57 protein-coding genes and 2 pseudogenes (2 of these 59 running past the window's edge) are annotated in these 54,650 nt (G+C 71.1%); 29 read left to right on the top strand and 30 right to left on the bottom strand.

The annotated features are described in order from the left end of the window. Both ACTWQH_RS10725 and crcB read left to right on the top strand, forming a co-directional pair. Positions 1–261: the 3' portion of a DUF190 domain-containing protein gene (locus tag ACTWQH_RS10725; RefSeq protein ID WP_443286195.1), read on the top strand. It extends 147 nt beyond the left edge of the window; 261 of the gene's 408 nt are visible here — the last part of the coding sequence; the start codon falls outside the window, past its left edge; it ends in the stop codon at positions 259–261. A 4-nt stretch (positions 262–265) separates the two neighbouring features. After that, entirely contained in the window at positions 266–640 is a 375-nt protein-coding gene (gene crcB / locus ACTWQH_RS10720) for a fluoride efflux transporter CrcB (RefSeq protein ID WP_443286194.1), read from the top strand. A 191-nt stretch (positions 641–831) separates the two neighbouring features. Here the strand turns inward: crcB and ACTWQH_RS10715 are convergent, their stop codons facing one another. After that, positions 832–2,316 (bottom strand): MFS transporter, encoded by a 1,485-nt coding sequence (locus tag ACTWQH_RS10715; RefSeq protein ID WP_443286193.1) that lies wholly within the window; start codon positions 2,314–2,316, stop codon positions 832–834. 86 nt (positions 2,317–2,402) lie between these two features. On the opposite strand from ACTWQH_RS10715, the gene ACTWQH_RS10710 reads away from it, so the two are divergent. Then, the gene (locus ACTWQH_RS10710) at positions 2,403–3,437 is read left to right on the top strand and encodes an AsnC family transcriptional regulator (RefSeq protein WP_443286192.1); all 1,035 of its coding nucleotides are present in this window, start codon (positions 2,403–2,405) and stop codon (positions 3,435–3,437) included. Here the strand turns inward: ACTWQH_RS10710 and ACTWQH_RS10705 are convergent. Further along, complete coding sequence (locus tag ACTWQH_RS10705) at positions 3,388–4,125, bottom strand: DUF2637 domain-containing protein (RefSeq protein ID WP_443286191.1); 738 nt, start codon at positions 4,123–4,125, stop codon at positions 3,388–3,390. The genes ACTWQH_RS10710 and ACTWQH_RS10705 overlap by 50 nt on opposite strands. A 221-nt stretch (positions 4,126–4,346) precedes the next feature. On the opposite strand from ACTWQH_RS10705, the gene lpdA reads away from it, so the two are divergent. Then, on the top strand, positions 4,347–5,765 hold the full coding sequence (gene lpdA, locus ACTWQH_RS10700) for a dihydrolipoyl dehydrogenase (protein ID WP_443286190.1): 1,419 nt from the start codon (positions 4,347–4,349) through the stop codon (positions 5,763–5,765). 239 nt (positions 5,766–6,004) lie between these two features. On the opposite strand, the gene ACTWQH_RS10695 is transcribed toward lpdA, so the two are convergent. After that, on the bottom strand, positions 6,005–6,808 hold the full coding sequence (locus tag ACTWQH_RS10695) for an SDR family NAD(P)-dependent oxidoreductase (protein ID WP_443286189.1): 804 nt from the start codon (positions 6,806–6,808) through the stop codon (positions 6,005–6,007). Positions 6,809–6,895: 87 nt separating this feature from the next. Between ACTWQH_RS10695 and ACTWQH_RS10690 the strand changes: the two genes are divergently transcribed. Continuing rightward, positions 6,896–7,441, top strand: a complete 546-nt coding sequence (locus ACTWQH_RS10690) for a Uma2 family endonuclease (RefSeq protein WP_443286188.1) — start codon at positions 6,896–6,898, stop codon at positions 7,439–7,441. Here the strand turns inward: ACTWQH_RS10690 and ACTWQH_RS10685 are convergent. Both ACTWQH_RS10685 and ACTWQH_RS10680 read right to left on the bottom strand, forming a co-directional pair. Then, positions 7,423–7,623, bottom strand: coding sequence for a hypothetical protein (locus ACTWQH_RS10685; protein WP_443286187.1), 201 nt, complete (start codon positions 7,621–7,623; stop codon positions 7,423–7,425). The two genes, ACTWQH_RS10690 and ACTWQH_RS10685, sit on opposite strands and share 19 nt — an antisense overlap. Beyond that, entirely contained in the window at positions 7,620–8,030 is a 411-nt protein-coding gene (locus ACTWQH_RS10680) for a hypothetical protein (RefSeq protein ID WP_443286217.1), read from the bottom strand. The genes ACTWQH_RS10685 and ACTWQH_RS10680 overlap by 4 nt, the downstream gene beginning before the upstream one ends. Before the next feature lie 78 nt (positions 8,031–8,108). On the opposite strand from ACTWQH_RS10680, the pseudogene ACTWQH_RS10675 reads away from it, so the two are divergent. Together ACTWQH_RS10675 and ACTWQH_RS10670 are read left to right on the top strand one after the other, a co-directional pair. Beyond that, positions 8,109–9,016: pseudogene (locus ACTWQH_RS10675) on the top strand (helix-turn-helix domain-containing protein). After that, entirely contained in the window at positions 8,986–9,204 is a 219-nt protein-coding gene (locus ACTWQH_RS10670) for a DUF397 domain-containing protein (protein WP_443286186.1), read from the top strand. Before ACTWQH_RS10675 ends, ACTWQH_RS10670 begins: the two are co-directional and overlap by 31 nt. A gap of 25 nt (positions 9,205–9,229) precedes the next feature. On the opposite strand, the gene ACTWQH_RS10665 is transcribed toward ACTWQH_RS10670, so the two are convergent. Beyond that, positions 9,230–9,685, bottom strand: coding sequence for a hypothetical protein (locus ACTWQH_RS10665; RefSeq protein WP_443286185.1), 456 nt, complete (start codon positions 9,683–9,685; stop codon positions 9,230–9,232). A 58-nt stretch (positions 9,686–9,743) separates the two neighbouring features. Next, on the bottom strand, positions 9,744–10,127 hold the full coding sequence (locus tag ACTWQH_RS10660; protein ID WP_443286184.1) for a hypothetical protein: 384 nt from the start codon (positions 10,125–10,127) through the stop codon (positions 9,744–9,746). Positions 10,128–10,629: 502 nt separating this feature from the next. Here ACTWQH_RS10660 and ACTWQH_RS10655 point away from each other — a divergent pair. The 3 genes from ACTWQH_RS10655 to ACTWQH_RS10645 all read left to right on the top strand — a co-directional run bounded on the left by ACTWQH_RS10655 (position 10,630) and on the right by ACTWQH_RS10645 (position 12,156). Next, entirely contained in the window at positions 10,630–10,752 is a 123-nt protein-coding gene (locus tag ACTWQH_RS10655) for a hypothetical protein (protein WP_443286183.1), read from the top strand. Between the two features lie 548 nt (positions 10,753–11,300). Next, a complete protein-coding gene (locus ACTWQH_RS10650; RefSeq protein WP_443286182.1) occupies positions 11,301–11,720 on the top strand; it encodes a hypothetical protein in 420 nt (139 codons plus the stop codon). Further along, complete coding sequence (locus ACTWQH_RS10645) at positions 11,707–12,156, top strand: hypothetical protein (protein ID WP_443286181.1); 450 nt, start codon at positions 11,707–11,709, stop codon at positions 12,154–12,156. The genes ACTWQH_RS10650 and ACTWQH_RS10645 overlap by 14 nt, the downstream gene beginning before the upstream one ends. Before the next feature lie 388 nt (positions 12,157–12,544). Here ACTWQH_RS10645 and ACTWQH_RS10640 read toward each other — a convergent pair whose 3' ends face one another. The 6 genes from ACTWQH_RS10640 to ACTWQH_RS10615 form a co-directional block, all read right to left on the bottom strand. Continuing rightward, positions 12,545–13,408, bottom strand: coding sequence for a hypothetical protein (locus ACTWQH_RS10640; RefSeq protein ID WP_443286180.1), 864 nt, complete (start codon positions 13,406–13,408; stop codon positions 12,545–12,547). Between the two features lie 188 nt (positions 13,409–13,596). Further along, positions 13,597–14,286 carry a hypothetical protein gene (locus tag ACTWQH_RS10635; RefSeq protein WP_443286179.1) on the bottom strand — a complete coding sequence of 230 codons (690 nt, stop codon included), beginning with the start codon at positions 14,284–14,286 and terminating at the stop codon, positions 13,597–13,599. 84 nt (positions 14,287–14,370) lie between these two features. Beyond that, positions 14,371–14,787: a hypothetical protein gene (locus ACTWQH_RS10630; protein ID WP_443286178.1), complete on the bottom strand. Its 417-nt coding sequence runs from the start codon at positions 14,785–14,787 to the stop codon at positions 14,371–14,373. A 173-nt stretch (positions 14,788–14,960) separates the two neighbouring features. After that, positions 14,961–17,408: a hypothetical protein gene (locus tag ACTWQH_RS10625; RefSeq protein ID WP_443286177.1), complete on the bottom strand. Its 2,448-nt coding sequence runs from the start codon at positions 17,406–17,408 to the stop codon at positions 14,961–14,963. 188 nt (positions 17,409–17,596) lie between these two features. After that, positions 17,597–18,250, bottom strand: coding sequence for a hypothetical protein (locus ACTWQH_RS10620; RefSeq protein ID WP_443286176.1), 654 nt, complete (start codon positions 18,248–18,250; stop codon positions 17,597–17,599). Between the two features lie 6 nt (positions 18,251–18,256). After that, positions 18,257–20,674, bottom strand: a complete 2,418-nt coding sequence (locus tag ACTWQH_RS10615) for a hypothetical protein (protein ID WP_443286175.1) — start codon at positions 20,672–20,674, stop codon at positions 18,257–18,259. Positions 20,675–20,871: 197 nt separating this feature from the next. Between ACTWQH_RS10615 and ACTWQH_RS10610 the strand changes: the two genes are divergently transcribed. Next, complete coding sequence (locus ACTWQH_RS10610) at positions 20,872–21,336, top strand: hypothetical protein (protein ID WP_443286174.1); 465 nt, start codon at positions 20,872–20,874, stop codon at positions 21,334–21,336. Positions 21,337–21,520: 184 nt separating this feature from the next. After that, positions 21,521–22,468 carry an LLM class F420-dependent oxidoreductase gene (locus tag ACTWQH_RS10605; RefSeq protein ID WP_443286173.1) on the top strand — a complete coding sequence of 316 codons (948 nt, stop codon included), beginning with the start codon at positions 21,521–21,523 and terminating at the stop codon, positions 22,466–22,468. Between the two features lie 69 nt (positions 22,469–22,537). Here the strand turns inward: ACTWQH_RS10605 and ACTWQH_RS10600 are convergent, their stop codons facing one another. Next, positions 22,538–22,969, bottom strand: coding sequence for a helix-turn-helix domain-containing protein (locus ACTWQH_RS10600; RefSeq protein WP_443286172.1), 432 nt, complete (start codon positions 22,967–22,969; stop codon positions 22,538–22,540). 231 nt (positions 22,970–23,200) lie between these two features. On the opposite strand from ACTWQH_RS10600, the pseudogene ACTWQH_RS10595 reads away from it, so the two are divergent. Next, a pseudogene (locus ACTWQH_RS10595) lies at positions 23,201–23,530 on the top strand (STAS domain-containing protein); the annotation flags it as partial. Positions 23,531–23,651: 121 nt separating this feature from the next. On the opposite strand, the gene ACTWQH_RS10590 reads toward ACTWQH_RS10595, so the two are convergent. Then, positions 23,652–24,632: a zinc-binding dehydrogenase gene (locus ACTWQH_RS10590; RefSeq protein ID WP_443286171.1), complete on the bottom strand. Its 981-nt coding sequence runs from the start codon at positions 24,630–24,632 to the stop codon at positions 23,652–23,654. Positions 24,633–24,728: 96 nt separating this feature from the next. Then, a complete protein-coding gene (locus tag ACTWQH_RS10585; RefSeq protein WP_443286170.1) occupies positions 24,729–25,712 on the bottom strand; it encodes a SigB/SigF/SigG family RNA polymerase sigma factor in 984 nt (327 codons plus the stop codon). 382 nt (positions 25,713–26,094) lie between these two features. On the opposite strand from ACTWQH_RS10585, the gene ACTWQH_RS10580 reads away from it, so the two are divergent. The 3 genes from ACTWQH_RS10580 to ACTWQH_RS10570 all read left to right on the top strand — a co-directional run bounded on the left by ACTWQH_RS10580 (position 26,095) and on the right by ACTWQH_RS10570 (position 29,112). Next, positions 26,095–26,514 (top strand): DoxX family protein, encoded by a 420-nt coding sequence (locus tag ACTWQH_RS10580; RefSeq protein WP_443286169.1) that lies wholly within the window; start codon positions 26,095–26,097, stop codon positions 26,512–26,514. Positions 26,515–26,697: 183 nt separating this feature from the next. Next, complete coding sequence (locus ACTWQH_RS10575) at positions 26,698–27,837, top strand: MarP family serine protease (RefSeq protein WP_443286168.1); 1,140 nt, start codon at positions 26,698–26,700, stop codon at positions 27,835–27,837. A gap of 153 nt (positions 27,838–27,990) precedes the next feature. Beyond that, positions 27,991–29,112 (top strand): NAD(P)-dependent alcohol dehydrogenase, encoded by a 1,122-nt coding sequence (locus ACTWQH_RS10570; RefSeq protein WP_443286167.1) that lies wholly within the window; start codon positions 27,991–27,993, stop codon positions 29,110–29,112. A gap of 37 nt (positions 29,113–29,149) precedes the next feature. Here the strand turns inward: ACTWQH_RS10570 and ACTWQH_RS10565 are convergent, their stop codons facing one another. Beyond that, positions 29,150–29,848 (bottom strand): histone deacetylase, encoded by a 699-nt coding sequence (locus ACTWQH_RS10565; RefSeq protein ID WP_443286216.1) that lies wholly within the window; start codon positions 29,846–29,848, stop codon positions 29,150–29,152. Between the two features lie 70 nt (positions 29,849–29,918). On the opposite strand from ACTWQH_RS10565, the gene ACTWQH_RS10560 reads away from it, so the two are divergent. Both ACTWQH_RS10560 and ACTWQH_RS10555 read left to right on the top strand, forming a co-directional pair. Continuing rightward, positions 29,919–30,803: a phosphatidylinositol-specific phospholipase C/glycerophosphodiester phosphodiesterase family protein gene (locus tag ACTWQH_RS10560; RefSeq protein ID WP_443286166.1), complete on the top strand. Its 885-nt coding sequence runs from the start codon at positions 29,919–29,921 to the stop codon at positions 30,801–30,803. 97 nt (positions 30,804–30,900) lie between these two features. Beyond that, the gene (locus tag ACTWQH_RS10555; RefSeq protein WP_443286165.1) at positions 30,901–32,304 is read left to right on the top strand and encodes a glycoside hydrolase family 6 protein; all 1,404 of its coding nucleotides are present in this window, start codon (positions 30,901–30,903) and stop codon (positions 32,302–32,304) included. 149 nt (positions 32,305–32,453) lie between these two features. Here the strand turns inward: ACTWQH_RS10555 and ACTWQH_RS10550 are convergent, their stop codons facing one another. Together ACTWQH_RS10550 and ACTWQH_RS10545 are read right to left on the bottom strand one after the other, a co-directional pair. Next, complete coding sequence (locus tag ACTWQH_RS10550; protein WP_443286164.1) at positions 32,454–33,692, bottom strand: beta-ketoacyl-[acyl-carrier-protein] synthase family protein; 1,239 nt, start codon at positions 33,690–33,692, stop codon at positions 32,454–32,456. Then, a complete protein-coding gene (locus ACTWQH_RS10545; protein WP_443286163.1) occupies positions 33,689–33,877 on the bottom strand; it encodes an acyl carrier protein in 189 nt (62 codons plus the stop codon). Before ACTWQH_RS10545 ends, ACTWQH_RS10550 begins: the two co-directional genes overlap by 4 nt. A 337-nt stretch (positions 33,878–34,214) precedes the next feature. Between ACTWQH_RS10545 and ACTWQH_RS10540 the strand changes: the two genes are divergently transcribed. From ACTWQH_RS10540 to ACTWQH_RS10525, 4 genes are all read left to right on the top strand, one after another. Continuing rightward, positions 34,215–35,012, top strand: a complete 798-nt coding sequence (locus ACTWQH_RS10540; RefSeq protein WP_443286162.1) for a VOC family protein — start codon at positions 34,215–34,217, stop codon at positions 35,010–35,012. Between the two features lie 91 nt (positions 35,013–35,103). Continuing rightward, the gene (locus ACTWQH_RS10535; protein ID WP_443286161.1) at positions 35,104–36,411 is read left to right on the top strand and encodes an MFS transporter; all 1,308 of its coding nucleotides are present in this window, start codon (positions 35,104–35,106) and stop codon (positions 36,409–36,411) included. A gap of 21 nt (positions 36,412–36,432) precedes the next feature. Further along, positions 36,433–37,287 (top strand): fumarylacetoacetate hydrolase family protein, encoded by an 855-nt coding sequence (locus tag ACTWQH_RS10530; RefSeq protein WP_443286160.1) that lies wholly within the window; start codon positions 36,433–36,435, stop codon positions 37,285–37,287. Between the two features lie 124 nt (positions 37,288–37,411). Then, positions 37,412–37,660 carry a hypothetical protein gene (locus ACTWQH_RS10525; protein ID WP_443286159.1) on the top strand — a complete coding sequence of 83 codons (249 nt, stop codon included), beginning with the start codon at positions 37,412–37,414 and terminating at the stop codon, positions 37,658–37,660. A gap of 39 nt (positions 37,661–37,699) precedes the next feature. On the opposite strand, the gene ACTWQH_RS10520 is transcribed toward ACTWQH_RS10525, so the two are convergent. Together ACTWQH_RS10520 and ACTWQH_RS10515 are read right to left on the bottom strand one after the other, a co-directional pair. Beyond that, complete coding sequence (locus ACTWQH_RS10520) at positions 37,700–38,422, bottom strand: class I SAM-dependent DNA methyltransferase (protein WP_443286158.1); 723 nt, start codon at positions 38,420–38,422, stop codon at positions 37,700–37,702. Between the two features lie 70 nt (positions 38,423–38,492). Further along, positions 38,493–39,281, bottom strand: coding sequence for a class I SAM-dependent methyltransferase (locus ACTWQH_RS10515; protein WP_443286157.1), 789 nt, complete (start codon positions 39,279–39,281; stop codon positions 38,493–38,495). 108 nt (positions 39,282–39,389) lie between these two features. Between ACTWQH_RS10515 and ACTWQH_RS10510 the strand changes: the two genes are divergently transcribed. Together ACTWQH_RS10510 and ACTWQH_RS10505 are read left to right on the top strand one after the other, a co-directional pair. Further along, complete coding sequence (locus ACTWQH_RS10510) at positions 39,390–39,848, top strand: Lrp/AsnC family transcriptional regulator (protein WP_443286156.1); 459 nt, start codon at positions 39,390–39,392, stop codon at positions 39,846–39,848. Between the two features lie 202 nt (positions 39,849–40,050). Continuing rightward, entirely contained in the window at positions 40,051–41,607 is a 1,557-nt protein-coding gene (locus tag ACTWQH_RS10505; RefSeq protein ID WP_443286155.1) for an arylsulfotransferase family protein, read from the top strand. Between the two features lie 37 nt (positions 41,608–41,644). Here ACTWQH_RS10505 and ACTWQH_RS10500 read toward each other — a convergent pair whose 3' ends face one another. The 5 genes from ACTWQH_RS10500 to ACTWQH_RS10480 form a co-directional block, all read right to left on the bottom strand. Then, a complete protein-coding gene (locus ACTWQH_RS10500; protein ID WP_443286154.1) occupies positions 41,645–42,112 on the bottom strand; it encodes a hypothetical protein in 468 nt (155 codons plus the stop codon). A gap of 473 nt (positions 42,113–42,585) precedes the next feature. Beyond that, positions 42,586–43,344 (bottom strand): glucose 1-dehydrogenase, encoded by a 759-nt coding sequence (locus tag ACTWQH_RS10495; protein WP_443286153.1) that lies wholly within the window; start codon positions 43,342–43,344, stop codon positions 42,586–42,588. A 32-nt stretch (positions 43,345–43,376) separates the two neighbouring features. After that, positions 43,377–45,347, bottom strand: a complete 1,971-nt coding sequence (locus tag ACTWQH_RS10490; RefSeq protein ID WP_443286152.1) for a serine/threonine-protein kinase — start codon at positions 45,345–45,347, stop codon at positions 43,377–43,379. A 46-nt stretch (positions 45,348–45,393) separates the two neighbouring features. Further along, positions 45,394–45,657: a hypothetical protein gene (locus tag ACTWQH_RS10485; RefSeq protein WP_443286151.1), complete on the bottom strand. Its 264-nt coding sequence runs from the start codon at positions 45,655–45,657 to the stop codon at positions 45,394–45,396. A 329-nt stretch (positions 45,658–45,986) separates the two neighbouring features. Beyond that, positions 45,987–47,501, bottom strand: a complete 1,515-nt coding sequence (locus ACTWQH_RS10480) for an MFS transporter (protein WP_443286150.1) — start codon at positions 47,499–47,501, stop codon at positions 45,987–45,989. 63 nt (positions 47,502–47,564) lie between these two features. On the opposite strand from ACTWQH_RS10480, the gene ACTWQH_RS10475 reads away from it, so the two are divergent. The 3 genes from ACTWQH_RS10475 (at position 47,565) to ACTWQH_RS10465 (ending at position 50,176) form a co-directional block, all read left to right on the top strand. Next, positions 47,565–48,554, top strand: a complete 990-nt coding sequence (locus ACTWQH_RS10475; protein WP_443286149.1) for a helix-turn-helix transcriptional regulator — start codon at positions 47,565–47,567, stop codon at positions 48,552–48,554. 29 nt (positions 48,555–48,583) lie between these two features. Continuing rightward, positions 48,584–49,234: a dihydrofolate reductase family protein gene (locus ACTWQH_RS10470; RefSeq protein ID WP_443286148.1), complete on the top strand. Its 651-nt coding sequence runs from the start codon at positions 48,584–48,586 to the stop codon at positions 49,232–49,234. 129 nt (positions 49,235–49,363) lie between these two features. Next, on the top strand, positions 49,364–50,176 hold the full coding sequence (locus tag ACTWQH_RS10465) for an aminoglycoside N(3)-acetyltransferase (RefSeq protein ID WP_443286147.1): 813 nt from the start codon (positions 49,364–49,366) through the stop codon (positions 50,174–50,176). Positions 50,177–50,241: 65 nt separating this feature from the next. On the opposite strand, the gene ACTWQH_RS10460 is transcribed toward ACTWQH_RS10465, so the two are convergent. Genes ACTWQH_RS10460 through ACTWQH_RS10445 form a run of 4 tightly spaced genes read right to left on the bottom strand, consistent with a single transcriptional unit; the run spans position 50,242 to position 52,592 of the window. Then, on the bottom strand, positions 50,242–50,913 hold the full coding sequence (locus ACTWQH_RS10460) for a phosphotransferase family protein (RefSeq protein ID WP_443286146.1): 672 nt from the start codon (positions 50,911–50,913) through the stop codon (positions 50,242–50,244). 38 nt (positions 50,914–50,951) lie between these two features. Next, the gene (locus ACTWQH_RS10455; RefSeq protein WP_443286145.1) at positions 50,952–51,164 is read right to left on the bottom strand and encodes a hypothetical protein; all 213 of its coding nucleotides are present in this window, start codon (positions 51,162–51,164) and stop codon (positions 50,952–50,954) included. Beyond that, positions 51,161–51,556, bottom strand: a complete 396-nt coding sequence (locus tag ACTWQH_RS10450; protein ID WP_443286144.1) for a hypothetical protein — start codon at positions 51,554–51,556, stop codon at positions 51,161–51,163. Before ACTWQH_RS10450 ends, ACTWQH_RS10455 begins: the two co-directional genes overlap by 4 nt. 34 nt (positions 51,557–51,590) lie before the next feature. Continuing rightward, positions 51,591–52,592: an extracellular catalytic domain type 1 short-chain-length polyhydroxyalkanoate depolymerase gene (locus ACTWQH_RS10445; protein WP_443286143.1), complete on the bottom strand. Its 1,002-nt coding sequence runs from the start codon at positions 52,590–52,592 to the stop codon at positions 51,591–51,593. Between the two features lie 134 nt (positions 52,593–52,726). Between ACTWQH_RS10445 and ACTWQH_RS10440 the strand changes: the two genes are divergently transcribed. Next, the gene (locus ACTWQH_RS10440; protein WP_443286142.1) at positions 52,727–53,593 is read left to right on the top strand and encodes a sulfotransferase family protein; all 867 of its coding nucleotides are present in this window, start codon (positions 52,727–52,729) and stop codon (positions 53,591–53,593) included. Between the two features lie 139 nt (positions 53,594–53,732). Continuing rightward, positions 53,733–54,650: the 5' portion of a tetratricopeptide repeat protein gene (locus ACTWQH_RS10435; RefSeq protein WP_443286141.1), read on the top strand. The gene runs 696 nt beyond the window's last position; only the first 918 of its 1,614 coding nucleotides appear in the window; its start codon is at positions 53,733–53,735; its stop codon lies off the right edge, out of view.

Below are 54,650 nucleotides of genomic sequence, written 5' to 3'. Positions count from 1 at the left end.
GCGACCGTCTTCCGCGGCATCGAGGGCTTCGGCGCCTCCTCTCTCATCCACACCTCGCGGCTGCTGTCGCTGAGCGAGGACCTGCCGGTCGCGGTCGTCATCGTCGACGCGGAGGCGCGGGTGCGGGAGTTCCTGCCGCAGCTCGACGAGTTGGTGGAGGAGGGGCTGGTCATCCTCGACGACGTCGAGGTGATCCGGTACGTGGGCCGCGAACCCGAGCCCGAGCCCTGGCCCGATCCCGAGCCCGAAGCCGAGCGGTGAGCCGGTGAACTGGCTGCTGGTCATCGCCGGGGGCATGGTGGGCGCCCCCCTGCGCTACCTCACCGACCGGGCGGTGCAGCTCCGCCACGACACGGTCTTCCCCTGGGGCACCTTCGGCGCCAACGTGGCCGGCTGCCTGGTGCTCGGCGTGCTGACGGGCGCGGTGACGTCGGGCGCGGCGTCCGAGGAGCTGCGCCTCTTCCTCGGCACCGGCCTGTGCGGGGCGCTGACGACGTACTCGACCTTCTCCTACGAGACGCTGCGCCTGGCGGAGCAGGGCGCACGCCTGCTGGCCGCCGCGAACGTGGCGGCTAGCGTGCTGGCGTGCCTCGGCGCGACCTTCACGGGCGTTGCCGTGGCCGAGGCGATCTGGGCCTGAGGCCGAAACCGGGGCCGGCCCTTCCGGAGGACCCCCGGCGTTTCCGGACGAGGACCGGGAAGCCGGAGACCGTGGGCGCCGCGTTGCCGGAGCCGGGCCGGAGGCCGCACGGCCCGAGCGGCCGCGCCGAGGCCCATGGACCGAAGGCCCGGGCCTCGGACCATGGGCCTCGGCGGTTTTGACCGCCCCCGCTACCGGCCCGCGGGGGACGGCTCAGGCGGCTGCGCCGGGACCGGCCCCGCGGAGCGGGGGGCCTCGCGGACGGCGAACGCCACCAGGGCCGCCGCCGCGATGCCCGCGATGCCCGCCGTGAGGTAGATCGCGTCCAGGCCGTCGGCGAAGGCGGCACGGCTCGTCGGCCCGCCCGCCGAGGTGAAGATCGTGCCGAGGACGGCGACGCCGAGGGCGAAGCCGAGCTGGCGGAAGGTGTTGACCGCGCCGCTGGCCATGCCCGCGCGTTCCGGCGGGGCCGCGGCCAGCGCCGCGGAGACCAGGACCGGCATGGCGAGCCCCACGCCCACGCCCGTCACCATCAGGCCCGGCAGCAGCACCGTCCACCCCGATCCGGGCGCCACCGCCGTCTGCAGCAGCGCCCCCACCCCGATCAGCAGCACGCCGACGGCTATCGGCACCCGCGGCGGCAGCCGGTCCAGCAGCCGCCCGCCCGCGCCCGCCACCACGAACGCCGTCACCGCCATCGGCAGCATCGCCAGGCCCGCCCGCACCGGGCTGAGCCCGAGCCCGGCCTGGAGCCACAGCATCGTGTAGATGGAGTGCGAGAACGCCGCCGCGTTCAGGATCATCGCGCCCGTCATCAGCGCCGCGAAGGACGGCCGGCGCATCAGCCGCAGGTCCAGCAGCCCGCCGCTCCCGCCCCGCTCCAGCCCACGCTGGATCAGCACGAACACCACCAGCGCCACGGCCGCGAGGCCGAACGCCGCCAGCGTCAGCGCGTCGCCCCAGCCGTCCTCGCCGCCGCGGATCAGGGCGTAGACCAGCGCGGCGGCGCAGCCGGTGAACGCCGCCGTGCCCGGCCAGTCGATCCGGCCCCCGGCCGGGTTCCGCGACTCGGCGACGGTCCGCCACGTCAGCCACAGCGCCAGCGCCGAGAGCGGCAGGTTGACCAGGAAGATGGCCCGCCACTCCAGGTACTGGGTGAGCACGCCGCCCAGCACCACGCCCAGAGCGCTGCCCGCCCCGCTCACCGCGCCCCACAGGCCGAACGCCACCGCCCGGTCGCGGCCGTGGTAGGTGGCGGCCAGCAGCGAGGCGTTGCTGGCGAACATCGCCGCCCCCGCCACGCCCTGCGCGGCGCGTGCCGCGATCAGCACCTCGGGGCCGGGCGCCAGGCCGCACGCCAGCGAGGCGAGCGCGAAGCCGCCGAGGCCGAGGAGGTAGACGCGGCGGCGGCCGTAGAGATCCCCGGCCGCGCCGAACGCCATGAGCAGCGCGGCCAGCGCCAGCGCGTAGGCGTCGAGCACCCACTGCTGCGCGGTGAGCCCGGCGTCCAGGTCGCGGGTGATGTCGGGGAGGGCGGTGATCACGATGGTGACGTCGATCAGGAGCATGAAGTTGCCCAGGGAGACCGCGACCAGCGGCCACCACTTGCCTGCCCGCGCGGGCGAGGCCTTCGGCGTTGTCGGCGTTGTCGGCGTTGTCGGCGTAGTCCCACTCATGCGCACCAGGCTGCGCCGCCCCGGGTGGCGGCGCCCAGCCGATCACGCCGCCACGGCGCTATCCGACACGGCGTAGTCTGCACGGAATGAATCCCGACACACACGACGACATCGACCGGCGTATCGTGCACGCGCTCCAGATCGACGCGCGCGCCCCGTTCGCGCGGATCGCCGCCGTGCTCGGCGTCTCCGACCAGACCGTCGCCCGCCGCTACGCCCGGCTGCGCGCCGCCGGGAAGCTGCGGGTGGCCGGGCTGCCGCACGCGGGGACGCTGGGCGAGTCGTGGTGGACGCTGCGGCTGGAGTGCGTGCCGGGCACGGCCGCCGAGATGGCGAAGGTGCTGGCCCGCCGGGAGGACACGCTGTGGGTGTCACTGCTGTCCGGCGGCGCGGAGCTGTCCTTCGCCGTGCGCAGCGCCTGGGGCGAGGCGCCGCTGCTGGACCGGCTGCCGCGCACCCGGCGCGTGGTGCGGATGACCGCCCACCAGCACCTGCACACCTTCTTCGGCGGCCCGCTCAGCCTCGTCAACAAGTCGGGCGCGCTCACCGCCGGGCAGGCGGAACGGCTGCGCCCTCAGCCGGCGGACCCGGATCCCGCCGGGCCGCTCGGCCCGGCGGACCTGCGGCTGCTGGCCGAGCTGCGGCGCGACGGCCGGATGCCCGTCAACGCCCTGGCGCGGGCCACCGGCTGGTCCCCCTCGCAGGTGCGGCGGCGGCTGGCGGCCCTGCGCGCCGACGGGACGGTGTACTTCGACGTCGAGTACGACTTCGTGCTCTTCGGCCTCGGCGTCCGGGCCGCGCTGTGGCTGTCGGTGCCGCCCTCCCTCCTGGCGTCGACCGGCGCGGCCCTGGCCGACCACCCCGAGGTGGCGTTCTGCACCGCCACCACCGGCCCGAGCAACCTCTTCGCCGTCGCCGTCTGCTCCGACATCCCCGCGCTGTACACGTACCTGACGACGCGTGTCGCGGCGCTGCCCGGCGTCGAGCGCATGGAGACCCTGCCGGTCACGCGCACGGTCAAGGGCGTCGCGCCCGTCGGCTCCCTCGGCCCCGCCGGTGCCCCGGGCAGGCTCACCTGCGCTGGCGCGGCAGGGCGTGACGCGGCGGGTGGATCAGCGTGATCTGCCGGACCAGCTGGTGGAACGCCACCAGCGCGGAGACCGGGGCCAGCCCGGCGACGGCGACGCCGGTGACCGTGGGGGGCGAGCCGGCGACGCACAGGCCGACCGCGAGGGCGGAGAAGACGACCATCACCAGCCAGGAGTGCAGCGCGCTCCGCTGGTGCAGCGCCGCCCGGAGAATGGACAGGCAGGCCACCAGCCACGGGCCGTAGATCAGCAGCGGCCACCACGACCCCAGCGCCTCGGAGACGGCAGGGCTGGCGATGTCGCGCAGCGGCTGGTACGAGGTGACGCCGCCGAGCACGCTGAGCATGGCCACGATGGCGGAGGCGGCGGCGGCCAGCAGCATGCTGGCGCAGCGCAGCCACCACGCCGCCGCGCCCTCCCCGGACCCCGGGCCCCGGCCGCGCCACGGGAGGCGGCGCTGCCTGCGGTGGCGGGGAAGCGGCGAGGGGTCCTGGAGCGGGGACTGGCCGTGCGGGTGGGTTCCGGCGGGCGGCGGGGTCGGGGGCGGCACCAGGGGCGTATGCAGGGGCGTATGCAATGACGTATGCAGCGACGCATCCAGCGGCGGATGGTGGCCGGCGGTCTCCGTGACGGCGTTCTCCCGGGCGGCGTTGCGCAGGAGTTGGGCCAGTTCGCCCTCGAACTCGGGGCGCGCGAAGAGAAGGGTTTCGTCGGTTTCCATCACGCCTGACCAACGAGGATCGCTTACGCCGGATGTGCGACGGATGGGTGAATGCGCAGGTTCGAATGGCGAACGGAGCGAGCGGAGGCGAGCGGAGGGGCCGTGCGCCGGGTCACAGAGGTCGCCGGGCCGAGCCCGGACGGGACGTGGTGTCATGGGACGGGGCAGGAAACCACGCCAGCACCAGGCCAGCACCACGCCAGCGAGGAGTTCTGAGACAGATGAGCACGCACTACGACGTCGTCGTTCTGGGAGCGGGCCCCGGCGGGTACACCGCCGCGGTCCGCGCAAGCCAGCTGGGCCTGCGCACCGCCGTCGTCGAGGAGAAGTACTGGGGCGGCGTGTGCCTGAACGTCGGGTGCATTCCCTCCAAGGCGCTGCTGCGCAACGCCGAGCTGGCGCACCTGTTCACGCACGAGGCGAGCACTTTCGGCATCCGCGTCGAGGGCGAGGGCGCGCGCGTCAGCTTCGACTACGGCGAGGCGTTCAAGCGCAGCCGCAAGGTCGCCGACGGCCGCGTCGCGGGCGTGCACTACCTGATGAAGAAGAACAAGATCACCGAGTACGACGGCCGGGGCAGCTTCACCGACCCGCGCACCCTCTCGGTGGCGCTCACGGGGGGCGGCAGCGAGACCATCACCTTCGACCACTGCATCATCGCCGCCGGGGCCACCACCCGGCTGCTGCCCGGCACCTCCCTCAGCGAGCGCGTCGTGACGTACGAGGAGCAGATCCTCACCGACCAGCTCCCCGGCAGCGTCATCATCGCGGGCGCCGGGGCCATCGGCGTCGAGTTCGCGTACGTGCTCCACAACTACGGCGTGAATGTGACCATCGTCGAGTTCCTGGACCGCGTGGTGCCGCTGGAGGACGCCGAGGTCTCGAAGGAGCTGGCGCGCCAGTACCGCAAGCTCGGCATCCAGGTTCTGACCTCCACCCGGGTCGACGCCATCGACGACTCCGACCCGGCCGCGCCCGTCCGCGTCACCGTGACCAACGGCAAGGGCGAGCAGCAGGTCCTGGAGGCCGACAAGGTGCTCCAGGCCATCGGCTTCGCCCCCCGCGTCACCGGCTACGGCCTGGAGAACACCGGCGTCGCCCTCACCGCCCGCAACGCCATCGACGTCGACGGCCGGGGCCGCACCAACGTGCCGCACATCTTCGCCATCGGCGACGTGACGGCGAAGCTGATGCTGGCGCACGCCGCCGAGGCCATGGGCATCATCGCCGCCGAGACCATCGCGGGCGCGGAGACCATGGAGCTCGACTTCACGATGATCCCGCGCGCCACCTACTGCCAGCCGCAGATCGCGAGCTTCGGCTACACCGAGCAGCAGGCGCGGGAGGCGGGCTTCCAGGTGAAGGCCGTGAAGTTCCCCTTCACCGCCAACGGCAAGGCCCACGGCCTGGGCCAGGTCTCCGGCTTCGTCAAGGTCATCAGCGACGAGCGCTACGGCGAGCTGCTGGGCGCCCACCTCATCGGCCCCGAGGTCACGGAGCTGCTGCCGGAGCTGACCCTGGCCCAGCAGTGGGACCTGACCGTCCACGAGGTGGCGCGCAACGTCCACGCGCACCCGACGCTGGGCGAGGCCGTGAAGGAGGCGATCCACGGCCTGGCGGGGCACATGATCAATATGTGAGGCGAAATCGCGAGGCGTGGCTGTGCGGCCGTCGCGGCCGTCGCGGTCGCTGGATCTGCAACAGGTGCCCCTGCCCGCCGCACCTCCTCAGCTCCTCACCTCCTCACGTCCTCACGAACCGAGGCCGCCGCATGCGCCACCAGCGCTGTGGCGGCCTCTTCATGCCGCCCGACCCACCCTCCTGGCTCGGCGTCGAAGGCCAGCGGGCCGTCAAGCCCGGCTCGTGGCGTGGCGTGGCGTCACAGCGCGTGCCCTCCGGCCACCTGCAGCACCTGCCCCGTGATCCAGCGGGCCTGTCGGGAGGCGAGGAAGACGACGGCGTCGGCGATGTCGCTCGGCTCGCCGACCCGCCCCAAGGGCACGATCGTGCGGGCGTAGTCCTGCATCTCCTCGCTCATCCATCCGGACTGGACCGGCCCGGGGGCCACGGCGTTGACCCGGATCCCGGCGGCGGCGAGGTCGAGCGCGGCGGCGCGGGTGAACGCCTCCAGCGCGGCCTTCGACGTGCCGTACCCGAGCTGGCGTGGAAACGCCCGGGCGGCGTCGGTGGAGATGTTCACGACGCAGGCCGCCTCGGTGGCGGCCGGCTGGTCCGGCGTGCGCCGGGCCAGCTCGGCGGTCAGCAGCGCGGGGGCGATGGCGTTGATCCGATAGTGGCGGGCAAGGCTCTCGGCGGTGAGGGCTTCGATGGTGTCGGGGGTCTCGCAGTGCGCGGCGTTGTTGACCAGCACCGTCACCCGCCGCCCGAGCCGCGCCTCGACGGCGTCGAACAGCTCGCCCGCCGCGTCCGCCGCCGCGAGATCGCCCCCGACCGCCGCGGCCGTGTCCTCCCCCAACGCCGCCACGAGCGACTCGGCCGCCTCGCGCCCCGGCGTCTGATGCTCCCACCGAACGCCGGGCGGCGCGTCCTCGCCGCCCCCGGGCGCGTAGTGCACGGCCACCCGCGCCCCCTGCGCCGCGAACGCCCGCACGATGGCGGCCCCGATTCCCCCGTTCCCCCCGGTGACGAGCACGACCCGACCCGACAGTCCCGTATCGATCACGGGGCGATCATCACGCCGTGGCGGCGAGCGCTCAACTCAATTACCTGCGGCCGCTAGGCTGGAAGCCAGCTGGCCAGGGAGGTAGCCGTGACGATCACCGATGACTGGGTGGGCTTCGCCCAGGAACAGGTCCAGGTACCCAAGAGTGTCCGGCTGCGGCTGACGAGGAACGGACTGACGTTGGTACCGATCACCCATGCGCACAGGACCACCCAGCGACGCATTGAGAACCAGATCGAGGCCGCGCTGCCGGGATGGACACCCGTCGGTGAGTTCCAGGTCACGCCAGCCCGCGAAGGCTACAAGCCCGAGCCGGACGTCTCCGCGGTCCCGGCCGACAAGGTCGATCCCGGCAGCGCCAAGCTCGACGAGAGCCTGCTCCCCTTCGTCGTCGAGGTCGTCTCCCCCGAGAGCGAAGACCGCGACTACAACACCAAGCCCGGCCACTACGCCCTGCGCGGCATCAACGCCTACCTGGTCGTGAACGTCCTCACCGCGCGGTGGACGCTCTTCACCCGCCCAGAGGGGGGGGCGTACCAGCACACCGTCTCGGGGACGTTCGGCGAGAAGATCGAGATCCCGGTGGCGGAGCGCACCCTCGTGCTGGACTCCGCTCAGTTCCTGCGCGTCTGACGGCCCTCCCACAGCGCCCAGTACTTCGGCAGGCTGAGCCTCGTACGCCGATTGGTCACGTCGTCGGCCCATTGCCGGGCCCGCGCCAGCCGCTCCTCGTCCAGCCCGAACTCTCCACGCAGCCGCTCACCGCTCTCGCGGTGCCGCCGCTCGCGTTCCTCGTCGTCCCGAGTGCTGTTCACAAGTAGATTTGCTCCCCGCACTCCTCGCAGAACTTCTGCCCCATCTTCCCGTCCATGGACCGGTGCCTGCACGACGGCACGTGCGGCGGAACGCGCACGAACGCCGTCGCCGGGCGGAGCACGCGGACGTTGGCGCGGTCCCTCCGGTGCAGCTCCTCGCGGATCATGCGCGTCAGCTCGGCGATGCACGGCCCGCAGGCGTACAGGTGCCCGTCCGCGCCCGGCGTCCTGACCGGCCCGAGCCACAGCACGCGGACGCCCTCGCGGCGGCAGTACAGCCAGCAGCGGCCCGTCTCCCAGGCGTTCCCGTCATCCGGCTGCGCGGGCAGCGGCCACCCGTCCGGCTCCGGCTCGGGCTCGGGCCCGAGCGCGACAACGACCGCGCCGATTCGTTCACTTGTTTCCATCGTCACCCCATGTACGGCAGTTGATCGGAACGCCCACGATCGTTCTCGCGTGCCGATACGCTCACAAGGCGTGACCGCTTGAAACCACCGCTCTCACAACGGAATCACCGCAGAGGGGACACGACGTTGGCCCGCCCCAAAGACCTTGACCCGCGTGCCTCCCTGGCCTCCGCACTCGGCGCGAAGGTGCGCAAGCTCCGCGAGCGGAAGGGCTGGACGCAGCAGCAGCTCGCCGACGCGGTGTTCGTCTCCCACAGCCGCATCGCCCAGATCGAACTGGCCTCGGACCCGCCGAACGAGCCACTGTCGGCGTTGCTCGACACGGCCTTGGGCGCGGACGACGACATCAACATCGCGTACCACCACATGACGCGAGAGGGCCTGCCGGGCTGGGTGCGGCCGTACACAGACATGGAGGCCCGCGCCTCTCGCCTGCGGAAGTACAACGCGCAGGTCATCCCCGGCATCCTGCAGACGCGCGCCTACGCCCGCACACTCATGCTCGCCAGCCAGCCGGGCACCACCCAAGAGAAGCTGGAACACCAGGTGGAAGCCCGTCTCAGCCGCCGCAAACTCCTCGAAGGGCCCGAACCACTCGCCCTCTGGTCGATCCTCGACGAGGCCGTGCTGGCCCGCCGCTTCGGCGACGACCCAGCCATCATGCGCGAGCAGCTGGGCGACCTGCTCATCATGGCCGAACGCCCCAACATCACACTTCAAGTCCTCCCCTTTGAAGCCGGACACCACGGCGTCATGGAAGGCTCCTCACACTGCTCTCCTTTCCCGACGGCCCGGACGCGGCATACCTGGAGGGCGCGGCGGCCGCCGGGCAGGTAGTAGAGTCGACACAGACCGTGACGCAGTACGCAACGATCTACAGCCACCTGCACATCATTGCCCTGCCCCCGGCGGCCAGTCTCGAACTGATCCGCACCATCATGGAGGAGCGTTATCCATGCCCCCCGCCGCTGCGCAGCCAGACCTGAGCAACGCCGTCTGGCGCGCCTCCAGCTACAGCAACGGCCAAGGCGGCGACTGCCTCCAGATCGCCGACCAGGTCCCGGGCCCCATCCCCATCCGCGACAGCAAGAACCCCACCGGCCCGGCGCTCTTCTTCCCCGCCCCAGCCTGGAGCGGCTTCCTCACCGCTCTCGCCACCGGCGGCCTCACCTGAATCATGCCCTCTCATCGGACACCAATTAGTCCTCAGTAAGGCGGCACGGCGGCAGGTACGAGTTGTCCTCGGTTGCGCCGTCGACGTAGCAGGCTTCGATCTTCCCCAGGCACCAGCCGTCGTCGCCATCGAGCAGGGTGAGCGAGTAGTACTCACCGACCCGCGTCGTCTCCACGGTGGCGACCGCGCCGGTTACGTCGTTCTTCTCGTCCTCCCAGTGGTCAAGGTCCGCCACGGACGCCTCTCCCTCGACGTCCGGCATGGCCTCGCTGGACCAGCAGGACAGGTTATTCAACACTCCGCTTTCCCCGTTGTTCATCGCGTCCACGACGGCATCGCTGGTGTCCCGTGCGGCGTCGTCGCCGCCGGACCCCGTCGGGGCACATCCCACCCCGTACCCGGCCACCACCAGGACGCCGGCGGCCCACCGGAGTAGACGCTGGCGCCGTGTCGTGGCCGCAGTCTCATCCTTCGTCGTCATGCGGGCCACTCCACCACGGGGGCGGCGGGACGGGTCCCGAGCAACGCCCTCGCGAGGATCATTGAGCAGGTCCCATGACCAACGGCCGTAGCCTGGCCCTCAGCGTCTCAGGCGTGATGTCCTGTGCGATTTCGACGCCCTGGTCGACTTGGTACTCGATAATTCCTGGGCAGGAGAAGTCAACCGTCTCGTCGCTGCGAATGTCGAGGGTCGTTACCGTGCGGGCAGTCTTTACTTCCAAAACCTCGAAGGTGAACGTGGCTGGGAATACGTCTACCTTCACCCCGCTGTAGTCGCATTGACCAATCGCTGTGTTACTCCGCCTCTGCACGTCGATCAAGCAAATGACGAGCTGCGCCCGTGATATATCCACCTCGTGCCTTCTATCGTCATAGGCCTGCCAAGCGTCCGGCAGCGTGAATGTACTGAACTCCGTGTACAAGTAGTCCTCCGCTGCCGACCTGTTCTGGTCCGCTACGGCACGATGCCGTCCCGAGCCGGCATAGGCTTGTCCGGCCGGATTGGGAAGGTCGAACGAAAGGGCACAGCTGGGAAGGCCAGTTGGAGAGCTGGTCGGCGACGGCTGAGGCCTCGGGGAGTTCTGACCGGTAGGGGCGGGGGACGTGGTGTCCGTGGGCCCCGTACAACTGGTCGCGCCGAGCAGCGCCGTAAGAAACAACAGAGAAGCGACGCCCCTACTCAACACACCCAACCACCTCGTCTCGACGCTTCGCCATCGTCAGCGCCGTCGAGCCTACGGACACATGCCGGGACCCCTCCCCAAGCGAGGCGGGCCTGCTTCGGCGACCGCCATGGGCAGTTCCAGCGGTCGACGTGGATCAGTGAGGTTGTCTTCGCGAGCTTCATCCCGCCGGCAACGGTGCGGGACCGCCCGCGAGTCGGTGCGGCGGCTTGAGTCGGCACACCGGACGTAGGCCCTCACCGTGCTGGAACAGGTCCTGCTGTCCAACGCCCGGGACGCCGCGAGCGACGAGCTGCTCCACGACCCGGTCACAGGCCTGCCCTCGATGCTCAGGCGCACGCCCGGGCCGAAGAGGGGGGCGTAGAGGTTCCGGGGGATTTCTAGGCCGCAGAGGGTGTCGGGGAGTGTCTACTCCCGCTCACCAGAGGAGGACGAAGAGGAGGAGCCGCCCGCGACCGTCGCCAGGATCGCACCGGCTGCCAGGGCCGCGGCGAGCATCGAGAGGCGACGACGACGCGCGGGCGCGGGCGCAGGCCAGGGGCACGCGCTCACCTCTCCTCGGGCGGCTCGGTCCGGTGGTACTTGTCGTCCCAGTGGGCGTTGAAGGAGTCGAGCGACGCGCCGCCCAGTACCGACTCCATCGTCCGCGTCAGCTCGGTGGTGATGTCGTCCGGGGTTCTCCGCGATCGGAAACGGGAAGGTGGCCCCGTCCTCCACCCGCACCCGATGGATGGGCGCGTTGTCTCCTTACCTCTCCTCCCCCGCCATCGAGGGCTACACGCCGACCCAGAGCTCACGCTCCTCGACGGGGGGTGAGCTGCCCCCACTGGTGGCCAGCGCGTAGGCGTTCGGTTACGGTAGTGAATCATGGGGCACGGGGCGGGTGTTGGCGTACGTTTAGCCTGCGTCGCCGTGTCCAACGATTCGGACCTGGTCAGAGGGGAACCAAGGATCGCGGCCGAGGGCGCCATGCATGCGATCGTCACTGCTCGCGGCAAGGGCTGGACGGGTGGAGTGTACGACCTGCCGTGCGGTCCGGGGGCCGTGGTTACCGGCGGCCACCTTTACTCCCTCCCGCGGCGTGACAGCTCGGAAGCGCCTTTCGAGCTGCCTTTTGCCGAACTCCAGGCATACGTTCCGGTACCGGACCACCCCTCGCTGTCGCATCAGTACCTGCTGACCGTTTCGTTCACCATGCCCAGTATCCATCACTGGGAGGCGCACATGCCGTCCATGGTGCGACTGCTGCGCAGCGTTACCTTCCCATTGGAGGCGCCTGCAGAGCCGGCAGCACCCGGCATCGAAAAGGAGGTGGGTCGTGTACTCCAGTAAAACCGAGTTGCATGAACAGGTTGCCTGGAAAGTCACTCAAGTAAACCCGACCGACAGGGTCCTGGTAGTTTTCCCTGGCAGGTTGGAGGGAGCGATTCTATGGTTCCTGGATATTGCAAGTATCATCAGTATAGTGTTTGACTTCCTTGCATTCACCAGGCGAAACTGTGTCGTTGCGCTCACGGAGCAGGAAATTATTGTCATTCCGATGACGCGATTCAACGAGCGTCTCAAGGCCATCAAGTACCGAATGTCGTGGCCGCAGGCGGCGGCGCTCATGGGCGAGGTGAAAGAGTATCGCCGCCTGAGGTCAACGTGGTTCCTTTTCGCCTTTCCCGGGAAGCGCCGGGCAAAGCGGATCACTGTGGCGCCTGGATGGAAGAATGAATTCCGCTACTTCCTGTCTGTGATCAGGCCGGCCCAGGCAAAAGGCTAACCTCGATCCGCCAGCGGTCGTGAGCGCGTGAGCGGGTTGCCGGCTCGCCCTGTTTGTCCCCCATGATTGCGGGTGGGTCCTCCGCGTGTCGCTGCGGCTGCGCCGGGGTTCCACGGCACCCGGAGATGGTGCGGGTCTGCTCCTTCCCCGGTCTCGTCGACCACGGGACTCCTGCCGCCGGAGCCACCCTTGACCTGACCCAACGTGACAGCCAGTCAGCCGCTCAGGACAACACACCGCCCAAGTTCGAAAGACCCCGGTTGGCTGGGCGTGCTGTGGGCCGGAGCCGTTCTGCTCCCCCTCACCCGGGGTGATGGGCTCCTCGACGCCGGACAGCGGGGCGCGATGTCCCGCCCCGGCCGACCTGCCCCGAGGCTCTCAACAGACGCTAACGAACGATGGCTTGTACTTCTTCCACGGTCAGCTCGTGGGTGGTCTCCAGCACGGCGTCCGGCAATTCCTGCGGCTCGGGCTGCCCGGTGCCGGTCCAGCTCACCGACCAGGTGATCGTGGCCGTCAGCTCGTAGGACTCGCCGTCCCCGGTGGCCCGGAGATACGTCACCCCACACGGCGGGTCCTCATCGCCCCGCCCCTCCTCGTACGGTTCCCCGATCGTGCCGTTGGCGCTGATCTCGCACGTGCCGTCTCCGGGGAACGTGACCGCGTCCTCCGTCCCGGGATCGATCGTCAGCGCGCTGGGCGTGGCCACTGTCGTGGCCTCCATGTCCAACCGGTCGAGCCGCGCCGTCGCCGACACCTCGCCGATGTCGCCGGTGTCCTGCCAGATCCAGGTCGGGAGGTTGACCGTCTGGGCCACATCCGCGTCCGGGCTCATGCTGACCTCGGTCTCGGGGAGCGGCAGCCACTCGTAAGCTGCTTCAGCCAACACTTCGGGGGAGATGGCGGGCTCTTCCTCGGGCTGCTCACCGTTCTCCACCCACTCCGCCAAGTCTTCGGAACACGCGAACGCGTCCCGGTCGTCCAGACGGTTGGGGTTCGGTACACCGAACCAGAACGCGCCCTCGTCCTCGATGTCGAGGTTGTAGTTCTCGTACGGATCGCCGGTGATGAAGTGCGCTGCTAACTCGCTCCTGAGATCTCCCACGTCCTCCGGGGGCATCTGCGCATAACTGGCCAGCATGTTATCCACGTAGTCCCGAGTCTCGGACGCCGTGCGCGCCTCGAACCAACAGGCCGGCGGCTCCCAGTCGCTGATTGGCGTCACCGTTCCAGGAGGTTCAGTGTCGCCCACGCTATTGGAATACTGAACTTCTGACGAGATGCCACCGGCGCCGGTGTCGCCCCCTACCTCTACTTCTTCGCCACCTTCGTTACTATCCCCGAAGCCTCCGCCACCGAAGTCTCCTCCTCCCTGACCATAAGCAGCATGGGGAACAGCCACCATCACGGCTAAGACTCCGACGATCAGGGCCCCGCGCCTCATCGCTCACACCTCCGGTCCAGCTCTGCGTCCCGAGCCATTACTAGTGACACCTGCCAGACGCCCTGTTCGTTCTGCTGCAGCACCTTCTGCGTGTAGTTGAAGTTCTGTGCGTCCTCTGGCTTGGGCAGCAGCTCTCCTGTGTTCAACTCCTTGGTCTGGACACCAGTGGAGTCGATGCAGTAGGTGACGGTCGCGCTCCCGGGACGGGGGATGCTCACGTCGAAGTCATAGTATTCCGCGGTACCTGCCCAGGATCGGTCGTTATCCGACCCGCCCCGGATGTACTGCCTGGCAGTGATGAGAGCATCCTCGATCGTGTAGAACTCCACAGCGTCGAGGCTGGGATTGCTCTCGGCGATCGCCATATCAATGGCACTGATCTGTTGCGTGAGATCGTCTAGGATCGCGTCCTTCCTGTCGTCACCCGTTTCGGTGTCCTCAAAGACATTGTTCATGTCGTCCGGCAACTCGATCTCTGGCCGATCAATACCGTCATCGCTCGGCGTCGCTTCCGGCGACTCGGAGCCACCACCGTTGTCGCTTGGCTCCGCCTCCGGCTCGGTCTGAACATCGTCGATGGCGTCGCCACCGTCCTCCGAGCCGGAATCGCCGGAGCAGGCCACAAGTAGCACCCCCACTGCCAGAGCACCTGCCGCACGAAAGACCGCACGAGCTTTGACCTTCACGACCCACTCCTTGCTGTTGGGAAGTTATACATCAAGATTTCTTTCCCCAGGCCGGATGATGCCATGGAGCAGACAGACCGACTGTCAGTTATACGGGACACAGGGAGCGCTCTTGACGATCGCATCCATGAGGGGCTGTATCAAATCAGCGAGCACCCTCTCGGATTCTTCATCGTCTTCAGGATAGGAAGCCCGGAGAGCTACGGTGTATCCCTCCGTGTAATCCTCCCAGGTGCAGGGCGCACTGGCCATTACCCACTCAGGCCATACCAGCGCATCGTACTTTCCGGCAACATCTTCGCCATCGCTCACCTCTACGGCGTACTCACCGGGGCCAATATTTGCCATGGCTTTGTAATCATGTTCCTTCGGAAAACCTTCTACCCTAATGGCCAGTTCGCCGTCAACCAAAATCCGGCACACCGCCGTTGCTCCCCTTAACATGTCTCCATCTGTAGTTACTCGTTCGCCAGGCGGAAAGATGGCGCCGAATTTCTGCATGTCTACTTCTACCCCGCAGAGTCTCTCGGGGAGAGAGTATGTGCGTTTCTCAGGGCCCTCGTCTCCTGCGCAGGAAGCCAACATTCCACTGACTACTAGTGTGACCGCTGCGACGCCCCTGCGCACGAGTCTCGTAGGCGCGATGAAGAGTTCTCCCAACGCTGATTCTCCAATCAGGAGCGAAATTCCACACCGTCGTTATGACCTGTCCGCGCCTCACGTCTTACCGCACTCGCGATCCTTTCGATGGCCTGCTCATCCAGGTTGCCATTCGATTCCGCAGCCATTCGCGCTGCGGCTTCAGCGGTATCTTCGACCCTGACCTCGCCCGCTGAATAGACATCGTTGGCGTCTTTAGCAGCTTCGCTACTGTTATCTCTCCGCAATTCTTCGCTGACCTCATTTATGAGGTCCTCGGCAGCCCATCCCGTGATCGTGCCCGCCACCGGCAGCTTTTCGGCCATAAGCTCCGTGCCGACGCCAGCTATACGTTGAGCCCACTGAGTGCCCGTATCTAGATGGCCGTTGAACTCCTCATCGCTTGCGATGCGCTCGTCGAAAACGGCCTCGGCTCTGCCTTGGTTGAGTATCCCGGCAACCTGTCCTCCAGCTTCCGAAGCATTCTCGACGGCGTCAACTATCTCATCATCCGTTCCTCCCACGTCATTGATGACGTAGTCCAATGCTACGGCTGTATATTCTTCCTGTGCCCTAATCACCGTCCCGTATGCCTCTGGATCCTGGCCCAGCGCCTGCACAAACCACTCGATATTACTCCGCTGTGGCTGCGCGATGTTTTCCGGCAGAGGCAGTTCTGCGCCGAACCCCGACAGGCCATACTGGATGTCCGGCATGTAATCGGCCGCGATATTGGCCAGACTTGTGCCCAGCTCTCCATTCTCCATCTTGTCAGGATTATCGCCGTAGAAGTCGATAACTCGCGCAGCAATATCAGCGTTCTGCATCGAATGAGGAATGCCTGAGTGAGCGTCATCATAGGCGTGACCCGAGGTAGCCGACTCAAGTGCATGGCCCAGTGCGGTGTATCCAGATTCCGATATGGTGCCCCAGTCACGCTCCTCTACGAGGTACCTGAAGTTTCCCGGATCGCTGAACATGGAAGCGGACGCATCTGGGTTGTGACCGAGGGCTTCCGCATAGCCTGCCACGGGGTCGTTCCAGAAGCTGTCGCCGACGAGCGTGGGAGGATCGCGGTAAAAAACTCGGTATGCTATTTGCCCTGGCCCGCCCGCGTCTTGCTCCCAGGAGATCAGAGCATTTCCATAGGTCGTCAGGAATTCATTGTCATACTCGCCGGTTTGCATCAAGTTGCTCATGATCAGGTAGCCGTAGGGCTCCCAAGCCATCTTGCTGGGATCACCGACGTCCTGGTCTCCCTTAGCGATGATGTCCCGTTCCCACTGGTCCATGCGCGGATCCGAGCTGCGCGTGGCGAGTCCTAGGAGGTTGCCGAGACTCTCTTGCATGTGAATGAGTGCCGACTCGCGGGCATCGCTGACGCTGTCTATCTCCCCCGTGTCCACGGGGACGATCAGCTCGGCCCAGGTCTGGAGGAGGTTCTCCGCGCCCACCTCTGTCGCCAGCCCAACGGCAAAGTCCTCGTTGTGCTGGTTGGCTTCCAGGACGGCAGCGAGGGCGGCGACTTCGACGTCTGTCATCTCCTCGCCCTTGCCCATCAGATCCGCTGCCCAGACGATCCTGTCCTGGTCGTTGCGGAAGTGGAAGTAGCCGTCGATCGCCTGCGGATTGCCTTCGGCGGTGAGGATCATCAGACGGTCGGGGAGGTCCTGGTCCCAGGAGCCGGTTTGGACTCCGGCGTTGAGCTCGTCCATGGTCTGCTGGAACAACTGCTCGTCGATCGGGACCTGGGAGCGTTCCAGCAGGTCCACGACGATTCCGAATCCCACCTCGCCGTCGTCGGAGCCGACCTGCCTCTTGCCAGCGTTGTTGAAGGCCTCCAGGCGGTCCAGGTATGCCTGGCCCTGCGGAGTGGTGGTCCACTCGTCGTAAGCTACGGAGCCGGGCTGCATGTCGCCGGGCACCCACATGGCGGCGCTCAGCATGTTGCCCATGGAAGTGAGGAGCCTGTCGGTGTCCTCGCTGTCGTCCATCTCCTCCACCTGCTGTGACAGGTGCAGGAATTCGTCCATGCCCATGTTGTCGATGATGTAGGCGGCGAAGTCAGGGTTCTCGTCTGAGTGATCGACCAAACCCTGCAGGCGGGAGATGTCCTCCTCGCTCAGCTCGTCCTTCGACGCGATGTCGAGGAACTCGTCGGCCAGGAACTGGTCGCTGACCTTGAAGTCCCACTCGATGTCGCTGCCGGAGTCGTCCTCAGGGGCGACGTACCCCGGCATCGGCTCGTGGTAGCCGGGATCGTCACCGCGCAGGATCCTGGCTCCCTCCCGCAACTGTTCCGCCGCGTCGTACAGCCACTCCAGCAGCGGTCGTAGCGAGGCCAGTTCACCCGACGCGTCGAGGTTACGGGCGCGGTCCAGGTAGCTGGTGAGGTCGCCGTACGCGCCACCGTCCCCAGCTGTCCTCAACTTGTCGGCCAGTTCCTCTAACTGCTCCGGATTCGCGTTACGGATGTCGCCCATGGCAGGCGTCGCTCCCTCCCCCGCCGGGCTCCCCAGCCCGGCTCAAACGAACGCGCGCCCCCGCGTCCCCGTGCGCGTGTGCTCTGTGCGTGTGTATGACAGCCTGTGGTCGGTTGTAACGCTACGGCCAGCGCCGGGAATCGGCCAAGTCACGGCCAGCCATCGTTACTTACCCTTCACGGACCGCATCAGCCATCTGAGTAGCCGGACGCCGGGTTGGGGCCGGGCTCGCACTGGGAGTGGGTCAGGGCCGCCCGCATGTAGGGCTGGATGAGGGCGGAGAGGACCTGGACCGACTCCTCCTCGTCGTCGGGATGTTCGGCCCGGAGGACGAGCGTGAAGGAGTTGGTGATCGCGCCCGGGGACGGGCGGCACGACGTGCCGGCGAGGGCGTAGCCCGGCCAGACCATGGCCTCGTACTCGCCATCCACGGGCACGCCGTCCGCCATCTCGTAGTCGAGTTCGACGGGTTCCCCGGCGATGTAGTTGCTCGTGCTGGCCAGCTCCCCCTCGAAGCTGTCCTGGCCGGAGACCTCGGTCCACAGGGTCAGCTCGCCGTCGAGTTCGATCGTGCACCGATCCATGGTGGCGAGGCCGGTGGTGTCCTCGAAGCTGCCCTCCACGCTCAGGCGCGCGCCCGGACCGAAGAGTGGGGCGTACAGGTCCCGGGGGACCTCCAGGCCGCAGAGGGTGTCGGGGAGGGCGTACTCCCGTTGGCCGGGGTCGGAGGAGGACGAGGAGCCGCCCGCGACCGTTGCCAGGATCGCGCCGGCTGTCAGGGCGGCGGCCAGCGTCGAGACGGCGACGACGACGCGCGGGCGCAGGCTCGGGCTCATGCTCACCGGCCCTCACCTCTCCTCGGGCGGCTCGGTCCAGTGGTACTTGTCGTCCCAGTGGGCGTTGATCGTCTCACCGACCCCGTTCCTCAGGTCCTCCAGCGTCGCGTCCACGTTCTCCCCCGGCTGCTGCGGCACGTAGTTCTGCCCGGCCACGTCGATCGCGTTCCGGGCCGCCTCGCCCATGGCGTCCTGGGCCGCCCAGTACTCGTCGTTCGCGTCCGCCCGCGCCTCGTCCGAGCTGTCGCGCCGGATGGAGTCGAAGATGCTGCCCTGCAGCTCCTCCACGCCCCAGCTGATCACGTCGCCGCCGACTGGCAGGCGTTCCGTCAGCAGGCCCACGCCCTCTCCGAGGATCAGGCCCGCCGCCGTCTCGGCGATGTCGACCTTCTGGTTGAACGCCTCATCCTCCGCGATCCGGTCGTTGAACACCGCGTCGGCGCGGGCGTCGGCGAGGATGCCGGCGACCGTGGCGCCCGGGGCGATGGCGTTCTCGACGCGCTCGCCGACGTTGACGCCGGAGCCGGAGTGGCCGTTCATCGCCACGTCCACGGCGAGGGCCGTGTACGCCTGCTGCGCGCCGGTGAGGGCGCCGTACGCCTCGGGGTTGCGGCCGACCTGGCTGATGAAGAGGCCGACCATGTTGTGGCCCTGGCCGCCCTCGTATTCGAAGAGGTCGGGGAGGTCGTCCTGGGGCGCGTGCAGCAGGTTGGCCTGCTCGCCCAGCGTGTACTGGATGTCCTCCATGAACGCCGCCGCGCTGTGGCCGAGCTGGGCGCGGATGTCCACGAACTTCCCGTCGTCCGCGATGAGCGCGCCCTCGTCGGCGGAGAACGCCTCGACCACGTCCTGCATGATGCGGTCCCCGGCCGGGGTGCGGTGGTACGCCTCGTCGCTCCACGCCGGGTGGCCGGTGGTGGCCGCCTCCAGGGCGTTGCCGAAGCCGGAGTGGTCATCGGGCAGCATGGGCAGCTCGGTGACGCTGTACGGGGAGGTCATCAGCGACTTGTAGTTGGTCTCCCAGTTCCGGTCGTTGATGAGGTAGTCGAGGTTGTCGTTCCGGTCCGGGTCCAGCCAGAGGGCGGCGGCCTCGGGTTGGCGGCCCATGATGCCGAGGACGCTGTTCACCGGGTCCAGGTTGAACCGCTCCAGGTCCTCCCAGTCGGTGCCCTCCACGCCCGCCGCGTCCCCGTAGTGGGTCGGCCAGAAGTCGTCGTTGCCCTCCTCCGCGTCGCGGATGTCGTCGGCGACGTCGGTGAGGAACCCGGACGAGTAGTCGGCGTTGCCCGCCTCCATCAGCTGGGTCAGGAGCTGGTAGCCGCGCACGTCGTAGTCGCTGAAGCCGACGTCGATCTCCGAGCGGCCCACCTCGTGGAAGTCCTCCATGAAGTCGATGTACCACTGGGCCTCGGAGGTGGCCGACCAGTTGGGGTACCAGGGGTCGCCGGGCTGCGGGCGGCCCACGTCGGTGGCGTTGGCGAGGGAGTTGGCGATGTTCTGCTGGAGCTGGGAGTAGCCGGGGCGCAGCTCCTCGTCGCCGCCGCTGATGCGCTCGGGGAGCCGTTCGGCCAGCTCGGCCAGGCCCTCGGGGCTGATGCCGCTCATGAGGGCGCGGTTGAAGTCGCCGTTCTGGGCGTTGTTCTCCAGGAACTCGTTGAGGGCGTTCAGCTCGGTGACGGACAGGTCGTCGGCGTTGATGACGCCCTCGACCAGCTCGGCCGCCTCGGCCGTGTTCGCGTCGCTCGCGTTCGCGAACGCCTCCATGCGGGCGGCGTACGCCCGGCCCTGCGGCGTGTTGCGGGTCCAGTCCTCGTACTCCTGCGTCCCGGGCTTGAGGTTCCCCGGCACGAAGAACGCGGCGGTGAGGACGTGGCCCATGTCCTCGCGCAGCCGGTTGGCGTCGTCGGGGTCCTCCATGTCGCCGGCCCTGTCCTGGATCTGCTGGGAGAGGGCGAGGAACTCCTCGACGCCCATCTGGTCGACCAGCGCGGCGGCGAAGTTCGGGTTGTCGGCGAACGCCCCGAGCAGCGTGGCGAGTTCGGCGATCTCCTCCTCGGTGAGCTCGCCGTCCTGCTGGACGATCTCCAGGAAGCGGTCGATGTTGCCCTGCCCGATCACCTCGAACGGGTCGCCGGGCTGCATCCGGGCGTACTCGTCCAGCTCCTCCTGGGTGGGCACGTGGCCGTAGGACCAGTCCGGCGGCGGGGTGTCGCCTCGCAGCAGGGCCGCCTTGTCGCGCAGCTGGTCGGCCGTGTCCATCAGCCAGCTCAGCAGCGGGCTGAGCGAGGCGAGGTGGGACGAGGCGTCGAGGTTGCGCGCGCGGTCGAAGGCGCTGCTCAGGGTGGCGTACGCGCCTCCCTCGCTCAGCGTGCACAGATGGTCGGCCAGTTGGTCCATCTGATCGGGATTCGCGTTCCGCGTGTCGTTCATGGCAGCCGTCACTCGCTCCCTCTGGGGGCGCCCCCACTCCGCCATTCGTCGCCGCGAGGCTAGGACGGGCGGCGCACGGGCGCCAAGACGCGCGGTGCGCTTCGCACGGAACTGTTACAGGCCGCGCGGGCGGGAATACCTTCCGGACGGTGCTGCGTAGCCGCGTACGGAGGAGAGCGGGGAGCGAGGAGCGAGGAATGGATGTGGCGGTGATCGCCGGGCTGGCGGGCGGCGGGCTGGCGTTGCTGGTGGGCGTCGCGCTGGCGACGCGGCCGGTGGTGGCCGCCGGGCACGCCGACCGCGCGCAGCGCGGCGCGTCGTCGATCACCACCCCGGCGGCGACGTGCGTGCTGTGCCGTCAGCCGGTCTGGGACGCGGACCAGGCGGTGCCGCTCGACCGGAGCACGGCGCGGCGGTCACCGGCGGGGCGGCTCGCGGGGAAGCCGCCCTGGCTCGGCCACGTGGAGTGCGCGCGGGCGGCGGGGGTCGAGGTGGCGGGGCACGAGCCCGAGCTGAGGGCCGGGGAGCTGGCGTGTCCCTCGTGCGGCTTCCGGTTCCGCGCGCCGGAGCGACCGGGTGCGGGAGCGGGGGCGGAGAAGGGCGCCGCCGTCGTGTACGTGCGGTGCCCGCGCTGTGCCCTGTTCTGGGACGCGGAGGCGTAGGCCGGGTTCCTGTCACTGGCAGGCGTACGCCGCCTGCCTGGCGCGGCGTGTGAGGCGTGTGAGGCGTGTGAGGGGCGTGAGGCGCGCGATAGGGGCGCATGGCGGGCGTAACGGGCGTGCCGGAGAAAAGCACGTCTAACGGCGTAGGCCCAGTTCGGCCGGGCAGGGCCTAACCTGAGGGGGCATGGACATCAGTGTGGTAGCAGCGTCGCGTGAGGATGACCGGCCGCCTGGGGAGGCGTTGCGGGTCGGGGTGGTCGCCGACCGCCTCGGGTACGGGGAGGTGTGGGTCGGCGAGGGTCCGACATGGGACTCGTTCGTGCTGGCCACGGCGATCGGGATGCGTACGGAGAACGTCGCGCTGACCGCCGGGCCGCTGCCGGTCTCCGTCCGGGACCCGGCGACGATCGCGCGCGGCATCGCCGGCGCGGCGGCGCTCGTGGGGCGGCCGGTCGGCGTGGCGCTCGGCGCCTCCAGCGTGCGCGTGGTCGAGGGCGTGCACGGGCGTTCGCGGGCCCGGGTGGTGAGCGTGCTGGCGGAGAGCGCGGCGCGGGTGAGGACGCTGATGGGCGAGGGCTGGGAGGAGTGGGGGGAGGGCTTCCGGCGTCGGCTCGGGCCGCCCGGCGGGCCGCTGACGGTGGCGGCGTTCGGCGACCGCGCCATCGGCGTGGCGGCGGAGCACGCCGACCGGATGGTGCTCGACATGGTCTCGCCTGAGCAGGTGCGCGCGCTGCGCGCGAAGCTCGAGACGGCGGCGAAGCGGGCGGGCCGCGCCACGCCGCCCCGGCTGGCGGCCTGGCTGCCCGCGGCCGTCGATCCGGTGGCGGAGTCCTACACGCACATTCTGCGCGGCATCGCCGGGTACCTGACGGTGGGCGGCTACGCCGACGTGTTCGAGGAGGCGGGCTTCGGCCGGGCCGTGGAACTGGCGCGTGAGGGGGCGCCGTTCGAGGAGCGGCTGGCGGCGCTGCCGCGGGAGGCGGCGGGGATGCTCGGGCTGGTGGGGGACGAGGGCGCGGTGCGGGAGCGGCTGGAGGAGTACGCGGCGGCGGGGCTCGACGAGATGGCGGTCGTCCCGGCGACGATGGGCGATCCGGACGGGGAGCGGACGCTGGCCGCGCTGGCGGCGTAACGCCGGGGTGTTCTGGACGCCGCGAGGCCGCGGGCCGTGATGTCGTGACGCCCGGACGTCCCGTTCGTCCTAGACCTGTTCGGCGACGCGGCCGATCTTCGCCAGGCGGGCGAGGGTTGGCCGCGCCAGCACCTCGCCGATGTCGTGCAACGCCAGGATCAGCTCCTCGACCCCGTCCAGCGGCGCGTCCTTCCCGGCGTGGAGGAGCAGGGCCCGGTACTCGTCGGCGGTCAGGGTGGTGCCGGGCAGTTCGACGGATTCGGCGTCGGCGCCGGCGTCGGCGTGGAGGAGGACCGGGATGGTGGTGTCCAACGCCAGTGCGAGCGCGGTGAGTTCGGCGGCGGTGAACGCGCGGCGCCCGCGCTCCGCCTGGTGCACGGCCTGGCGGCGCCAGGGCTTGTCGAGGTAACGCCCCACCTCCTCGCCCAGTTCGCTCAGCGACATGCCGCGCGCCTCGCGCAGCCGCGCGATCTGCCGCCCGATGGCCTCTTCGACCTTCATCCCCGCTCGCTCCCGCCGTTCCTCGTCAACGCCGCGTCATCGCCCGCACTCAACGCCCGCGTCAACGCACACGTCAACAGACTGTCATTCTTCATGATGACAGCGGAATTCCTTCGTTGACAGCCCGCGCCCGGCCGCCGTAGCGTAGCGGCCCACGATTCGGCGACAACGCGCACGGTGACGACGCCGGACGAGGGGACGACGGGAGGGCACACCGTGGAGTCCATCCGCATGGAGACCGTGGCCGCCGGGGACGGCGGCGACCGCGTCGTGTTACGGATCGCAGACGAACTGGACGCGTACACCGCTCCCGCGCTGCGCCAGCGGCTGCACGACCTCATCGCCGAGGGCGCCGTGCACATCATGGCCGACCTGCGCGAGGTGGCCTTCATGGACTCCACCGGCCTGGGCGTGCTCGTCGGCGGCCTGAAGCGTGCCCGGGCGGCCGAGGGGACGCTCACCCTCGTCATCGGCCGCGAACGCATCCTGCGGATCTTCCGCGTCACCGGCCTCACCAAGCACTTCGCGATCCACGCCACCGTCGTGGCCGCCCTGACCAGCGACGCCGAGTGGTGCCAGGCGGTCGGCGGCGCGGTGGGCGCCGAGGAGTGGTGCGTGAAGCACGGGCTGCTGTAGCCGGCCCGGGGCCACATGGCCGGCCGGGGCCCGTCCTCGACCGGTCTCAGACCAGCAGCAGCGTCTTGCCGACGACCTCGCGGGACTCGATCGCGGCGTGGGCGTCGGCGGCGCGCTCCAGCGGGAAGGTGGCTCCGATGTGGGGGCGGATACGCCCGTACGCGGCCTCGTTCAGGGCGCGGGTGGCCCACGCGCGGTGGTCGTTCTCCGCCGACCGCTGGAGGTGCTCGATGCCGCGCAGCGTGATGCCGCGCCGCACGGCCTCGGCCCGGTCGACGGCGCCGAAGCCGCCGCTGGGCGCGCCGTGCGCGGAGACGCGGGCGCCGTCGGCCGTGGCCTGGGCGAACGCCGCCAGCCCGATCTCGCCGCCCGCGCCGTCCCACAGCACGTCCACGCCCGCGCCGCCGGTGGCCGCGCGCACCTTCTCCGTCCAGCCCGGCTCGGTGTAGTCGACGACCAGCTCGGCGCCGAGCTCGCGGACGACCGCCAGCTTCCGCTCGCCCCGGGCGGCGCCGATGACGCGGGCGCCGGCCGCGCGGGCGAGCTGGACGAGCAGCAGGCCCATGCCGCCCGCGGCGGCGGTGATCAGCACCCACTCGCCGGCCCGGAGGTTGGTGGGTTCGAGGACGCCGATGGCGGTGGTGCCGTCGTGGACGAGGGCGGCGGCCTCGCGCAGGCCCACGTCCGGCACGGGGATGAGGGCGTCGGCCGGCGCCACGACCCGCTCGGCGTAAGCGCCGTTCACCACCTCGGAGGTCACGACGTGCCGCCAGCGCCGCGCCAGGTCGGGGGCCACGCCCTCGCCGACGGCGACGACGCGCCCGGCGACGCCGCCGCCGGGGACGTAGGGCGGCTGGACGGGGAACCACTCGGTGGCCAGGCCGCGCCGGATCATCGTCTCGATGTGGATGGTGTCGATGACGGTCGTCTCGATCACCACCTGCCCGGGGCCCGGGGAGGGGTCGGGCGCGTCCCGCAGCTCAAGCACCTCGGGGCCTCCGAACCGCACGGCCTGGATCTCTCGCATGTGGGTGCCTCTCCTGGTGGTCGACCCTCGTGTCGAGTGGTCAAGTGGTCGAGTCGTCCGAACGCCACCAGTCTCGAACTTCAAGCCGCCTTGAGGTCAAATCCCCTCGACGGCGTCGGCGCCCTCGGCGCCCTCGGCGCCCTCGCCGCCGTCGGTACGGTCGGCGCCCTCGGCGCGGTCCGGGCCGTCGAGCTCGATCTCGTCGTGGAGGCGGGAGCATATGCGGTTCAGGAGGCGTGAGACGTGCATCTGCGAGATCCCGAGCTGCTCCGCGATCTTGCTCTGCGTCATCTCCTCGAAGAAGCGGAGGTACAGAATTCTCTGTTCGCGCTCGGGAAGGTCGCGCAGCCGGGGCTTGACCGACTCGCGGTAGACCACCTGGTCGTACCCGGGGTCGGGCAGGCCCAGGGTGTCGCCGAGCGTGTACCCCTCCCCGATGCCCGGCAGCTCGGCGTCGAGCGACAACGGACTGTAACTGTCCAGCGCCTCAAGGCCGATGCAGACCTCTTCCTGCGTCAGCCCGCTGCACTCCGCGAGTTCGGCGACGCTGGGCACGCGGTCGTCCAGGCGGCAGTCCAGCTCGCGGCTGGCGGCGCGGACCCGGTTGCGCAACTCCTGCGTGCGGCGCGGCACATGCACGCCCCAGAGGTGATCGCGGAAGTGGCGCTTGACCTCGCCGACGATGGTGGGGACGGCGTAGCTCTCGAACGCGCTGCCGCGCCGGGGGTCGAAGCGGTGCACGGCCTTGACCAGGCCGAGCGCCGCCACCTGCTCCAGGTCTTCGAGGGATTCCCCCCGGTCGCGGAAGGTGCGGGCCAGGCGCCCGGCCATCGGCATCCAGGCGTGGATGACCTCCTGGCACAGCCGGTCGCGCTCGGGGCACTCCGGCAACTCGGCCATCCGCCGGAACTGCCGCGTGGTGTCGGGCGCGTCGTCGTGCGGATGCCGTCCCCGCCTCGTCGTTCTCCGCCCGGCCTCCTGTCCGGCCCGCCCGGGTCCGGTGCGCTTGGCGGCCGGCCCGGTGGTCGGTCGGGTGCGTCCCGTTCGTTGCGTGGATTTCGTGCGTGCGGAGGTTGTCATAGCGGCTCTCCCGGGGACGTCGAGGGCAGTCCTGCGACTACTCTCAGTGCGGAGGCGACCGCACCTTTCGCCCTAATCGCTCGTTTTTGCTCCGAGGCACGAAGACCCCATGCCCGGCAACGCCGGGCGTAAACGGCACCCTCGCCGCGGGATCCTCATCGGTCCTCCCAGCAGTATCGGTCGCTTCGAGAAAAGCTGCGACAGCAAACGACACAGGCCACGACGCCGCACACTCAACGCACGGATGGTCACCGAGAGTGTTGGGGGTGCGGGGGCCGGGCAGCGATGGGAGGCTGGTACGGGTGCACGGGGGGCGCGTCGGGGAGCGCGTGAGGGGAGGCTCCTTCGGGGGAAGTTCCTTCGTCCGGACGCTGGAGGCCCCATGGACGTCCTGGTACTGATCGGCAGGATTCTCTTCGCAGCCCTCTTCCTCAACTCGGCGATAGGACACCTGACCCAGAGCAAGGCGATGGCGGGATACGCCGGGTCCAAGGGCGTGCCGGCGCCGCAGGCCACCGTGCTCGCCTCCGGCGTGCTGCTCCTGGCGGGCTCGCTCAGCGTGCTGCTCGGCGTGTGGGCGGACCTGGGCGCGCTGCTGCTGGTGATCTTCCTCGTGCCGACCGCCCTGTTCGTGCACAACTTCTGGACGCTGTCCGACACCGAGGCGCGCCAGGGCGACATGGTCCACTTCCTGAAGGACATCGCGCTGGCCGGGGCGGCGCTGATGCTGATGGCGCTCTTCTCGTTCGCCGACGACGACTTGGGGCTGACCATCACCGGGCCGCTGTTCGACATCGACTGAGACCGAGCGAGATCGAACGAGACCGACTGGCATCGACCGGCATCGACCGACCGGGGAACGAGGACCAACCATGGGAACCCGCGACGGCGGCGGACCGTTCGAATTACGACGAAAAACGCGACGAAGAGGGCCAAGCCACCACCCGCGCCAACGCGGCCGGGGCCGGATGAGGGGGAGACGCGGGTGAACGTGCTCGACGTGGCGCTGCTGCTCGCCGTCGCCCTCTTCGCCGTCTCCGGGTACCACCGCGGGCTCGTCGCCGGGATCGTCTCGCTGGCCGGCTTCGTCGGCGGCGCCGCGCTGGGCGTGTGGCTGCTGCCCTTCATCGTCGACCCGCTGGCCCCCGAGACGATGGGCTCCACCTTCGTCGCGCTGCTGGTGGTGCTGCTGCCCGCCGCCGCGGGGCAGGCGCTGGCCTGGCCGTTGGCCGATCGGCTGCACGAGGCGCTCAGCGTCACGCCGGTGCGCTGGGCGGACGGCGTGGGCGGGGCGCTGCTCAACGCGGTGGCGGTGCTGATCGTCGCCTGGATCGCCGCCAGCAGCCTCGCGCCCACCCCCTCCCCCGGGCTGAACCGCGCGATACAGGGGTCGAGCGTGCTCGGCGGCGTGCAGGACCGGATGCCCGAGCAGGCGCCGACCTGGTTCAGCCGCGCCTCCGACGCGCTCACCGACGCCGGATTCCCGCAGGTCTACAACCCGTTCGAGAACATACCGACCACCGAGGTGCCCGCGCCCTCGGGCGACAGCGTCACGCGGGCCGCGATCAACGCCGCCCAGCGCAGCACGGTGAAGGTCGAGGCCACGTCGGCGTTCTCCGGGCAGGCGGGCAGCGGCTTCGTCTACGCCGACGGGCGGGTGCTGACCAACGCCCACGTGGTGGACGGCGCCAGCGCGGTCTCCGTGCAGACGGGCGGCGTCGGCGAGTGGCTGGACGCGGAGATCGTGCACTTCGACCCGGACACGGACGTGGCCGTGCTGTCCGTCCCCGGCCTCGTGGCGCCGGTGCTGAACCTGACGGACGGCGAGGAGGAGGCCGGGACCGGCGACCCCGCCGTGGTCGCGGGCTACCCGGAGGACGGCAGCCTCGACCTCCAGGCCGCGACGGTCGCCGACCGCACCCAGGCACGCGGCCAGGACATCCACGGCGAGTCGGTGGTCACTCGCGACATCTACACCGTCCGCTCCCTCGTCCGCCCCGGAAACTCCGGCGGCCCGCTGCTGACCACCTCCGGCGAGGTGTACGGCATGGTCTTCGCCCGCTCGGTGACGGATGCGGACACGGGCTACGTCCTGACGGCGGACCAGATACGCGCCGTTCTGTAGGCGGCCGCGACAGCGCGCCCCAGCCCCAGCCCCGGGCGGGGTGCCAGGGTACGGGGTCAGAAGGCGGAGCCCCGGACCACCACTCACCCGCACAGGCGAGCCGCGCCCGCCGCCCAGGGTGCGGCGCCCCCCGCGCGCCCGCACCCTGGGGGAATGGAGATGCAGGCGGCTGTGCTGCGCGACCCGGAAGGCCCGTACGCCCTCGAACCGCTCGACCTCGCCGAGCCCGGCCCCGGCGAGATCCTCGTCAGAATCGTCGGCACCGGCTTCTGCTCCACGGACACGCTGCCACGCGACGGCGACGAGTCCGGCGTCCGGCTGCCGGTGATCACCGGCCACGAGGGCGCGGGCATCGTCGAGGCCGTGGGGCCCGGCGTACCGGGCGAGCAGCACCTGGTGCCCGGCGACCACGTGGCGCTGTCCTTCGACTCCTGCGGCTTCTGCCTGGCCTGCCTCGGCGGCCACCCGGCGCAGTGCGACACCTTCGCCCCCCGCAACCTGTCGGGCCTGCGGGTCGACGGCTCGACCGCCGTCCACGCGCCGGACGGCACGCCGGTCAGCTCGCGGTGGTTCGGGCAGTCGTCGTTCGCCACCCACTGCCTGGCAACGGCACGGAACGTGGTGCGGGTCGACCCCGCGCTGCGCCTGGAACTCCTCGGCCCGCTCGGCTGCGGCATCCAGACCGGCGCCGGGGCGATCCTCGTCGCGATGCGGGTGACGGCCGGGTCGAGCGTCCTGGTCTCGGGCCTCGGCGCGATGGGCCTGGCCGCGGTGATGGCGGCCCGCGTGGCGGGCGCCACGACCATCATCGCGGTCGACGTCCAGGCCGAACGGCTCGACCTGGCCCGCGAGCTGGGCGCGACCCACGCCATCGACGCCGGGGAGGTGGTGAGCGACGGCGACGTGTCGCGCCAGGTGCAGAAGATCACGCAGGGCGGGGCGGACTACGGCTTCGACACCACCGGGGTCCCGGACGTGATCGCCGGCGACCTGGACGCGCTGGCGACCGGCGGCACGCTGGGCGTCGTCGGGCTGCGGCGCGGCGAGGTCAGGGTCGGTCCTGAGCTGATGCGGCACATGCGGACGCTCCGCGGGATCGTGGAGGGGGACGCGGTGCCGCAGCGCTTCATCCCGCAGCTCATCGAGCTCTGGCAGCAGGGGCGTTTCCCCTTCGACCGGCTGATCCGGACGTTCCCGCTGAGCGCGATCAACGAGGCCGAACGGGCCGCCGCCTCCGGCGAGGTCGTCAAGCCCGTCCTCCTCCCGGGCGGCTGAGCGGTTGATCCCTCCCCCGACGGGGGAGAACACAGCCCTAGCCGGAGTGGGATGTGGTCGGGAGGCCCGCCAGGGCCTCCCGCACCGCCTCCGGGGTCCACACGCCGCGCGCCCCCGGCCGCGTCGCCAGGTACGCCGCGACCCGCCCCACACTCCACCCGTGCGCCGCCGCCAGCCCCGCCCCCACATGCCGCAGATACCCGCCCGCCGGCGCGTTCAGCGGCAGGTGCCCGCTGTCCCACCGCGTCGGGGCCGTGAACGTCACCACCGGAAACCCGTCGATCGCCCCCGCGCAGATCAGCGTCTCGTACCGCCCCGGTCCCATCCGCGCCCGCCCCGCCCGCAGCACCCCGCTCAGGTCCAGGTCCCCCGCCGGCCGCCGCCCCATCTCCTGCGCCGCGATGTCCGAGAACTGCCCGACCGTCAGCAGGTACGCCCGCGCCGCCGTCTCCTCCCCCGCCGCCGCCGGGTCGTAGAACGCCCGCCCGCCGCCCCACACCTTCGACTCCGTCGCGAAGTACAGCACCCCGGGCAGCATCACCGGCACCGAACGCCGCGGCGGCCGGGGATCCCGGCAGCCCGGATGCGGCAGCCGGCCGCCCGGCGGCGTGCCGCCGCGCAGGTAGCGGGCGAGGCGTTCGGGGTGGGCGTTCGACCCGTAGGCGGCGTACCAGACCTGCCCGACCTGCCCGGGACAGCGAACCCTCGATGACCGGTCGGGGAACTCTCGCGACAATTCCACCACTTGTTCAATCCTCCCGGCATACTCGCTGCGATCCCCGCTCGCAGCATCCCCAGGAGGACCCGTGGCAACTCTCACCCGCCGCCACGCCGTCGCGGCGCTCACCGGGCTCGCCGCCTCGGCCGCCGCGGTCGGCGTCGCGCCCGCCGCCCACGCCGCCGGCCAGGGGCGCGGCCGGGGCCCTGCCCCGCTCCCCCGCGCGCACGCCCACAACGACTACGAGCACGACCGCCCGCTCCTGGACGCGCTCTCGCACGGCTTCACCAGCGTGGAGGCCGACATCTGGCTGGTGGACGGCGAGTTGCTGGTCGCCCACGACGCGGTGGACCTCGACCCCTCCCGCACGCTGCGTTCGCTCTATCTCGACCCGCTGCTGGAGCGGGTGATCGCGGGCCGCGGCTCGGTCTACCGGGGCTACGACGTCTCCCTCCAGCTCCTGATCGACATCAAGAACACCGGCGAGGCGACGTACCTCGAACTCGCGCGCCAACTGCGGCGTTACCGCGCCCTCTTCAGCTCGGCCACGGACGACGGCCGCGTCCGCACCCGCGCGGTGACCGCCGTCATCTCCGGCGACCGGGCCGCCCGCGTGCCGATGGAGGCCGAGTGGCTGCGGTACGCCTTCTACGACGGCCGCCTGGAGGACCTGGCCGCCGACGAGCCCGCGCCCGCCTCCTTCATCCCGCTCATCAGCAGCAACTGGACCTCCTCCTTCACCTGGCAGGGCGTGGGTCCGTTCCCGCCCGCCGAGCGCGAGCTGCTGCACCGGATCGTCGGCACCGCGCACTCCCGGGGCCAGCGCGTCCGCTTCTGGGCCACGCCCGACACGCCGGGCGCGGCGCGCGACGCGGTGTGGCGCGAGCTGCTCGCCGCCGACGTGGACCACGTCAACACCGATGACCTGGCAGGGCTCGAGGCGTTCCTGCGGGCGGAGGACACCATCGGCTGAGGGCGTTCACGTCGCGGCTCCTCGGTGCTACGTTCCGGCATGGGAGCGCTCCCAACGCCCAACGCCGCCAGCACGCACGCCCGTCACGAGGAGCCCCATGACCCCCTCACCGAGACCCCGCGCACTCGGCGCCCGCGCACTCGGCGCCCGCGCACTCGGCGCCCTCGCCTCGGCCACCGCGTTCACGGCCGCGCTCGCCGCCGCGCTCTTCTGCGGCAGCGCGGCGGCCGGGCCGCCCGAGCAGCCCGAGGCGCCCGAGGCCGCCGCGCGCGCCGACAACCCGTACGAGGGCGCGACCGTCTACGTCAACCCCGAATGGTCCGCCAACGCCGCCGCCGTGCCCGGCGGCTCGGCCGTCGCCGACGAGCCCACCGCCGTATGGCTGGACTCCGTCGCCGCCGTCCGTGGCGGCGGCCAGACCCTGGGCCTGGCCGGCCATCTCGACCAGGCGCTGGCCCAGGGCGCCGACCTGGTGCAGCTCGTGCTCCACGACCTGCCGGGCCGCTCCTGCGGCCGTGACGCCTGGCTCGGCGAGCTGGGCCCGGACGAGATCGACCGCTACCGCGCCGAGTTCATCGACCCCATCGTCGAGACCCTGAGCGACCCGGCCTACGCCGGGCTGCGGGTCGTGACCCTCGTCGAGCCCGACTCGCTCCAGAGCCTCGTCCTGCACGCCGGGGGCCGCCCCTCCGCCACCGCGCTGTGCGAGGAGATGAAGGCCAACGGCAACTACCTCCGCGGCATCGGCCACGCCCTGGACCGGCTCGGCGAGCTCCCGAACGTCTACCCCTACCTCGACGCCGGGCGCCACGGCCAGCTCGGCTGGGACGACAACGCCCTCCCGGCCACGGAGTTGCTCCTCGACGCGGCGACGACGGGCGGGGCGACCCCGGCGGACGTGCACGGCTTCGTCGTCAACACCGCCGACTACGGGGTGCTGCGGGAAGAGTTCCTCAGCATCACCGACACGGTCGCCGGCGTCTCCGTCCGCCAGTCCAAGTGGGTGGACTGGAACAACTACGTCGACGAACTGCCGTACACCGAGGAGATCCGGCAGCGCTTGATCTCCCTCGGCTTCGACGACGGCATCGGCATGGTGATCGACACCTCGCGGAACGGCTGGGGCGGGCCGGACCGCCCGACGGGGCCGGTGACCGGGACGTACGACCTCGACACGTACGTGGACGGCAGCCGCATCGACCGGCGCCGGCTCGTGACCGACTGGTGCAACCAGGAGGGCGCGGGCCTCGGCGCGCGGCCGGTGGCCTCCCCGGAGCCGGGCATCGACGCCTACGCCTGGATCAAGCCGCCGGGCGAGTCGGACGGCACGGCCGAGGACCTGCCGTCCGACGAGGGCGTGGGGGCGCCGGACGGCGAGTGCGCCGAGTACGACCCGATGAGCGGCGGCCCGACCGGCGCGATGCAGGGCGGCGGGCCGCTCGGCACCTGGTTCCCCGAGCACTTCGCCCGCCTGCTGGCCAACGCGCATCCGCCGCTCTGAGCGGCGGGTGCGCCCAGGACCGGCCCGGCGCAGCGGGCTCCGCCCCGCGGGGCCCCGCTGCGCCGGGTCTCCGGGGCCGAAACCCTCGGCCCCGGCCGCACGGGGCGCCGCCGCCGGATCGTTTCGCCGCCGCCACGCGCGCCCGCGCGCTACCGGGTCAGCACCAGCGCCGCGTTGTGCCCGCCGAAGCCCAGTGAGGTCTTCACCGCGGCCGTCATCCGCGTCGGCCGGGCCCGCTTGGCCTGGAGCGTGACGCGGATCTCCGGGTCCAGCGCGTCCAGGTTGGCGGTGGGCGGCACCACCTGGTCGCGCAGCGCGAGCACCGTCAACGCCGTCTCGATGGCGCCGGCCGCGCCGAGGGTGTGGCCGGTGACCGCCTTGGTCGACGCGACCAACGGGCCCGTGCCGAGCACCCGGTGGAGGGCGGCGGCCTCGATGGCGTCGTTGGCGACGGTGCCGGTGCCGTGGGCGTTGACGTGCCCGATGTCCTCCGGCGCCACACCCGCCTCGGCCGCGTCGGCCAACGCCGTGCGCAGCGCCTGCTCCAGGCCCGCGCCCTCCGGGTGCGGGACGGCCGGGCTGTGGGCGTCGTTGGCCGAGCCGTAGCCGCAGACGCGGGCCAGCACCCGCGCGCCGCGCGCCCGCGCGTGGCCGGGGTGTTCGAGGACGAGGACGCCCGCGCCCTCCCCCATCACCATGCCGTCGCGGTCGGCGCCGAACGGGCGGCAGGCGGCGGCGGGATCGTGGCGGTGGGTGGAGACGGTCCCGGCGCGGATGGCCGAGGCGATGAGGGTGCGCGAGTGCATCGACTCGGCGCCGCCCGCGATGGCGATGTCGCACAGCCCGGCCCGCAGCAGCAGGCGGGCGTGGCCGATGGCCGAGGTGCCCGAGGCGCAGGAGGCGGCCATGCCCATGCTCGGGCCGCGCGCGCCGGTGTCGAGACTGACGCTGGCGGCGGCGTGGTTGAGCAGGCTGAGCGGCGTGACCATCGGGGAGACGCGGCGGTCACCCTTGGCGCGCATCATCGCCGTCGCGTCGTCGTAGACGTCGAGTCCGCCGTGGGCGCTGCCGATGACGACGGCGACGCGGGTGGCGTTCCAGTCCTCGGTGCTGATGCCCGCCTGGTCGAGGGCCTCGCGGGCCGCGATGACGGCGAGTTGGGCGAAACGTTCCATCGTGCGCGCGGCCGAACGTCCGAGCAGCGCGTCGGCGTCGAGGCGGCCCGGCGGGACGGAGTAGCCGAAGTCGTAGGCGAGACCGGCGAGTTGGGGGATGGGGCCGACGTTGCCCGGCACCCCCTGGAGCACGCGCTCCCAGGTCTCGGCGGCGGTGACCCCGGCGGCGGTGACCAACCCGATCCCCGTGACGGCGGCGGTGAACGCGCTCATTCGGGACTCACCCGCTGGTGGATCAGGCGGACCAGGTCGCTGACGGTGTTGCGGGGAGTCATGGGGGCGTCGGTGAGGTCGATGTCGAAACGTTCCTCCGCGAGAAAGCGCAGCTCTTCCAGGGCGAGCGAGTCCAGCCGCAGCTCCTCGAGCGACGCGTGCGGGGCGAGCGCGTTTCCGGGCACTCCGAGCTCCTTGGTGAGCAGTGTTCCGACCATTTCGTGGGTCGATCTCATCGCAGTTTCATCTCCACGTGCGAACACGACGATGTTCTACGCAAGGTGACCACATGAGCACCATAAGTGACAAGCACTGCCGGGAGTTGGCCTTCCTGTGGCGCGGCGAGCGTCGGCGCTCATGTGACTTGCCGATGACTCGCCGATCGTCAAAGAAAAGAATTGACCAAATGTTCGATTTCCCGGGGTGCGGGACGTGGCCGATGTGACTAGCGTGACGTGACGCGGGTCACGTACATATGTACGAACCAAAGTAGTAAGAACTACCTCAAGGAGGACACCCGCCATGCCCGAGATCCCCGAGGGCGCGCCCTGCTGGGCGGACGCCATGCTCCCGAACCTGGAAGCCGGAAAGCAGTTCTACGGCGAGCTGCTGGGCTGGACCTTCGACGAAGGCGCCAAAGAGTACGGCGGCTACACGCAGGCGTTCTCCGACGGCAAGAACGTCGCCGCGCTCATGCCGCAGATGCCGGAGCAGGAGGGCATGCCCGCCGCATGGTCGGTCTACTTCTCCACCAGCGACATCCAGGCGACGGCCGCCCGCATCCGGGACAACGGCGGGCAGCTTCTGACGGATCCCATGCAGGTGGGCGAGTTCGGCAGCATGCTGATGGCCACGGACCCCAGCGGCGTGGTGTTCGGCGCCTGGCAGCCCGGCACCCACAAGGGCTTCGAGAAGAAGGAGGAGCCCGGCTCCGTCGCCTGGGTGGAGATCGGCACCAACGACGTCGCCGCGGTGGACGCGTTCTACCCGGCCGTCTTTCCCACCATCACGCCCAAGCGGATGCTCGACGAGCACATGGACTACGCGATCTGGAAGATCGGCGACGCCATGGTGGCCGGGCGCTTCGCGCTCGGGCCCGGCATGCCGGGCCCCAAGGCCCCGCACGTCGCGATCTGCTTCGCCGTCGACGACTGCGACGACGCCGCCACCACCGTCACCAAGCTCGGCGGCCAGGTCACGGACGGCCCGATGGACAGCCCCTACGGCCGGATCGCGAGCGTCGTGGACCAGCAGGGGGCCGCCTTCACCGTGCTCGACCCCTCCCGGACCGTCGGCGAGATGCCGCAAGTCGAGGACTGACACGAGGGCTTACACGAGGGCTTACACGAGGACTGACACGAGGACGGAAAAGCGCGAGCCGCCTTGACCGGGGCGCGGATAGCCTGCGCCGGTGACCGGACTTGGCAGGGATTTCAACAGGCTGTGGGGAGCCGCCGCCGTCTCCAACCTCGCGGACGGACTCCTCGCGGCCGCCGCGCCGCTGCTCGTCGCCTCCGTCACGGACGACCCGGTCCTGGTCGGCCTGGCCGTCTTCGTCCAGCAGCTCCCGTGGCTGCTCCTCTCCCTCGTCAGCGGCGTCCTCGTCGACCGCCTCGACCGGCGCCGGCTGATCGTCGTCGTGAACGCCGTCCGCGCGGCGTTGATCGGCGGGCTGGCGCTGGCGGTGCTGGCGGGGGAGGGCGAGCCGGCGGTGGTGCTGCCCGCCGTGTACGCGGCCGGGTTCCTGCTGGGCACGTGCGAGACGCTGGCCGACACGGCCTGGAACTCTCTGGTCCCGTCCGTCGTCGCCTCCGAGGACCTGCCGCGCGCCAACGCCCGCATGCAGGGCGTCTACTTCGTCATCAACCGCTTCGCCGCGCCCCCGCTGGGCGCGGCCCTCTTCGTCGGGGCGGCGGCGCTGCCGTTCGGCGTCAACGCGGCGACGTACGCGCTGACGGCGTTCCTGATGGCGGCGCTGCGGCGTACACCGGGGCCTGCTTCCGCTCCCGGGCCCGCGCCCGCTCCCGCGCACGCCGGCACTCCGCAGCGCCGCTCCGTCCGATCCGACATAGCCGAGGGCGTGCGCTGGCTGTGGCACCACCCGGCGCTTCGCATGCTCACCCTCACGCTCTGCCTCATGAACATCACCCTCATGTCCGCCATCTCCATCCTCGTCCTCTACGGGCGGGAGCGGCTGGGCCTGGGCGCGCTCGGCTACGGCGCCTTCCTGACCGCGATCGCGGTGGGCGGGCTGGCGGGCGCGGTGTGCGCGCCGCGCCTGCAAGGGTGGTTCGGCGCCCCGGTGCTGCTGCGCGTCGGCCTCGTGATCGAGACGCTCACGCATGTCGGGCTGGGCCTGGCCACCACGGCGTGGGTGGCCGGAGCGGTGTTCGTCGCGTTCGGGATTCACGGCGGCGTATGGGGTGGAGTGGAGCGCACGCTGCGGCAGCGGGTGGTCCCGGACGAGCTGCGGGGGCGGGTCGAGAGCGTCTTCATGTTCTTCGCGATGGGCGGCTCGGCGCTGGGCTCGCTGCTCGGCGGGCCGATCGCGGCCTGGCTCGGGGTGACCGGCCCGTTCTGGGTCTCGGCGGCGGTGATGGCGGCGTTGACCTTCGTGGCGTGGCGGCCCTTCGGCCGTGCGGTGGCCGCTCCTCCAGCACCGGTGGCGCCATCCGCGCGCGGTCAGGGCACACTAGACCCCGCCCACGACCACACATGAACAAACGAGGAGCCACACCCCATGCGTCTGATGCGCGTCGGCCAGCCTGGCCAGGAACGCCCCGTACTCGCCTCCTCCGACGGCACCCGCCACTACGACCTGCGCCCGGTCACCGCCGACATCGACGGCGCCTTCCTCGCCGCCCTCGCCGATAACCCCGGCCTGCTGGCGGACGCGACGACGCTGTCCGAGACCAGCGTCGAGGGCGAACGCATCGGCCCGCCGGTCGCGCGCCCCTCCGCCGTGCTGTGCATCGGCCAGAACTACGCCGCCCACGCCGCCGAGTCCGGTGCCGAGCCGCCCGAGCAGCCCATCCTCTTCTACAAGTCCCCCAACACGGTCGTGGGCCCGTACGACGATGTGCTCATCCCTCGCGGCTCGAAGAAGACCGACTGGGAGGTCGAACTGGCCGTCGTCATCGGCCGCCGTGCCCGCTACACGGCGTCGCGCGAGGAGGCGCTGACGCACGTCGCGGGCTACACGATCAGCAACGACGTCTCCGAGCGCACCTATCAGCTGGACGACTCGGGCGGGCAGTGGTCGAAGGGGAAGAGCTGCGAGACGTTCAACCCGATGGGGCCGGTGCTGGTAACGGCCGACGAGGTGGGTGACCCGCAGGCGCTGACCCTGCGCTCGTGGGTCAACGGCGAGCCCCGGCAGGACTCGACGACGGCCGACATGATCTTCGGCGTGGCGGAGCTGGTGCACCACCTGTCGCAGTACCTGGTGCTGGAGCCGGGCGACGTGATCAACACCGGTACGCCGCAGGGCGTGGCGCTGTCGGGCCGCTTCCCCTATCTGGCGCCGGAGGATGTGGTGGAGCTGGAGATCACGAGCATCGGCCGCCAGCGCTCGGTGATGCGCCCCGCGCCGTGAAAGTCGGTCTCCACTCTTTCTTCACTCGATCGAGTGGCACTACGTCGCCCGCTGCCCGTTTTGGAGGTGATTCGGGCGATGTAAGACGCCAGTTGATGTCAGTGTGCCCCGATAGTCTGAATGCGTGACTCAGCCCACCGCGTCTCCGGAATCACCTCACGTGATCCGCGTTCGCTACGACGGCGGCCCCCGGCACGGCCGCACCGTCGACCTCCTCATCACCGGCCAGGCTGTGCTCCCCCTGATCCTGGCCGCCCGCGAGGAGGACCGAGACCTCGGTCTCTACGAGCTCCGCTCCACGGACGGCGGCGGCACGCGCTACGCCTGGATCGACGACATCCCCGACATCCCCGACGTTCCGCCGGGCCCGTGACCTACCGGGGTCGCGGGCCCAAGGCCCGGCACCCCGGCATCACCCTTCCTCCAGGTGCCTTCGCACGGCCGCGTTCCACTCCTCCACCCGGCCGTCCGAGTCCCGCACCTTGCGGGCCAGGAAGGTGGCGCTCGGTCTCTTGCCCTCTGCCGCGGGCTCCAGCGCCAGGCGGGCGGTGATGACGAGCCCGGCCCGCTCCAGCAGCTCGGCTGTGCGGTCGGCCGGCAGCAGATAGGACTCGTACGACACCGGGTGGCCGCCGTACGCCGTGGCCGGGCGGTAGCGCTCGTTGTCGCCGACGTGGGTGCCGAGCATCAGGCACGCGCCGGGGGCGAGGGTGCGGTGGAACTCGGCGAAGACGACGGGCAGCCACTCGGGGGGTGTGTGGTGGGTGGAGAAGAACGCCAGGATGCCACCGAGTTCGGCGGTCGGGATGTCGAGGGTGGTCATCGAGCCCACGCGGAACCGCATCTCGGGGTGGGTTTGGCGCGCCAGCTCGATCATCTTCGGTGACAGGTCTATGCCGAACGATGGCAGGCCGAGCCCTGCCAGGTGCGCCGTCACGTGGCCGGGACCGCATCCCAGGTCCGCGACCGGACCCGATCCCCTCACGAGGTCGGCGAACGCGGACAGCATCGCCCGCGCCACGGGATCGATCTCGGCCAGCGTGAAGCGCCTCGCGTACTCGGCGGCCACCGTGTCGTACGACTCCCGTACGGCGGCGAGGGAGGAGGGCTGCTTCGTCGGGGTGCTGCTGCTCATGCGGCCGACTGTAGGAGCCAGCACTGACAGCGGCGGGGCGTTCGGCGGTGGAGGGCCGTTCGCCTGAGGCCTACCGCTCCAGGACGACCGTCCGCATCCCGCCGCTGCCCGGGCCGGTGCGGTCGTGGATGACGCGCAGACCGGCGTTGCGGCACTGCTCCAGCACCCAGGCGTGGGAGAGGCGCAGCTTGCGGTAGCTGCTGGTGTGGAGGGTCCAGTCGGCGCCGGGGCCGGTGCGGGTGTGGACGAGGTCGTGGACGACGACCGTGTAGTCGGCGTAGTCGTCGGGGTATTCGAGGAAGCAGGTCATGATCCGGTCCTCGGTTGCGCGGACCGGGAGGAAGCGGGCGGTGCCGGTGAGGGGGACGGCCAGGTCGCGGTAGGAGAGGACGGCCCTGCCGCCGGGGGCGAGGGCGTCGGCGATGTCGCGGAGCAGGGCGGCGACATCGCCGCGGGTGGGGAGGTGGGTGAGGGTGTCGCCGAGGCAGACGACGGCCGCGGCGGAGCCCGGGCGGACGTACTGCGGCAGGGCGTTGCGGAGGTCGGCGCGCAGCGGCTGGACGGCGGGGGCGCCGGCGGCGTTGGTGGCGAGCTCGTCCAGGAGCGGCTGGCTCAGGTCGACGGCGTAGACGGGGGCGTAGCCGAGCCCGGCAAGGGCGAGGCTGGTGTGGCCGGGGCCGCAGCCGAGGTCGACGGCGAGGAGGCCGGCCGGGCCGTGCTCCAGGCCGAGTTGGGAGAGGAACGCCCGCTCGGCGGCGGCGAGCGCGGGGACGTCGCCGCCGAGCATCCACGTGTAGTGCTCGGCGAGCAGCCGATCGTAGTGGTCAACGGCGGTGGTGACGGTGACGGCTGTCGCCATGGGTGGGGGCGTCCTCTCGATCGGGATGTACTCGGAAATCTAGAGGGAGATACGCCGCAGTGGAGGCGGGCCCGAACCATATTCGGAAGGGCGTGCAGAATGGCGGCCATGGACGACATTGATGCGGCGATCATCGGGCATCTCCAGCGCGATGCACGGCTGACCAACCGCGAGCTGGCCCGCCTGGTCGGCATCGCGCCCTCCACCTGCCTGGAGCGGGTGCGGGCGCTGCGCTCGCGCGGCGTGATCAGCGGCTATCACGCGGCCGTGGAGCCGCGCGCGGTGGGGCGTTCGCTCCAGGCGCTGGTCTTCGTGCAGATGCGGCCGCTGAGCCGGGAGGTGATCACGGGCTTCGAGGCGTACCTGGTGGGGCTGCCGGATGTGGTGTCGGTGTTCGTGGTGTCGGGCGACGACGACATCGTGGTGCACGTGGCCGTGCCGGACATCGAACGGCTGCACGCGTTCCTGATGGACCGCCTGGCGGCGCGGCGGGAGGTGGTGACCTTCCGGTCGTCGGTGATCTACCGGCAGACGGCGAACCGGGTGCTGGCGCCGCTGGAGGGGTGATCCTCGCGATCCCCGGGGGCTGCGAGCTGCCCGCCCCCGGGCTCGCTGCGGGCATACAAGGCGTTGCATTGGGTAATATACTTGTCACTGTGTGTATCTTCGCCCGCACCTCGTTCGACGAGGAGGAGTCCCCGTGCCCCGGAATCCAGGTCCGAATCCGGGCCGTCGCCATCGCACCCGGTCGGCCGCCCGAGCCGTCATCATGCTGGCCACGGTGGTGTTCGCCGTGCCGTTCGCCGGGTCCACCGCCGAGGCCGTGGCCGTGGAGCGGCCGGCCGAGGCAGGCGGGGATGAGGGCCTCGTATCCCGGCCCGACATCGCCGCCGAGGTGCCCCCCGAGCTGACCACGACCACGACCGGGCGGGAGGACCCCGGCCTGCTGTTCGCCTCACCGGGCACCGGCCCCGACTCCATGACCAATGCCATGTACGACAACGGCGGCGACCTCGTCTGGTGGGGATCGGGGAGGAATCTCACCGAGATGACCTATCAGGGCGAGACGGTCCTCTGCCTGTACCGGGACGACGGTGAGGGAGGCCACGAGTACGTCCTGCTGGACTCGTCGTATACCGAGATCGCCGCGTTCGGCGTGTCCGGTTACTCCACCGACACGCACGACATCGCGTTCAGCCGGGACGGCTCGCGGGTCATGATGCTGGGCGACCACGCCGTCGCCTCCGACCTGAGCGAGTACGGCGGGCCGGCCGACGCGCTGGTGCTGGACGTCATCGTGCAGGAGCAGGACATCACGACCGGCGAGGTCACCTTCGAGTGGAGCGCGCTGGACCACATTCCGCTCGACGAGACGCATTGGCCGCTGACGCTGGGATTGGCGGACTACGTGCACGCCAACTCGCTGGAGTACGACACCGACGGGGACCTGCTGATGAGCGCGCGCAACACCAGCACCGTCTACAAGATCGACCTCGACAGCGGCGACATCGTCTGGCGCTTCGGAGGCGAGAACAGCGACTTCACCTTCGCCGACGACGCCGACATGCCCGCCAACCAGCACGACGCGCGGCGGCGGTCCGACGGGAGCCTGTCGGTGTTCGACAACGGCGAGGAGAGCCGGAATTTCTCGCGCGGCGCGATCTACGACCTCGACGAGGAGACGATGACGGCGGAGTTGGTGACGGATCTGCGGACGGAGGAGGGCGTGTACTCGTCCGTCACGGGCTCCAATCGGAAGGTGGCCAACGGCAACCAGTTGGTGTCCTACGGCGCGAGCGGGCAGATCGTGGAGTTCGCCGGCACGGAACCGGTGTTCACCGCCAGCTTCCCGGAAGACGTCTACACCTACCGCGCCGAACGGGCCGTGAACTGGCGCGGCACCCCGGCCGCCCCGCCCGACGTGGCCTGGAGGGATGCCGACGCCGACGCCGACAGCGACAGCGACGCCGACGCCGACACCGACGCCGACACCGACGCCGACGGGACCCGCGAGCTGTACATGAGCTGGAACGGCGCCACGGAGGTCGACAGCTGGCGCATCGAGGTCGGCGGCGAGGTGGTGGATACGGTGGCGAAGACCGGCTTCGAGACCGTCGCCGAGGTGACCCCACCGGAGGGAGCGGGTGAGGAAGCAGGCGCTGAGGACGCCTGGCGGATCAGCGCGCTGGACAACGCCGGGAACGTGCTCGGATCGCGCACCCTCCCCCTCACAGAGCGGCTGAATCCGACGCTCGCGGAGGAGTCCCTGCTGGCCGCCCCCTGTCCCGCCTGCATGTCTCGGCGTGGCGTTGGGGGGTGGGTGTAGGGGCCGGGCCGACGGTCGCCGGCCCGGCCCTCGGGGGTCAGAACTCGAACGGCCCCGGGTCCTGCGCCGAGGTCGCGGTGCAGGAGATGTCGAGACCCATCACCTGGGCCTCCAGGGTGTCCGCCTCCAGGACGTCGCCCGCCGCGACCGTGCCGGTCAGCGGGCCGGTCGTCACCGGGTCCCCGGCTGCCATCGCCGGGTTGTCGCTGCCGGTGAAGGTCACCGACTCGCCGTCCGCGTTCGTCAGCGTGAGCGTCGAGTCGACCGTGCCGGCGTCGACGGAGATGGGTGCGGTGACGGCCGAGGTCGAGACGGTGATGGTCGCCGACGTGCCGTCCTGGGTCGCTTCGAGGGTCGCCTCGCCAGAGCCGAAGATGCCGCAGTCGGCAGAGACCGTCGCGGTCGTCGGCTCGACGGCGGTGGCGGCCGGCGCGAGGGCGAACGCGCCCGCGGCCAACGCCGCCGTGGTGGTCACCAACCCGATCCCGAGCTTGGTGCGTCGCATGGAAACTACCTTTCGGTGTGGGGGAGTTACCTGTGACTCGTGCTTTGTGCCTTGTGGCGTGCGCAGTCCTGCGGTCGTGCCGCGCTCCGCGCCGACGCACGGTCCGGCGCACGGGAGGTTCAGGGCGTGGCAGAGCTCCACCACGCCCGGGGTGGTGCGGTGTTGGGGGGACTCCTCCGTGTGCGCTGCGCGCGCGATGCGGTGCCACCGGCGGCCGGAGAGCGTACGGGGCCGCGGCCTGCTCCCGTACCGGCCTCCGCCGACACGACCGACGAACTGAACTGTCCTTGCGGTCCGCGATGTTCATTGACGCGCGTGGGATCGCAGAACGCAAGGGGTGCTTCCAAGATTTTTACGCGCGAGTAGGGTTGGCCGGAGTGCCAGCAGGGCGTACGCCGCCGCCATGGCGGGCGCGGAGTCCAGCAGCGACGGGCCGACGACCGAGGCCCCGAAGCGGTGATCAGCAGGCCGCCCTAACGCCCGCCCGCCACGCGCAGGATCGCGCCCGTGGTATACGACGCCTCGTCGGACAGCAGCCAGGCGACGGCGTTGGCGATCTCCTCGGGCGTGCCGGGGCGGCGCAGGGGGACGGCCGCCGCCATGCGGTGGGCGCGGTCCGGGTCGCCCATCGTCGCGTGCATGTCGGTGGTGATCGCGCCCGGCAGCACGGAGTTCACGCGGACGCCCTCCGGGCCCAGTTCCTTGGACAGGCCGAGCGTCAGCGTGTCCACGGCCGCCTTGCTGGCGGCGTAGTGGACGAACTCGTCGGGGCTGCCGAGGGTCGCGGCCCCGGAGGAGATGTTGACGATGGAGCCGCCCGAGCCGCCGTAGCGGGTGGACATCTCGCGGGCCGCCCGCTTCGCGCACAGCAGGGCGCCCATGACGTTGACCTCGACCACGCGCCGCATCACCTCGGCGGGCGTCTCGGTGAAACGCCCCAGCGGGCCGGTGACTCCGGCGTTGTTGACCAGGCCGGTCACCGGCCCCAGCCTGTCCCGCGCGACGTCGAAGAGCCGGTCGACGTCGGCCTCGGAGCTGACCTCCCCGCGCACGGCGACGGCCTCGCTCCCGGCCGCCCGCACCGAGGCCACGACGGCCTCGGCGGCGGCCTCGTCCCGCACGAACCCGACGGCCACGCGGTGCCCTTCCCGCCCCAGCCGCTCCGCGACCGCCGCGCCGATTCCCCTGCTTCCGCCCGTGACCACCGTGACGTGCTGGACGTGCTGCTCCATGGGCCGACCCTAACCCGCCCGAACGAGCAGGCTCAGGGGAGGGCGGCGTCTCCCAGGGACTCCCATTGCTGGTGGTCGCCGCCGTCGCAGGAGTACAGGTACACCTCTCCTCTCGACTCGCCGTCCAGGCATCCGTCGCTGTCGTCGGTGCCCATAGGGCCGTTTCTGTCCTCGCCGTGCCAGAACCAGCCCTGGGACTCGCCGGACCCGCCGGGCTTCTTCTCGCACTCCTCGAGGAAGACCTCGCCATCGGTGTCGCTGCTCAGGCACTGGTCGTAGGCGACGTTGCGCAGCTTGCCGTCTCCGACCATCCGCCATTGCTGGAAGCCGCTCTCCTGGTCGCACTCGGCGGTGGACACGCCGTCGCGCCCGTCCAGGCAGCGGCCGGTGTGCCCGTTGCTCAGGGCGTTGTGCGGTGCGCGGGCCACCCACTGCGTGGCGTCGGCGCTACTGCAGCCGAGCATCGTCAGATCGCCGCTGGGGGTGGCGACGAGGCACCATTCTGTGTCCACGTTGCGCAGCGCGCCGATCTGCGCGTCCATCTCCCATCGCGTTCCGTGGCCTCCCTCGTCGCACTCCCGTATGGCCGCCACGTAACCGGCGTCGAGGATGCAGCGACCGGTGGCCACGTTGCGCAGGCGCCCGTCGTCGAAGACCTCCCACCGCTGGGAGTCGCCTCCGTCGCACTCGCCCCCGTTCACCGTTCCGCTCTTGGGGGAGTCCAGGCAGAGGCCGTTGTCCAGGTTGCTGAACACGGTTTCCCCCGTCACCGACGGCGTCTCCTCGGCGGCGGGGTCCTGCTGAGAGGGGCTCCCCGCCGTCCCGCCGGTCGAGTCCTTGCCCGCCGTACCGGAGGGATCGTCGTTCCCGTCGCCGCCCAGGGTCAGAAACCAGGCGAGCAGGGCGATGACCGCAGCGGTGGCGACCCCGGCGACGCCCGCTCCCGCGCCGCGGCGCCACCGCCTCGCTCCGGGCGTCGGCGGCGACGGCGGCGTCGGCGGCGTCGGTATGGGCGGCGACGGCCAGGCGGGGGGAGGCGGCGAAGGGCTTCCGGGTATGCCGGCCGAGTGCGGGACGACCGTCGCGGTGCGCGTCGGCTGAGACGATGCCGGCGCGAGCGGGGTGGTGGCGGTCGCGTCCGCCGGCAGCCATCCGGCGGCGGGAAGCACCTCCGCCACGCCCGGCCCGAGGGCCACGTCACGGCACAGCGTCACCACCTCGTCCGGCGTGGGCCGGTCGTCCGGGTCCTTCGCCAGGCAGCGGCGGACGATGTCCCGTAGCGGGTCCGGGCAGGCGGCGAGGTCGGGCTCCTTGCTCTCGATGCGGTAGAGGATGACCGGGGCCGGGCCGCCCCCGAAGGGGTGGGTTCCCGTCGCGGCGAAATGGGCCGTCAGGCCGAGCGCGAAGACGTCGGTGGCCGGGACGGCGGGGGCATCGCCCCTGATCTGCTCGGGCGCCATGTACGCCGGGGTGCCGATGCGGGTGTCGGTGCCGGTCAGCGCGGTGGCCTCGGCCGCCCGTGCGATCCCGAAGTCGATGACGGCCGGTCCGTCCGGTGCCAGCAGCACGTTGCCCGGCTTGAGGTCACGGTGGACGACGTCCGCCGCGTGGACGCTCTCCAGCGCGGCGGCAACGCCCGCCATCAGGCGCAACGCCGTCGCCGGCGGCAGCGGCCCGCGGTCGGTCACGGCCTGGGCGAGCGACGGCCCCGGGACGTACTCGGTGGCCAGCCACGGCAGGGAGCCCTCGGTGTTGCTGTCCACCACCGGCACCACGTAACGCCCGCGCACGCGCCGGGCGGCCCGCACCTCCTGCTCGAACCGCCGCCGAAACCTCGGGTCCTCGGCCAGGTGGCGGTGCACGGCCTTCAGGGCGACCGGCTGCCCGCCGCGCGTCGCGGAGAGGTACACCGTCCCCATGCCGCCCGCCCCCAGCCGGCCCTGGAGCACGTAACCGGCTATGTCACGCGGATCCTCCGGTCGAAGCCGCCCAACCCCCGCCATGCGGTCGCCTCCCTCAGCCTTCGGCTCACGCCTGAGCGCGCGATGATCACCGTATGACGACGGGGACGCCGTGCATATCCCCTGTCGCTCCGTCGACGCGTGGCGGAGTCAGGGGAGCTCGGCCTGCACCATGAGGAAGTACGTCCCGGCGGTAGACCAGTTCGCCGCCCAGCTCGGCGACCAGGCTCTCGGGGGTGAAGCGGCGGCGGAAGATGGCGGACGGGGTGCCCTGGACCTCGCGGTGTTCGGGGCCCTCGGTGGGGGTGCCGCCGTCGGCGCGGAGGTCGACGACGATGAGGTCGGTGGCCACGCGGCGGGCCTCGGCGAGGAACTCCTCGCGTTCGGCCTGGCGGAGCAGGCCGTAGAAGTTGACGGTGAAGACCGTGCCGAAGGACCCGTCCGGGAAGGGGACCCGCGTGGAGGAGGACGACGGGCAGGCCGTCGCCCCGGGGCCGTGGCCCCGGCCCCGGCCCCGCGCGGTCGTACGCGGTGTCCGCGGACGTCAGAGGCACACGCCCACGCAAGCAGCCAACGCCCCACGGCCGCAATGCGTTCTCGCGCGCACGCACGCAAGCGAGCACGCGAGAACGTGCACGCCGGGCCCGGTGCTCCCGGACCCGGCGCGCGCACGTCTCCGCGTCAGATGAGTGCTGGCTCGCGCTCCCGCACCGCCTCCGCCGCCCCCTCCGGCTCCTCCACCGCCGCCGGACCGGCGTGCCCCGTCTCGCGCGCCCGCCTCGGCAGCAGGAAGCCGAGCGCGAAGGCCAGCGCCGTGAGCCCGAGGGTGATGAGCGTGACGTGCTCGCTGGCGTTCACGAACTCCCCGGTCGCCGGCCGCGCGCCCACCGCCGAGAAGAAGACCGTGCCCAGCACCGCCACCCCCAGGCTCGACCCCATCTGCTGGAAGGACTCCAGCAGCCCGGACGCCGACCCCACCTCGTGGTCGCGGATCTCGCCCATGATGATGTCGAAGAGCGGCACGAAGATCATGCCCATGCCGAAGCCGTAGACCAGGAACGGCCCGGCCAGCTCCCAGGCGCCCGGCCCCCCGTCGCCCGCCCCGCGCAGCACGGCGTACACGCCCACCAGCCCGGCGCCCATCAGCGACAGGCCCAGGTGCAGGATCCGGCGCCCCATCTTCCCCATCATCGCCGCGCCGAAGCCGGAGCCGAGGAACGCCCCCACCGCCCACGGCGCCATCATCAGGCTCGCCCGCACGGGGCTGTGGCCCATGCCGAGCTGGAGCAGGAACCCGGTGGTCAGCGAGAAGCCGACGATCGAGCCGAAGAACACGATCACGAACCCGACGCCCGAGGTGTACGAGCGCTTCGCGAGCACGCTCAGCTCCACCAGCGGCGTCTCACCGGCCCGCTTGCGCCGCACCTGCCGCCGCACGAAGAGCGCCAACGCCACGACCGAGCCCGCCGCGACCGCCGCCAGCCACGACGGCCAGCCCAGCTCGCGGCCCTGCACCAGCGGGTAGACCAGCAGGAACATCCCCGCCCCCGCCAGCACCGCGCCGACGCCGTCCAGCCGCATCGCCCGCCGCGTGCCGGCGGTCGGCAGCGCGGCCCGCCCCGCGAGCAGCGTGAACGCCGCCAGCGGCAGGTTGATGAGGAAGACCATCCGCCAGCCGGTGCCGAGGATGTCGGCGTCGACCAGCGCCCCGGCCACGATCGGGCCCGCGATCGTCGACAGGCCGATGACCGGGCCCAGCGCGCCGAACGCCTTGCCGATCTCACGCGGCGGGAACAGGTCGCGTATCAGCCCGAACGCCTGCGGGATCATCACCGCGCCGAACAGGCCCTGCGCCACCCGGGCCGCGACCAGCACCCCCGGCGACCAGGCCAGCGCGCAGGCGATGGAGGCGGCGAGGAACCCGGCCGCGCCGAGCAGCATCATCCGCCGCCGGCCGTACTTGTCGCCGAGCCGACCGCCCGTCAGGAGGCCGACCGCGAGGGCGAGGGTGTAGGAGGCGGCGATCCACTGGAGGCTCGACTCGGTGCCGCCGAGGTCCGCCTGGATCGAGGGGGCGGCCACGTTGACGATGGTCGAGTCGAGGATGTTCATGATCATCGCCGTCAGGATGGCGAAGAGGCCGAGCCACTTCCGGCCGCTGCTGTTCTCAGTCGTGTTCTCACTGGTCTTCTCCATGCCCAGCAGCCTCGCAGTGCATTAGGAACAGCACGTTCCTAATGCACTGGCAGACTTCATCTCATGTTGGAAACATCGGCCCGCCTCCTCCGCCTCCTCTCCCTCCTCCAGACCCCGCGCGAGTGGAGCGGCACGGACCTCGCGGAACGCCTTGAGGTCACCACCCGCACCGTGCGCAACGACGTCGAACGCCTGCGTCGCCTCGGCTATCCCGTGCACGCCACGCGCGGCGCGGTCGGCGGCTACCGGCTGGGCGCGGGCAGCACCCTGCCCCCGCTCCTTCTCGACGACGAGGAGGCCGTCGCCGTCGCGGTCGGCATGCGCACCGCCGCCGGCGGCTCGGTCACCGGCATCGAGGAGTCCTCCCTGCGCGTCCTGTCCAAGCTGGAGCAGGTCCTGCCTCCCCGGCTGCGCCGCCGCGTCAACGCCCTGACCACCTACACCGCCGCCGTCCCCGCCCGCCAGGGCGGCCCGCAGGTCTCCTACGAGCTACTGACGACGATCGTCAACGCCGCCCGCGACCACGAACGCCTCCGCTTCGACTACGTGACCCGCGAGGCCGGCGCCGCCGCCGCGCTGCGCGACGTCGAGCCGTACCGCCTCGTCAACTGGGGCCGCCGCTGGTACCTGGTGGCCTGGGACACCGGCCGCGCCGACTGGCGCACCTTCCGCGTGGACCGCGTCGCCGACCCCCGCACCCCGACCGGGCCCCGCTTCGCGCCGCGCCCGCTGCCGGATGAGGACGTGGCGGCGTACGTCTCGCGCGGCGTCGCCTCGGCGGGCTGGCGTTACCAGGCCCGGGTCACGGTCCACGCCCCGGCCGAGGCGGTGGCCGAACGCCTGCCACCCGGCATCGGCTCGGTGGAGGCGGTGGACGACCGCACCTGCCGCCTGACGATCGGGGCCGGCAGCCCGGGGATGCTCGCGGCCTGGCTCGGCGCCCTGGAGACCGACTTCACCGTCGACCCGGCCGAGGCGCCGGAGCTGGCGGACCAGCTCAAAGCCCTCGCCGACCGCTACCGCCGGGCCGCCGCCGGCTCCCCGGACCGATGAGTGACGCCGCCGGCGCGAGTCCTATGGGCATGACCGAGATCAAGAGCAACATCTCCATCTCCCTCGACGGCTTCGTCGCCGGAGCGAACCAGGGCACGGAGCACCCCCTGGGCGAGGGCGGCGAACGCCTCCACGAATGGGTGATCAGGACCGCCGGCTGGCGCGCGCATCACGGCATGACAGGCGGCGAGGAGTCGGCCGACTCCGAGGTCACCGACGAGGTGACCCAGAACGTCGGCGCGCACATCATGGGGCGCAACATGTTCAGCCCCGGGCGCGGCGCGTGGGACGAGACCTGGCGAGGCTGGTGGGGCGAGGAGCCGCCGTTCCACGCGCCGGTGTTCGTGCTCACCCACCACCCGCGCGAGCCGCTGACGATGGCGGGAGGGACGACCTTCACCTTCGTCACCGACGGCATCCACGCCGCCCTCGACGCAGCCCGCGCCGCCGCCGGGCCGGACCGGGACGTCGCCATCGCGGGCGGCGCGCAGACGATCCGTCAGTACCTGGCGGCCGGGCTGCTGGACGAGCTGTACCTGCACATCGTCCCCGTCCTGCTCGGACGGGGTGAACGCCTGCTGACGGAGGAGGCCGGCGACCCCGTCCTGGAGCCGGTCAAGGTGGTCGCCTCGCCGTCCGTGACCCACGTCAAGTACCGCGTGCGCCGAGTGCACGGCTAGCCGGGACTGGCCATGGAAGCCAGACCGTAATGTGTCGTCCAGGAGACCGTCTTGGCATAAACACCTGTTTTCGATCCTGAGCCAAAAACCAGTGGTAGGAGGATCTCGGGGTGTGCACAATCATCGGTTATGTCGATGACGCCCCTGGCCGGCCCGATGTGTACGCGCGAGTCACTCGCCGCCGAGTTGCGTGAGATTGGCGTTCTCCCTGGTGAGACCCTGCTCGTGCACTCCTCCCTCAGCTCGCTCGGCTGGGTCTGCGGCGGCCCTGAGGCCGTTGTTCAGGCGCTGCTCGATGCCCTTGGTGACGACGGGACTTTGGTGGTGCCGACGCTCTCGGGAGACAACTCGGATCCGGCGGGATGGGGAAATCCGCCGGTGCCCGAGACATGGTGGGCGGATATCCGTGCATCGATGCCGCCCTATGACCCGCGCACGACACCCACCCGCGATGTCGGTGTCATCCCGGATACAGTCCGCAATTGGCCGGGCGCCGTCCGCAGCGCTCATCCGCAGACCTCTTTCGCGGCCCTGGGTCCGCGCGCCGCTGCGATCGTGGACGGCCACGCGCTGGACTGCCAGCTCGGCGAGCGAAGCCCGCTCGCCCGGCTGGAGGAAGCAAGGGCGCGGATCCTGCTCCTGGGCGTGGGCTTCGCGAAGTGCACGGCGTTCCATCTGGCCGAGTACCGGATTCCCGCGCCACAGGTCGATAACTCCTTCGCGATCACGACCCCGCAGGGACGCCAGTGGATTACCGTGCGTGATGTTTCGATCAGCGATGAGCGCTTCGGTGATCTGGGGGCGGCCTTCGAGAAGGAGCACCCGGTGTTCCAGGGCAAGGTGGGTGCGGCCGAGACTCGGCTGTTCTCCCTGGCTGACGCCGTCGCATTCGCCGAGGTCTGGCTGGCCGAGCACCGGCCGGGTACTGCCTCCTCGACCTGATGTCCCGCTATGTCCGTCGCCGATCAGGCGGCTCGGGCGAGCTGGAGCGGGGCTTGGGATCTGGGCTACTCCTGCCAGCCCGCTGTCGCGGCAGCGCGCTCCCGCCACTGCGTCACGCCCGGACCGTTCGGCTCCCAGCGGTCGCAGAACTGCCGCAGGGACTCGCATCTGGCCAGCATGGTGGCCTGGCGGACCGGCCAGGGCGGCACATCGCTGCCATAGGCGTGGAAGAAGTGGTCGAGCGCGTGGCGGTGCTCGGGGTGGTGCATCCGCACGATCCACTCGCACCAGGCCAGGTCCTCGACCGGATCCCCGAGGTGGGTGAACTCCCAGTCGACCACCGCGGTGGCCTGGAAGGTGACGGGGTCGAGCAGCAGATTGTTGGGTCCGTAGTCGCCGTGCACCAGCACCTTGTCCCCCTCGTGTGCGCCCGCCGCCAGCACGCTCGCCTCAGTCCCGTGGATGCGGCGCAGCAGCCCCCCGCATGTCTCCAGGACCGCCGCCGCGTGACCGGCGTCCAACAGCTCCTGGCCGGGCACACCGGCCACGAAGCCGAGCGTGAGGGTGCGGGCGTCCGCCGCGCGTACCGGTGGCACAGGCAGCTGTCCCTGGAGCCGGGTCAACAGCTTGTGCTCACGCTCGAGCCTGAGCTCGGCATCCGGACCCTCATAGGTCTTCTTCACGACGGCTCCATCGCCGACGGTGTGGTTGGTGTAGCCATGCTTCAACGGACGCATCCACCCATGATCAGCGACAGGGCAGCACAGCACTCCGCCTACCCCGAACGGGCCTCTTCGAGGACGACGCCGTGCGGCACGAAGACGGCGTCGATGTCGCGCGTGGCGCGGCGGGAGTCGTAGGCGAGGGCCATCGCCGCGCCCCCGAAGACGTACACCTCTGCTGTGACGCCGCGACGCGCCAGGCGTTCACCGAGCATGCGAAGCGCCTGCTCGATCTCCTTCCGGCCGAGGACGGGTCCGCCGCTCATGCCACGTCCAACGCGCGTTCGGAGATGAGCACGCCACGGCGCTTGAAGGCGATCGGCGTATGCACGACCGCGTCCACACGCGCAGCGGGGGTGTTGAACGGGAGCCAGAAGCGCGGCAGTACCCGCTCCTCCGTCCACGGTGCGGCGGCCTTGCCCTCCTTCGCGGCGAGGTGCTCCGCGAGCCCGGCGAGGAAGGCGTCCCAGTTCTCGTCCCCGGTCGGCGGCGGCTCCTCGCGCAGCAGCGCGAGGCGTTCGCCGGGTGGCTCGTGCTTGTACTCGTGCAGGAACTCGGCCACCATGCGCCACTGCTCACGCGGCTCGGCCTCACGAAGCCACCCGGCGAGGACGGCTAGCGTCGCCGGACGGTAGGGGGGCGGTTGCTCCTCGTGCATACCGTCAGGGTAATGCGACCGGGGAAGAGACCGCTCAGCTCAGCCCGAAGAAGCGGATCGCCTCGTCGGCGAGCACCTGCAAGTTGTGCGGCTGCCCCTCCTCGCGGATCGCCTCGACCTGCCCGTCGCCGTAGCGGGTGCGCGTCCACCCCGTCTGCGGCGTGTCCGGCTCGGTCGTGGTGGGGGTCTGGCTCACGCCGTGGACGTCCGTCCACTGCTTGATCTCTTCCTCGAAGTTCTGGAAGTAGAGGACGTCGTCCTCCGTCCCGTGCCACAGCTGCATCCTCGGGCGCGGGCCCTCGTAGCCGGGATACGCGGCCCGCACCAGGTCGCCCCACTCCTGCGGGGTGTGGGTGATGGTGCCGGTGGCGCATGCGCCGTTCCAGGTCTCCGGGCCCGCGAAGCAGCCGAAGGGGACGCCCGCGAAGGCGGAGCCCGCCTGGAAGACGTCGGGGTACGCGCCGAGCAGGACGTTGGTCATCATCGCGCCGGAGGAGATCCCGGTGGCGAAGACGCGGTCGGCGTCGGCGCCGTACTGCTGCACGACGTGCTCCACCATCGAGACGATGCCCAGCGAGTCGCCGCCTCCGTCGTGCGTCAGCGTCTCCTCGGAGTGGACGTCCCAGCAGCCGTCCGCGCTGCTGGCCGAGGGGTAGACGACGATGAAGCCGTACTGGTCGGCGAGCGCGGCGTACTGGGTGCCGTTGTAGAAGTCGGTGGCGTTGCCCTGACACCAGTGCACGCCCACCACGACGGCCGGGTTCTCGGCGACCGTGTCCGGGACGTACAGGTACATCCGCAGGTTCGTGGGATTCTCGCCGAAGTCCTGGATCTCCTGGAGCTCTTGCGCCGCCGCAGGTGCCGGCGCCGCGGGCGCGGGCTCGGCGGGCGCGGGCTCAGCGGGCGCGGGCTCAGCGGACGCCGTGCCCGCACCCGCAGCCGCACCCGCACCCGCACCCGCACCCGCACCCGCACCCGTCAGCAACGCGACCGCCCCCACCATCGCCGCCACCCACCGCATCGGTTTGCCTCTCATACGCATCACGGGTCCTCACTTCCCTACTTCCCGGTCGCTCCCGCTGTACGTGAGTCGCCGCAGCCGGGACTTCCGTTGCCACGACCAGCCGCCCACCGCTGGCGGCGGCCCTCACCCCGTGTCACGGTGCTGACATGCAAGGACTGGCGTACCGCATCGGCGCCGCCCTCGAACGCCACGCGGGCCTGCGCATCACCCGCGCGCCCCAGGAGGGCGCGGCCGGCACCACGGGCAAGGCCGCCGCGGCCCGCCCCCCGGTGGACCCGGCGGCCGACCGCCTGCTGGTCGCCCCGGTCTTCGTGCTGTCCGCGCCCCGCTCCGGCTCCACCATGCTGCGGGTGGTGCTCGGCAGCCACTCGCAGCTCCACGCCCCCATCGAGACCCACGTCAGGCGGCTGGCCGTCCGCTTCACCACCCGCCTCAGCCGCGCCGCCATGGACGAGTTGGGCCACGGCGTCGCCGACGTGGAGCACATCCTGTGGGACCGGATGCTCCACCGCGAGCTGCTGCGCAGCGGGAAGCGGACGATCGTGGAGAAGACCCCGAGCAACGTCTTCGTCGCCGACCGCTTCGCGCTGGCGTGGCCCGACGCCCGCTTCGTCTTCCTGCTGCGCCACCCGCTGGCCATCGCCCGCTCCTGGAACGAGGCCGACCCCGCCCGCCGTCCCATGAACCGGGCCGTCGCGCACACGCTCCGCTACATGCGCGCGCTGGAGCGCGCCCGCCGCACCGTCCCCGGACTCACCGTCCGCTACGAGGACCTGACGGCCGACCCGGTCGCCGAGACCCGCCGCATCTGCGACTTCCTCGACGTGCCGTGGGAGCCCGGCATGATCTCCTACGGCCGGCACGACCACGGCGCCTTCACCAAGGGCATGGGCGACTGGCGCGAGAAGATCCGCTCCGGCACCATCCAGCCCGGCCGCCCGCTGCCCCGCCCGGACGAGGTGCCCCGCGCGCTGCGCGAGATGTGCTCGCGCTGGGAGTACCTGCCGGCATGACAACGCCGGGACGGCGCGCGGGGCGCGTACGACGGGGACGCGCACCGGCGTTTCGTGGCACACGCCTTGTGGGCGGATGGGCACGCTCCTACGGTGAGATGAGGATGTGCCGCCCCAGCCCGAGGGGGACACGCAGGCGATGCCCGCGACACCCGCGTCACCCGGCCTGCCCGCTCCGGCCGCCCGCCTCGTCCGGCTCCTCGGCCTCCACCCGGGCCCGGACATCGGGCTCAACGCCGCCGCCGCGCTCGCCGGCACCGGCATCGCCCGGACCCGGCAGCATCTGGACATGCTCGTCGGCGCGCTGCTGCTGCGGCAGACCGCGCCCGACCGGTACGAGATCCGGGCCGACGCCGCCGGCCCGGCCCAGCCGGCCGGGACCGCCGAAGCCCCCGGGCCCGACCAGGCCGAAGGGGCCGACCAGGCCGGAGGGCCCGACAGGGCCGAGAGGGCCGACGGGGCCGCGCTGCGGCGCGTGCTGGACTGGTACCTCCACACCGCCGACGCCGCGCAACGCCTGATCGTGCCCGCCGAGCCCCGCCTGCCGCTGGACAGCCCGCCGCCCGACGGCGTAACGCCGCTGACCTTTCCCGACCCCGGCCCCGACCGCGACCGCGAGCGCGAGCGCGACCGGGCACTGGACTGGTCCGAGCTGGAGCAGCACAACCTCCTGGCCGCCGCCCGCGCCGCCGCCCGGACAGGACTCGACGCGCACGCCTGGCGGTTGTGCGTCGCGGGGTGGATCCTGTGGCGCCGCTCGGGCCCGGTCGGGGAGTGGATGGCCGCCGCCCGGGACGGGCTCGCCGCCGTCCGCCGCCTGGGCGATCGCGCCGCCGAGGCGTGGCTGCTCGCCTGCCTCGGCGAGGCGCACGCCGCCGCCCACCGGCCGGCGGAGGGCGAGGAGTGCCACCGGGAGGCGCTGCGCCTGCGCCACGCCCTGGGCGACCGGCTGGGCGAGGCACGGTCGGTGAACGCCCTCGGGCGCCTCCGCCTCCGGCGCCGCCAGCTCCGCGAGGCGCGCGAGAGTTTCGAGGAGGCGCTGGCGGCGTTCCGCGAG

It is taken from the genome of Streptomyces sp. 6N223, from assembly GCF_052246635.1.
In the GTDB taxonomy this organism is placed as follows: Bacteria; Actinomycetota; Actinomycetes; order Streptomycetales; family Streptomycetaceae; genus Streptomyces.
The sequence above is the reverse complement of the archived record's forward strand: the minus strand, read 5'-3'. Positions and strand labels throughout refer to the sequence as shown.

Excerpts from the sequence above, each read along its gene's own strand:
- ACTWQH_RS10715 (WP_443286193.1), bottom strand. The coding sequence starts at position 2,316 with ATGAGTGGGACTACGCCGACAACGCCGACAACGCCGACAACGCCGAAG.
- ACTWQH_RS10710 (WP_443286192.1), top strand. The coding sequence starts at position 2,403 with ATGAATCCCGACACACACGACGACATCGACCGGCGTATCGTGCACGCG.
- ACTWQH_RS10705 (WP_443286191.1), bottom strand. The coding sequence starts at position 4,125 with ATGGAAACCGACGAAACCCTTCTCTTCGCGCGCCCCGAGTTCGAGGGC.
- lpdA (WP_443286190.1), top strand. The coding sequence starts at position 4,347 with ATGAGCACGCACTACGACGTCGTCGTTCTGGGAGCGGGCCCCGGCGGG.
- ACTWQH_RS10680 (WP_443286217.1), bottom strand. The coding sequence starts at position 8,030 with ATGGAAACAAGTGAACGAATCGGCGCGGTCGTTGTCGCGCTCGGGCCC.
- ACTWQH_RS10670 (WP_443286186.1), top strand. The coding sequence starts at position 8,986 with ATGCCCCCCGCCGCTGCGCAGCCAGACCTGAGCAACGCCGTCTGGCGC.
- ACTWQH_RS10665 (WP_443286185.1), bottom strand. The coding sequence starts at position 9,685 with ATGACGACGAAGGATGAGACTGCGGCCACGACACGGCGCCAGCGTCTA.
- ACTWQH_RS10630 (WP_443286178.1), bottom strand. The coding sequence starts at position 14,787 with ATGCAGAAATTCGGCGCCATCTTTCCGCCTGGCGAACGAGTAACTACA.
- ACTWQH_RS10625 (WP_443286177.1), bottom strand. The coding sequence starts at position 17,408 with ATGGGCGACATCCGTAACGCGAATCCGGAGCAGTTAGAGGAACTGGCC.
- ACTWQH_RS10615 (WP_443286175.1), bottom strand. The coding sequence starts at position 20,674 with ATGAACGACACGCGGAACGCGAATCCCGATCAGATGGACCAACTGGCC.
- ACTWQH_RS10610 (WP_443286174.1), top strand. The coding sequence starts at position 20,872 with ATGGATGTGGCGGTGATCGCCGGGCTGGCGGGCGGCGGGCTGGCGTTG.
- ACTWQH_RS10605 (WP_443286173.1), top strand. The coding sequence starts at position 21,521 with ATGGACATCAGTGTGGTAGCAGCGTCGCGTGAGGATGACCGGCCGCCT.
- ACTWQH_RS10600 (WP_443286172.1), bottom strand. The coding sequence starts at position 22,969 with ATGAAGGTCGAAGAGGCCATCGGGCGGCAGATCGCGCGGCTGCGCGAG.
- ACTWQH_RS10590 (WP_443286171.1), bottom strand. The coding sequence starts at position 24,632 with ATGCGAGAGATCCAGGCCGTGCGGTTCGGAGGCCCCGAGGTGCTTGAG.
- ACTWQH_RS10585 (WP_443286170.1), bottom strand. The coding sequence starts at position 25,712 with ATGACAACCTCCGCACGCACGAAATCCACGCAACGAACGGGACGCACC.
- ACTWQH_RS10580 (WP_443286169.1), top strand. The coding sequence starts at position 26,095 with ATGGACGTCCTGGTACTGATCGGCAGGATTCTCTTCGCAGCCCTCTTC.
- ACTWQH_RS10570 (WP_443286167.1), top strand. The coding sequence starts at position 27,991 with ATGGAGATGCAGGCGGCTGTGCTGCGCGACCCGGAAGGCCCGTACGCC.
- ACTWQH_RS10555 (WP_443286165.1), top strand. The coding sequence starts at position 30,901 with ATGACCCCCTCACCGAGACCCCGCGCACTCGGCGCCCGCGCACTCGGC.
- ACTWQH_RS10550 (WP_443286164.1), bottom strand. The coding sequence starts at position 33,692 with ATGAGCGCGTTCACCGCCGCCGTCACGGGGATCGGGTTGGTCACCGCC.
- ACTWQH_RS10540 (WP_443286162.1), top strand. The coding sequence starts at position 34,215 with ATGCCCGAGATCCCCGAGGGCGCGCCCTGCTGGGCGGACGCCATGCTC.
- ACTWQH_RS10530 (WP_443286160.1), top strand. The coding sequence starts at position 36,433 with ATGCGTCTGATGCGCGTCGGCCAGCCTGGCCAGGAACGCCCCGTACTC.
- ACTWQH_RS10520 (WP_443286158.1), bottom strand. The coding sequence starts at position 38,422 with ATGAGCAGCAGCACCCCGACGAAGCAGCCCTCCTCCCTCGCCGCCGTA.
- ACTWQH_RS10515 (WP_443286157.1), bottom strand. The coding sequence starts at position 39,281 with ATGGCGACAGCCGTCACCGTCACCACCGCCGTTGACCACTACGATCGG.
- ACTWQH_RS10510 (WP_443286156.1), top strand. The coding sequence starts at position 39,390 with ATGGACGACATTGATGCGGCGATCATCGGGCATCTCCAGCGCGATGCA.
- ACTWQH_RS10505 (WP_443286155.1), top strand. The coding sequence starts at position 40,051 with ATGCTGGCCACGGTGGTGTTCGCCGTGCCGTTCGCCGGGTCCACCGCC.
- ACTWQH_RS10500 (WP_443286154.1), bottom strand. The coding sequence starts at position 42,112 with ATGCGACGCACCAAGCTCGGGATCGGGTTGGTGACCACCACGGCGGCG.
- ACTWQH_RS10495 (WP_443286153.1), bottom strand. The coding sequence starts at position 43,344 with ATGGAGCAGCACGTCCAGCACGTCACGGTGGTCACGGGCGGAAGCAGG.
- ACTWQH_RS10490 (WP_443286152.1), bottom strand. The coding sequence starts at position 45,347 with ATGGCGGGGGTTGGGCGGCTTCGACCGGAGGATCCGCGTGACATAGCC.
- ACTWQH_RS10480 (WP_443286150.1), bottom strand. The coding sequence starts at position 47,501 with ATGGAGAAGACCAGTGAGAACACGACTGAGAACAGCAGCGGCCGGAAG.
- ACTWQH_RS10475 (WP_443286149.1), top strand. The coding sequence starts at position 47,565 with ATGTTGGAAACATCGGCCCGCCTCCTCCGCCTCCTCTCCCTCCTCCAG.
- ACTWQH_RS10470 (WP_443286148.1), top strand. The coding sequence starts at position 48,584 with ATGACCGAGATCAAGAGCAACATCTCCATCTCCCTCGACGGCTTCGTC.
- ACTWQH_RS10465 (WP_443286147.1), top strand. The coding sequence starts at position 49,364 with ATGTCGATGACGCCCCTGGCCGGCCCGATGTGTACGCGCGAGTCACTC.
- ACTWQH_RS10460 (WP_443286146.1), bottom strand. The coding sequence starts at position 50,913 with ATGCGTCCGTTGAAGCATGGCTACACCAACCACACCGTCGGCGATGGA.
- ACTWQH_RS10455 (WP_443286145.1), bottom strand. The coding sequence starts at position 51,164 with ATGAGCGGCGGACCCGTCCTCGGCCGGAAGGAGATCGAGCAGGCGCTT.
- ACTWQH_RS10450 (WP_443286144.1), bottom strand. The coding sequence starts at position 51,556 with ATGCACGAGGAGCAACCGCCCCCCTACCGTCCGGCGACGCTAGCCGTC.
- ACTWQH_RS10445 (WP_443286143.1), bottom strand. The coding sequence starts at position 52,592 with ATGAGAGGCAAACCGATGCGGTGGGTGGCGGCGATGGTGGGGGCGGTC.
- ACTWQH_RS10440 (WP_443286142.1), top strand. The coding sequence starts at position 52,727 with ATGCAAGGACTGGCGTACCGCATCGGCGCCGCCCTCGAACGCCACGCG.